The sequence below is a fragment of the Fructobacillus evanidus genome, assembly GCF_963580165.1.
GTDB classification, from domain to species: Bacteria; Bacillota; Bacilli; order Lactobacillales; family Lactobacillaceae; genus Fructobacillus; species Fructobacillus evanidus.
In genome coordinates, this window is the sequence record NZ_CAUZLM010000009.1 from 1 (window position 1) to 57671 (window position 57671).

The window sequence follows — 57671 nt, forward strand, 5'->3', positions numbered from 1 at the left end:
TGAATAGCTCAAAGAATTTCTCCTCATGGTTTGTCTAGCAACTACCATTGTAAAGAATTCTTTGGGTTTTTTGTTTTTCAATTATCGTTCGAATTAATTATAGAATCTGCCTAAATCAAAAAATATTTCGAATATTTTGATTACCAGTTGTTAAATCATAGATTTGATTAGTTGATTGTTCAGGATGAGCTAATACTTCTGTGACAAAGGAAGCAACATCTGCTCGCGAAATTTGCAAATCTTCCTTTGGGCCAGCAAAGTCGACATTCAATGAAACTTTTCCAGTCCCGGCAGTATCCAAAAGTAGCGTTGGGCGAACAATCGTATAATCCAAACCGGAGTTTTGCAAATACAAATCAGCATAGTGCTTCATCATAAAGTAATGATAAATACCGGATGCAGACCAACGACTGCGATCATCCGCCCCAGCAGCTGAAACCATGACATAGTGAGCAACACTTGCTTTTTTAGCAGCAACCATTGTTTTAATGGCGCCGTCCAAATCAACTTCTACCGTTCGCTCAATACCACCCTTGCCTCCGGCACCGGCCGTGAAAACAATTTGGCCAACTTGGTGGTCCATGAAAAACTGGGCCATCGCTTGTTCGTCGCTATCGAGGTCAAAATAAACTCCCTCAACACCGGCTAAATCAGCCACCGTTTGCAATTGGTCTTTATTCCGAAAGGCCGCTAAAACTTCCCGCTGATTTTTAGCTAAATCTTGAACCAAAATTTGGCCAACCTTACCATGTGCACCAATCACAAGCGTCTTTGTCATCAAAATTTCCCTTCACTTAATCCAAAATTGTCAAAATACTTTCCGTGTCCATGCGACCAGAACGAATTTGATTCAACAAACTATCTTCATCGCGATAACCGAGCCCAATACCCATTACAACCTGTTGGTCATCTGTTAACTTGAGCGGTGCCATTAAATCATCAGCAAATTTAACGAATTCATAGGCTGGCAAAGAATCAACACCTGCATCTTGGGCCGCCAGCATCAATGCTTCTGAAAAGGCACCCAAATCAACTAATGACCAATCGGGATAATCCTTCGGCAAGGTTAAGTAAACAATTGCCTGGGCATTGTAGAGGTTGGCACCTGCCTTCCCCATCATTGTACCCCAATCATCACCAATTTGTTCCTTGGTACTGGCAAACCAACCCATGATATTTGCCTTGGCGCCATCATCCCACTCTGGGATTGGCTGATATGGCAAAACTGATTGACTAGGTGCTTGGTTCACAACAGACTGTAAGTGTTGTTCTCGAATCGTTGCCAAGGTATTGCCAGTGGCAATCACCACTCGGACTGGTTGCGAGTTCACAAAAGATGGGACTTTCTGTGCCGTTTCGACAATTGTCTGCAACGTCTCTGTAGCAATTTCTTGATTTTGGAACCAGCGAATGGAACGCCGACTATTCACAACAGTTTGAAAATTCATTTGGTAGGGACTCCGATTTCTTTAAATATTTATTAGAAACATTATCCCTATTTGTTGAAAATAATTCAACTTTCTTTTTGATTGGTATAGTTGGTAATTATTTGTGCTATTTTTAAAAATACAGTAAATGGCATAAAAAAATCAGAACTGATTTTTAAAATTATTTGACAGAAGAGCGCACAATTTCCTTTTTATAAACAGATAAACTTTTATCAAATTCATAAATAATTGGTTCGCCGTTTGGAATCTCAACTTTGGTTACCTGTTCCGGTGTTAAACCCTCAATCAGCTTTGTCAACGCTCTGACGGACGTTCCGTGGGCCACAATCAAGACATCTTCTCCCGCACGCAACCGTGGCACAATTTCCTTCTCAAAAAGTGGCCGAACTCGAACTTCTGTACTTTGAATATTTTCACTAAGTGGCAAAAGACCGTAAGGCACCCGTGCATAACGGTGATCAAAGGCCGGGTAAGTTCGGCCATCAATGGTAACAGTCGGATCATATGCCGGCTGTTTAGGTGGCAGGACAGAATAAGACCGCCGCCAGATTTGGACCTGCTCTTTGCCATACTTGGCGCGCATATCGTCCTTATCTTCACCCTGCAAGATGCCGTAATGACGTTCATTTAACCGCCAAGACTTCGTTAGCGGAATATATGATTGACCTAATTCATCCAAGATACGATTAATGGTCATGATTGTCCGACTAAGGACTGAACTATAGGCCCGGGAAAAATGAATCTCCTGTTTTAAGAGCGCCTGCCCGGCATCCTGTGCTTGTTTTTTGCCAGTTGCAGACAAATAAGTATCGATCCAACCATTAAAGCGGTTAGACTGGTTCCATTCACTTTGACCGTGACGTAGTAAAACAAGTTTTGGCATAATCAAGCTCCTTTGCGCTCTATTTTACACCGATTCTCTTTAAGCAGGCAACGCTTTCTATAAACAAAATAAAAAGCCTTCAAAAGAAGACTTTTATGATAAGTCAGCTTATAAGTTTACCATTCAACACCATATTCTTCAAAGAATTCTGGGAGTGTTTTCAAGTTTTGACCATCGTATGAATCTAAGAATTCACGAACCGAACTTGGTCGTTGCAAATCAAGGTTACTGTTATAAGTTGGGTTAAGCGTTTCTTCCATGCCTTGGTCTGTCTGCTTTAATTGTAATTCTTCGACAGGCAACGAACGGGCATCTGAAATTTTAGCTTCAATCAAGAATGGTCGACCAGCCTTCGTAACCTCAATCGCCTTATCAAAGGCTGCTGGTAATTCACTGGCCTTAGTAACCGTCACTGATTCAACACCCATTCCCTGGGCAATCATGGCGAAGTCTTGATCAGCAAGATCAATTCCTGAATGATGCATAGCCACATCATCTTGTTCACTCTTAATAAAGTTCAACGTCTTGTTGGCTGTAATAACATTAATAATTGGCAAACCATACTTCTTCTCGGTCAGCAAATCTTGCATAATCATTGAGAAGGCACCATCACCAGCGATGTTCCAAACTTGACGACCAGGATATGACAATTGGCCAGCCAAAGCAGCTGGTAGTCCAGAACCCATAGAAGCAAAGATGGCAGAAATCACGAACTTATTCTTGGGCGTCACATGCAAATGACGGAAAGAGTTAATGATATTGTCACCAATATCAATGGCAAAAACGGCATCCGGGTCAGCTACCCGGTTAATTTCTTTGTAAATTGGTTCGGCCCGAAGCGGCTCGCGAGTATCGTCTTGCAATTGCTTTTGGTAGGCAAACCAGTTTTCCTTGTCAGCACAAGCGGCCTTGAAGAATGCAGATTCTGGTGCTTGTTCACTACGGTCCAAGGCAGCCTGGACAAAGGCGGTTGCATCCGACCAGATTCCTAAATCAAGGTTATGATGACGGCCAAGCTCTGTTCGGTCGTTATCGACCTGAACGAACTTAAACGGATGAGTCGTGTACACTAATTTGGCAAATGGGAAATCTGCCCCAATGGCAATCAACAAATCAGCACTCGCCATGATTTCATCGGCAGCCTTTGAGGCAGCACGGTTGGCCATGCCCAAGTTTCCTGCATAGCTTTCATCGACATGGCCTTTTGCCAAACCGGTCATAACCAAAGGAATTTGCAATTTCTTTGATAATTCAATCAGGACGTCACCACCCTCTTGAATTCCACGACCAACGTGAATAACTGGTCGCTTGGCTTCCTTAACCAATGCTAAGAATTGATCAACTTCAGCAGCAGTTGGTTCTGGTTGTGGCGTCTTTTTATCATCTGTGGCTCCATGGGAACCATAAGCGATATCTGGAATTTGTTCGTAGCCCAAGTCGTTTGGAATAATCACCGTTGCGACACCCTGATGCTTGTAGGCTTCACGAATGGCCTGATCGACCACGTGTGGCAAACTTTCTGCCGTCATGACAGTTCGGCAATAAACGGATACATCTTCAAAGATTGGATCTTCGTTGAATTCTTGGAAAAAGTGTGAGTTCATAACCGCGCGTGGCGTTTGACCGACAAGGGCTAAAACAGGTGCATGATCTTCCTTGGCATCATAAAGACCTGTTAACAAGTTTGTAGCGCCAGGTCCGGCTGACCCAAAGGCGACACCAATCTTACCAGTGAGCTTGGCATCCGCTGCGGCTGCCAAAGCACCAACTTGTTCATGGCGAACTTGGATATAGTGAATTTGTTCTTTTCGCTCTGCGAGGGCTGCCATGGTGGAGTTAAACGAACCCCCAGGATAGCCAAAGAGGTGATCAACACCCCAATCTTCAAGCACCTTCAACATTGCGATGCTTGCTGGAACTGTGTTTCCTGTTACTGACATAAGACATCTCCTGTTCTACTTTGCTATAGCCATATTATAACCTTGTTTTACAAAGATGTAAAAGAATTTGCATAGTTGTAACATTCAACAGACAATTATTAATAAAAAGATGCCTAGTGCTGATTTGCTAGCGATTATACCAACGTCACCTTCACCATCGTTTTTAACTGCAAAGTCGTAATCAGTCCTTCCAAATCTTTCACCCGCCGTCTGGGAACGGTCAAGATTTGACGAGAAATAGTTGAACGCCCAACCTGATTCCACTCAAAGAAAAAATTAACTTGTCCAGCATACCGTTGATCCACCACTCTTAACTCGTAAACGGTATTTTTTGCCCGTTTAAATAAGGGTGTCATTTCCTTTAATATTTCAGTTATTAATTCATTTTCGACCATGATCAACCTCCACAAACTGCAAGTCTTCCCAATTTTTTGGTTCTTTATCTAAGTAAAAACCATCCATAAAAAAGCCCGTTACGCGACCAATTTCCAGGGGACTAGCCCGCCCCTCGATATCAAAGCTATTCGCTTGGACAACAACCCGCTGTGAATTCCGATAAGCCAAAGAAACCACCTGCTGCATTTGCTCATACGACATGGCCTCATGCAACTCCGTCTTATCTGCCTGGCCTTGATCCGTCTTCTGATTTTTTAATCCGGCAGTGTGATCCGAAAGAAAAAAGCCATTCCACTTGACCTTCCCTCGCTCGCGATAATCATGGTCAAAGTAACCCGCAACAATTGCTAACCAGTCTGGATCAGCGGAAAAATCCTTACTCATAAGCATTTCCTCCATTATGACCCCCAACCAAATTAGCTCGGCTAATCGCCGTGGCCCCCTTTTCCAACGAAATTGAACGAACCAGGCTCGCCGCGCCAAAGCGCCGACGAATTTGGTCAACGACCGTATCAACCGGATCTTCTTCCTGGTCAGTTGGACTAGGAGCCTTGTCAAAGAGTGAAATTTCTTGCACGCTTTCACTCGATAAGCCAGAAAAGGAAACTCCAATATAGCGAACTGGGTCACCCGACCAATGCTCTTGAAAAATACGTTTCAAAACGGCCATCAAGGTTTGACTACGGTTGGTTGGCTCGATGCGAACGGTCTGGTGCAGGCCCGTTTTGGGATTGTGGCGCGTGTTAAAAGCGATTCCTTGGTCCGCATAACCCAAATATAGTGACGCCAGGGTTGCTTGTTGTTGGTGCGCCCGGAGGCGACTTGCCACCTGGTCTGCCATTTCTTGCACCACCACTTGGATGGCCGCTCCATCATGGTAATTTTCTGGTAAGACTTGTGAGTTCCCGTAAGACTTATCTTTTGGCGTAATCTTTTCCGTTAAATCAGACCGGTCAATGCCCCAGGCCAAGGCATAAAGTTGCTCCCCCATTAAGCCCAGCCGTTCTTTGAGGGCATATGGGTTTTGTTTGGCTAAATCGCCTATGCTTGCAATGCCCCACCGCTTCAGCTTTTGTGCCGTTTTTGACCCAATACTCCAAACATGACCAAAGTTTGTCACGGGCCACAACTTTTTCGGTACGTCCTCATAGTGCCACTCGGCCAGTAGGTGTGGGGCCTTTTTCGCTTCTAAATCCAAGGCTAATTTGGCTAAAACCGGACTATCCCCGATGCCAACTGAAAGGTAAATTCCCATTTCAGCCAGGACTTGCCGTTGAATTTTTTGTGCAACTTCTCTTGGGCTTTTACCAAAGAGGTGCCAAAAATCAGTGATATCCAAAATTGATTCATCAATGGAATATGGTAGCAAGTGGTCATCGTCAACGTATTGTTGGTAGATGGCATTAATGGCTAAGTTTTTTTTGATATAAAGGTTCATCCGCGGCTCCGCCTTGATTAGGCCAGGAACATCAGGGACATCCTTTTGTCTGGTAACGTTGGAAATCCCCAGCCGCTTCTTAGCCATTGGCGACGAGGCCAAGACCAGACCCCCAGTATCGTTTTCCTGATGTGACATCACCACCAGCATGGCCTTCAGCGGATTTAAACCTCGTTCAACCGCTTCACAACTGGCATAAAAGCTTTTTGAATCGATTAGAAAGACAACCCGCCGGTCTTCATTTTGATAAATTTGTGAAAAATCATTAGTCGTCATCCGACGGATTCCTCCTGTTAAGTCTGTTTTTATTATACGAACAGATGTTCGCTTTCGCAAGAAAAAATCAATAAAAATTTGCTAAGAAAAAGACCCAACGTCACCGTTAGGTCTCTCATCAAAATTTTATATCATCATTACTCATCTGCTAAGGTCAAAACCTGGCCGACAACTTCATCAAAGTTGTCAGGTACCCAATCAGCCCGCCTTTGTTCTGCTAGAGCGAGACTGATACTTTCCCCCTCGTAATCGGCAAGAAAACGGTCATAATAACCGCCACCGAAACCGACTCGAAGGCCGGCATCGCTAAAGGCAAGCCCCGGTACCCAGACCAAATCGATTGCTGATTTCTTCAGTTCCTGGCCATTTTCGGGCTCTAAAATACCAAAGCTTTCACCAGCTGTCAGGGCACTATCGGCACTGATTTTAACAAAGGTTAATTCTCGATCAACCACCTTCGCCAAACCAACCGTCTTCCCAGCCTGCCAGGCGGCCTCCATAATCGGTGTTGTCTCCACTTCAAAAGGAAGCGATGCCGTCACCGCGATAGTTTGCGCCTGAAGCCAGGCTGGTTGTTGAAACAGTTTTTGATATAACTGTTCTTCTTGTTCAGCCTTTGCTAGCGGGCTCAAGGCCTTCAACTTGGCTTTTTGTTCCTGGCGAATCGTCTTTTTGTCAGGCATTTGTTCACCTCCAGCGGATTCAAAGAAAAAAAGCTGCATTAACAGCTTTTCATCATTCTATACCATTATTGGTCATTAAGGCAACTTGTGTGCCATTGCCAAGCGTTCTGCTTGCTTCTTAATGTCCTTTAATGCCTTTTCATCGTCATGGTTGTGAATTGCTTCCACAATCAAACGGGCAACTTCAGCACTGTCGTTTTCATCGAAACCCCGAGTCGTGATGGCTGGTGTTCCGATACGAATTCCAGAAGTAACAAATGGACTGAGTTGTTCGTTTGGCAAGGCCTCCTTGTTCGTCGTGATTGAGACACGGTCCAACAATTCTTGTGTTTCCTTACCAGTCAAATCAGTCTTCGTCAAGTCCAAGTTGAAGAGGTGGTTATCAGTACCACCAGCAACAACACGGATGTCATCAGTCTTTCCAAAGACTGCTACCATTGCTTGTGCGTTCTTGATGATTTGCTTTGCATAGTCCTTGAATTCTGGACGCAATGCTTCACCGAAGGCAACTGCCTTAGCAGCAATCACATGTTCCAAAGGTCCACCCTGTGAACCAGGGAAGATAGCTGAATTAATTTGCTTAGCGTACTTTTCTTGTGACAAGATAACCCCACCACGTGGGCCACGCAAAGTCTTGTGGGTTGTTGATGTTACAACATCAGCAATGCCAACTGGATTTTGGTGCAAACCAGCTGCAACCAAACCAGCAATGTGGGCCATATCAACCATCAAGTAAGCCCCAACTTCATCAGCGATTTCACGGAACTTCTTAAAGTCGATTGTTCGTGAATAGGCAGATGCACCAGCCACAATCATCTGTGGTTTAACTTCCTTGGCTTGTGCCATGATGGCATCATAGTCCAAAGTTTCAGTCTCTGGATCCAAACCGTAAGTTTCTGAATGGTAAACCTTACCAGAAAAACTTACCTTGGCTCCGTGAGTCAAGTGACCACCAGCATCCAAATCCATACCCAAAATTGTATCGCCTGGCTTCAAAAAGGCCATGTAGGCTGCTGCGTTTGCCTGTGAACCAGAATGTGGCTGCACGTTGGCATATTCTGCACCAAACAATTCCTTCAAACGATCAATCGCAGCTTGTTCAACGATATCAACGTATTCCGTTCCACCATAGTAACGCTTGTAGGGATATCCTTCTGCGTACTTGTTCGTCAATACCGAACCTTGGGCGGCACGAACGGCTTTTGAAGCAAAGTTTTCAGAAGCAATCAATTCGATTGTCCGGTTTTGCCGGGCACCTTCTTGTTGAATGGCTGAAAAAATCAATGGGTCTTGGTCAGTAAAATTCATGATTTAAGCTCTCCTGGGCATCTTCTTTCACTAAATCAAACAACATCAGCTAGCCAGTCAGCTGATTGACTAGTGTAAAGTCATTATAGCAAAGATTTATTGCGATAGTCTAGCATAAGTACGACTTTTATTAAAATTCGTGCAAGTAATTATTTAAATCGTTCGTGTTTAGATGATTTTCCAAACCAATCAAGAGCTTTAGTCGTGCCTTTTGGCCATTAACGGCCGAGGCGAAGATGGCTCCCGCCTTCTCAAGCTGCACGCCACCACCAAGGTAATCGTAAACCGGTTCGGCAATACCCTTAAAGGACCGCGAAACAATCACAACAGGGATACCAACATCCAAGAGCTTCAAAACCCCCAAGGCAGCATCCTCACCCAAGTTTCCTGCTCCAAGCGCTTCAATCACGATGCCATCAATGCCTGAGTCGGCTAAAAGACTCAGAATGTGGCCATCCATCCCGGCATAAGCTTTCATAACCGGAATTCTTTTATTAACGGCTTTAATTGGATAAGTTTGCTTATCTGGCAGGTCATAAAAGAAGAGAATCTTGCGCTTATTGACCATACCCATCGCCCCTGAAATCGGTGAGGCAAAAGTAGCAACGTTCGTTGCATGTGTTTTCGTCACGAACCGGGCAGCATGAATTTCATCATTTAAAACAACCATGACACCCCGATTTTTTGACTGCTCGTCAATGGCCACGCGCAAGGCCGATTGGAAATTATATAAACCATCGGAACCCAATTCGTTGGAGGAACGCATAGCACCGGTCATGACAATCGGAATTTCAAAGGAAAGTGTTCCATCCAAGAAGAATGAGGTCTCTTCCAATGTATCCGTCCCGTGCGTGATGACTACCCCGTCAAAATCTTGTTCCGCATCCTTGAGACGGTTATAGAGGGCCAACATATGGGTCGGGGTAATATGTTCAGATGGCAAATTAAAAATGTTTTCAGTCGTCAATTCCACTTCGGGTAAATCGAGGTGGGCATCATTTAATGGGTTTTGTGCACCCTGTTCAACATCACCATCAACATCCTCGTGCATGGCAATCGTTCCACCAGTATGTAAAACTAAAATTCTTTTCATGGCTTTCCCTTTCGCGCCTTAATGGTCAGCTGCCCTTCAAAAGCAGCCATTTTTTGAATAAAGACCTTTTCCTTTGGCTTCAACCCGACTTCTCGGTCATAAAGATAATCAATCACCCGTTGAATGCCGCGCTTGGTCATTAAAGATAAGGTTACCTTAGCAATCTTATTCATGTCAATTGCTGAAAATTGCCGTAAATAATAGACAACTTTCTGGTCCAAGTTTAAACGTTGGTCATCAAGGTCAAAATGTGACCGTTCAATGATGCCGTTGTATTTTTCAGAATAGTCAAAGACTCCCGTTACTGCTCCGGAAATCGGATCAGCCTGCCAGTTTGGCGCCACACCAAAAGCGGGCAACAGCTGTAATTCAAAAATATTGGTAATAACTTGGGGGTCTACCTGTTCATTGAGTTTTTCAAAACCAATCAGCGTTTTTTCATACCACTCCGGTTCTGATTTCCCTTCTTCGAAGGCTAAATCCAGGAGCTTTACAATTAACGCTGCATAGGCACTCACATTGATGTCCCCAACCACATTTTTATAAGGATGACTATCCTGAACGTCATTAATGAAACCCAATCCCGTATTATTTTTTGGATAAGCGCCATCGAAAATTGCCCAGGAATAAGCCTGGCAGGCAAAACCAACTTTTGACTTTGCCTTCTTGGCCCCACGAGCCATCAAAGTCATTATTCCCTGTTCCTTCGTAAAAACTCGAACCAGCAGATCATTATCTCGGTAAGGCCGTGTATACAAGACGAGACCTTCAATCAATGCCATCACGGCCCTCCTTTCCATAAAAAAACAACCATCAAGCTGATGGTTGTCTGCTCAGCTATTGTGGCTGGTAAAGCGGTTTAAAAATCATCCTTACGGTAGCCAAAGCTTTGCAAAGCCTGTGGTCGATCACGCCAACGTTCCTCGACCTTAACCCAGGTTTCCAAAAAGACCTTAGAACCAAGCAGGCGCTCAATATCTTTCCGTGCTCGTGTACCAATTTCTTTAATCATTCGGCCTTGCTTACCAATCACAATGTTCTTTTGACTGGCACGCTCGACGATAATTGAAGCCTGGATGCTAACCAAACCGTCATCATCAGAGGAGATTTTATCAATCACGACCGCCACGGAATGTGGGACTTCTTGCTTAGTTAATTGCAAAACCTTTTCACGAATTAATTCGGAAATAACGAAACGTTCCGGGTGATCCGTCAACTGATCTGAATCGAAGTACTGTGGTCCTTCATCCAAATCACCGATAACCGTTTCCAACAACTCGGGGACGTTGTCACCCTCTGTTGCCGAAATTGGGAAGATTTCCTTCCAGGCTGGTGCATCCTCTTGGTAAGACTGGATGACCTCGAACAGTTCTTCCTTAGGCAACAAATCCACTTTATTGACCAGCAAATAAATTGGTGTCTTCGTTACTTCCTTCAAACGGTCGATGATATAGTTATCACCCCCGCCACGCTTTTGACTTGCGTCAACGACGAACCAGATAGCATCAGCCTCATGCAAAGCTGAAAAAGCTGATTTGACCATATAGTCGCCCAAAGAATTTTGAGGCTTATGAACACCCGGTGTATCGATAAAGACCACCTGGGCCTCATTAGTTGTATAAATACCTTGGATCTTATTTCGGGTAGTCTGCGCCTTATTCGACATGATGGCAATTTTTTCACCAACAATGCGATTCAATAAAGTCGACTTTCCAACGTTTGGTCGACCAATAATGGCAACGAAACCTGATTTAAATCCTGGATTTGTCATAAAATAAGTTATCCTTTCAAACGGTGGACGAAACGAGAGAAATTCGTTTCAATCCCAAAGTAATGCCAGATGTGTGGCTGGAAAATCAGAGCTAAGATAATCAACTCAGCACCAACAGCGACTAAAACCATTCCGGCCGAAACATCCTTCACCAGACCGGCTAATGGATGGTACTTGCGTTCAACCACCAGGTCTACGACGGCTTCCACCACTGTATTTAAGAACTCGCCATAAACAGCCAAAAAGACCGCAATCACGACCCACAGCCATTCAGACCGGTTAAGACCTAAGTAAAGGCCAAGCACCAGAATAAAGAATGCGAAGCTTAAATGGAAACGCATATTCCGCTCGCGAATCACCACCAAGAAAATCCCTTTCAATGCATGGTACATTGAAATCAAAAAATTCTTGTTCCGCCCTGATGGCGCCTTGGGATTGGTTTGTTCCGCCAACTCTTCCACAGCAGACTTAGGGTGAAAATCAGCCTCTTCAATCTGACCGTGGTTGTTATCGCGTAAGTCCGTAGTCATCTAAAATCTTCCTCTGCAAGTCAAACATCTCTTTTTCTTCGGCATCACCAAGCATGTGGTCATAACCGTTTAAGTGCAAGAAACCATGAACAACTAGAAAGCCAAGCTCACGTTCAAAGGAGTGACCAAGGTATTCCGCCTGGCTCTCGATAATATCAACGGAGACCAAAATATCCCCAATATTTTTAGCAATATCTTCGGACATTTCTTCATCAAGAAGAACAGGGCTATCATCGCCATCCTCTTCAATGGCAAAAGAAATGACATCCGTTGGCTTGTCTTTACCGCGATAATCGCGATTATAAGCCTGAATGGCATCATTATTCATAAAGGTCACTGACATCTCAGTGTTGTCTGGTAATTCTAGATAGGCACCAGCATAATTTAAAACAGATTTGACGAGGTCTTGGTGAAACTGTGTCACACCGTCTTTCGTCTGATCAATTAATGCTAAATCCATTAGTTATTGGCTTCTTTCTGTGCGTTTTTTAATTCAGCTAGTCGAGCATCCGCATCTTCATAGGCGGAAACAATCAGACCAACGACGGGGTGGCGAACGACATCACCACTCTCAAAGTTAATAAAGGCAATGCGGTTGACATCGCGGAGAATCCGGCGAGCAGCCACCAGCCCAGACCGAACACCATGTGGTAAATCAATCTGGGATGGGTCCCCATTGACGACCATCTTAGAGCCGAATCCCAAACGCGTCAAAATCATCTTCATTTGAGCGTTTGTCGTATTCTGAGCCTCATCGACAATGATAAAGGCATCATCAAGGGTTCGACCACGCATATAGGCGAGTGGTGCAATTTCTAGGACACCCCGTTCAATAAGACGAGCAACATGGTCTGCTCCGACTAAAGAATTCATGGCATCGTAAATGGGCCGCATATAGGGGTCAACCTTTTCCTTTAAATCACCCGGTAAGAACCCAAGTGATTCACCAGCCTCGACTGCAGGGCGAGTAATCACAATCCGCTCGACGTCACCCTTCTTTAAGGCTGAGATGGCCATGGCGACGGCTAGGAAAGTTTTTCCAGTTCCAGCGGGGCCGATTCCAAAGGTTAAATCATTCTTACGAATCGCCTGGACATATTGACGCTGACCATAATTTTTAACACGGACTGCCCGGCCCTTATTATCGCGGATAATACTTTCACTATACAAATCTGAAAAGTAATCCAATGTTCCGCGTTTTGCCATTGTCATCGCAGAGATAACGTCAGCAGGACCGACGGAAATTTGTTTCTTAATCAATTGTGTCAGTGCTTCCAAAACGGCGAGCGCCAAAGAAGCTTGGTTCGAATCGCCTTGGACAGCTACCTGATTGCCACGAACGAGCATTTTAACGGCCAAGCCCTCTTCCATTAAAACCAGAAGTTGATCCTTTGGCCCCGTTAATTTGGTCTGCTGTTCAATGTTCTCAAAAGTGAATAGTTTCTCTGTTTGCGTTGTCAAAAATCCCGCACCTCATTTAGTTGAACTTACCTTATTTTAACACAACTTAGAACAAAAAAAGCCCGACAAAATCGGACTTTTCAAGTAAATCATTAGATTGTTTCAACAGAAACGTTGTTAGCTGACTTTGCCATGTCGATTGGGGCAACAGTCACAACAACAATCTTGTCACCAGCAGCTGCCAAACCTTGAGCTTGAGCAACTTCCTTGGCCTTGGCAACCAAGTCATCAACAGACTTTGGTGTGTCAGCCAAGATAGGCAAGATTCCGTTGTTCAAAGTCAATCCACGTTGCACGCGTTCTGACTTTGTCAAAGCAATTGTCATTGCAGTAGGACGGTGCTTTGAAACCATACGTGCGGCGTAACCAGTTTCAGTCAAGACAACAACGGCCTTAGCTTCAACTGAATCTGACAAGCGAGCTGCTGCTGAGGCAACTGATTCAACATCATCATCACCGTAGAAAGTATCAGCATGACGGCTGTACAATGACAAAGCTGATTCAGCCTTTTCATCAAGAGCGGCCATCATAGCAACAGCTTCAACTGGGTAGTCACCGTTAGCTGATTCACCAGAAAGCATTGTTGCATCAGTACCATCAAAGACAGCGTTGGCAACATCAGAAGCTTCGGCACGTGTAGGACGTGGGTTTTCTTCCATTGAGTCAAGCATTTGAGTAGCAGTGATAACTGGCAATCCCAAAACGTTCATCTTGTCGATCATTTCCTTTTGGATCAAAGGCACGTTTTCGGCAGGGATTTCAACACCCATGTCGCCACGTGGAACCATCAAACCATCAGAAACTTCCAAGATAGCATCCAAGTTGTCGATACCTTCTTGTGATTCGATCTTAGGGATGATTTGAACGTGTTCCATGTTCTTTTCCTTCAACAAGGCACGGATATCCAAAACATCTTCAGGCTTACGAACGAATGAAGCAGCAATATAGTTGATTTCGTGGTCCAAACCGAAACGAATGTCATCAGCATCCTTTTCAGTGATACCAGGCAAGTTGATTGAAACACCAGGGGCGTTAACTCCCTTACGTGATCCCAACAAACCGTTGTTTTCAGCCTTAACAACCAATTCCTTGTTTGCTTCATCCTTTTCAGTGATAGTAGTAGCTAACAAACCATCATCAAAGAGCACTTGTCCGCCAACCTTAACGTCGTCAAACAATCCAGGATAAGTAACTGCAATCTTTTCCTTTGTTCCTTCGATGCTGTCGTCCATTGAGATACGGAATACATCGCCAGTTGAGAATTGAATCTTACCGTCAGCTTGCTTAGTAGTACGGATTTCCGCACCCTTTGTATCAAGCAAACGACCAACAGTCTTACCAGTAATCTTTTCGGCTTCTGCAACTGCTTGCATACGGCCCAAATGTTCTTCGTGATCACCGTGTGAGAAGTTGAAACGGAATACGTTAGCACCTGCTTCAATTAACTTCACAATTGTGTCTACATCAGTTGATGATGGACCAAGTGTTGAGACGATCTTCGTCTTTTTCATGGGTAAATAGCTCCTTTGATATCTTGGTGAGTTGCCTACAAACAACTTCCTTTTCATATTGTAATACACTCTATAACCAATTCACAAGACACAATTTAGTCTTTTTGTCGGAAAACGACATTTTTACTAGATAAAACCTGTTCTAATGCCCGTTTTAACTGGTCTGGTCCGGCTAAATTGTAAGATTGTGGTAACATTCGCCTGATTTTTGTCTTCGGCCAATACAAAATCACCGGGTATTCACCTGGATTTTGCTGCATCACTCGCCAAAGCTGATTTTTAATCGGCTCTTGATCATGGTCTTCATCTAGTCGCAAAAACCAAGTGCCTGATTTAGCAGCCGTTAATGTTGGTGTCGGTTCTTGGTGAACCGGATGTTTTTTATCTAAATCAGCTTGGAAGCTTGGACTTTGACTCGCATCAACAGCATTAACGAAGTTTCCAATGACAGAAAGTTCCTGTCGGACTTCCGTTTTGCCGCCTACTCGAACTAAACGTCCAACCTTTAAGGTCGATTTTACTTTGTCATAGACTTTGGGGAAGATGGTGACGTCCACACTGCCAGTCATGTCCGTTAAATTAACAAAAGCCATATCGTCACCCCGTTTCGTCTGGATGACTTTGACATTTTTAACGAGGCCTAACACTTTAACGCTCTGACCAGCAACTAAATTGACCATGGCCGTCACGATCCCTCGATCATACTCGGCCTGAAAAGCCTCAGTTGGATGACCCGATAAGTTAAAGCCAAGGGCCTCTTTTTCCGTTTGTAACCGTTCCACTAATGGTAAATCAGCTAATTTCTTGATTTTCGTCTCTGACAAGACCAAGTCACCGAAACTAGCCGCATTAATCAAATCCGGCAAGTTCGCTAAAAGTTCTGCCCGGTTATAGCCAAAATGATCAAGTGCCCCAGCATAGGTAAGCTGATTGAAAAACTTTTCGTCTTGGAATTTTTCGGGTAAGGCCTTGACTAGATCCTGGAGACTAGCAAAGCGCCCCATCTGATGGCGGCTCTCCAGCAGTGCCGTCACACAGGCCGTCTGTAAGCCATTAATATTGCCCAAGCCCATGACCAAGGCACCATCTTGAATAGACCAATCTCTAGTAGAGATATTGACATCTGGTGGTAAGACCTTCAAACCAAGTTTCTTGACCTCTGCCAAATAGGCTTGTGCCTTTTCAACACCGCCTTGGTGAGCGCTCAAAATCGCTGTGTAAAAGGCCAATGGGTAATGGGCCTTCATGTAAGCTAACTGGAATGATAACTGGCTATAGGCAACCGCATGCGACTTATTAAAACCATAATTGGCAAACTGATCGATATAGGCGAACAGTCTTTCCGCTTCGTCAAGCCGGTGGCCCTTTTTCTTTGCTCCCGTTATAAAAGCAGTTTTGGCCGATGCCATCTGATCAAGCTTTTTCTTGGACATTGCCGACCGCAGAAAATCGGCCTGCGCCAACGAAAAGCCGGCATAAGCCGCCGCCACCTGCATCACTTGCTCCTGGTAAACCAGGATGCCATAGGTCGGTGCCAGGATTTGGTCAACGACAGGGTCAATAGTCGGCACAGGTTCTTGCTTCAAACGCCGCTTAATAAAGGGGTCGATGTGTTGACTAGGACCTGGTCGATAAAGGGCTGTGGCCGCTACGATCAAATGAAAGTCATCAACCTTAAGTCGCTTTAAAACATTTTTCATTCCGGCTGATTCAAACTGGAAAATACCCGTCGTGTTCCCATCGGCAAAGAGCTGCAGCGTTTCTTTGTCCTGAAAGTCAATTTTTTTAATATCAAAATCAGATGGCAACTCGTCTTTGGCTAAGGCAATTGTTTGCGCCAAAATTTTCAAATTCGTCAGGCCCAAAATATCAATTTTTAATAGGCCAAGTTCTTCAACCGGGCCCTTTTCAACCTGGGTCAGCAAGTAACCGTCGTTACCAACTTGAACTGGTAACGTATCGACTAACGGTTGGTCCGAAAGAACTACCCCGGCAGCATGGGTTGAATAATTGCGGGGCAAGTTTTCAATGGCCAAAGCCGTTTTCATCAACAATTGGCCAAAGTCCAAGTCATAAATCGCTTGCTTAAGCTTTTGGTCAGGCGCCTCCCAGGCTTCTTTCAGCGGTACCTTACGGCCGTTCTTACCGGCTGGCACCCCTTCTGAAAGTCGTTTTTGCGCCTTGGCATTGAGGCCGAAGACACGGGCGGTATCACGCAAGGCCTGTTTAGCAGCCAGAGTACCAAAGGTAATAATCTGCGCAAAGGATTCCTGACCGTACTTATCATGGAGGTAGGCCAGAATTTCATCACGACGATCATCCGGCCAATCGATATCAATATCGGGCATCGATGCTCGCTCGGGATTTAAGAACCGCTCGAATAGCAATCCTTCGGCTAGAGGATCAACGTTTGTAATCCCCAATGTATAGGCCACTAACGAACCCGCAGCCGAGCCACGGCCAGACCCCGTTTGGACATGGTGGTCTCTGGCATACTTAACAATGTCCCAAACAATCAAGAAATAGTCGGCAAAACCCAGTCCCGCGATAACGGTCAATTCATGGTTTAACCGGTCCTGATAATCTTGAAAATGGTCCTCATGACCTGTTAACCGGCGCTTTAAGCCTGCGTTGGCCAACTGGGTCAGATATGTTTTGGAATCCAAACCAGAATCTTGCTGAAAAACAGGCAAGGCCGGCGACTTAAACGCCAAATCAACGCTAGCCTCTTCAATCAGGGCCTCGTTATTCTGGTAAGCGCCACGCAAAGAAGCGTTTTTTTGATACGATTCAGTAATTTCCGCCTGTGATCGTAGGTAGTAAGCCCCTTTTTCGCGCGCTAACAGCTCTAAGTCTTCTAGCTGGGTCCCCTGATCGATTGCCCGCAAAACCTGGGCAAAGAAAGCATCATCCTCGTTTAAGTAGTCGACCTGGTCCCAAGCCATTAAGCGGATTTGATGGGCTGTGGCATAGGCAACTAAGAGGTCTTGGTGGTGGCTCGACATTAAGGGATTAATGCCCAAGTAAAAATCAGCACCATCAACCTTGTCGGCTAATTGGCCCAGATAATTTTTAGCCCCTGAATCTTCGGCAACAATCAACTGGCCCAATTCTGATTTTGGTGACAAGGTCAAAGAAAGCCCCTCGAGGTGACCAGCCAAGTCAGTAAATTGAAGCGCCTGGTCTGGGTCCGCCATCTTTTTGGAAGACAAATAAACCAAGTTTTGATAGCCAACCTGATTTTTAGCGGTCAATAAAACCGGAAAAGCCGTCGCCACGTTCACCAAGCCATTTACCTGCAAAACAAGCGAAAAAACCGGTTTGATGCCAGCCTTTTTTGCTGCCTTGTAAAAGGCAACCACACTGTAAAGCACGTTTTCTTCCGCCAAAGAGACAGCTTGATAACCCCGCTCCTTGGCGACTTGAATGATTTCTTCCACCGAATTGGGACTTTGCAAAAGCGAATAAGCGCTTTTTTGTTGTAATGGTGCGTACATAAAGTCCTCCTCAACGGTGTCAATAGTCTAAAAACATTATACCGAAAATTTGTTTGCCTAGCTGAAAAATTCCAAGAATAGCCCTCTTGCCCTTTGGACCGCTTAGCCTTTTTAACCAACACTTATCCGAAATTGTCGCCCTTAAATTAGACAAATTCTCTTGCGAATTTATAAGAGGGGCGTATCATAGTGGGTAAATAATAAAGGAAGTGGAAACATGCGCTATATTACTGCCGCCTTCTGGTGTGCACTGTTTGGTGAAGTTCTTGGTTACTTGGTCGGACAAATGACCGGCGTAACTTTCAACCCAGGTGTGACAGCTCTCGTAACGATTATCGTTGGTGAAGCTGCCCTCATCTTGGTCCCTGCCTTGTCAGATTCTGCAGAAGCAGAAAAGGCAGACAGCCAAGCCTAAAACACCAACAGCTTGCTTTAAAAAAAGACTAGGAAAATTCCTAGTCTTTTTTGTTGCCATTAATTTTGATATTGGCGGGCTAAGTTAAGTGTCTTACTTTGACTCTGCTGCCTTTGTCAAGATACCCAACAAAACGTCAGTCGCCTGTTCCATCACCTGCTTGGAGACGAATTCGTAACGACCGTGCATGTTTTCACCACCGGCAAAAAGATTTGGCGTTGGCAAACCTAAGAAGGTAATCTTTGAACCATCCGTTCCACCTCGAGCTGGTTGTGTATCCGGCTCGATTCCCAAATCCGTCATGGCTTCATTGGCATATTGAACCACTTCTTGATGGTCCTTCAAGACATCACCCATGTTGTAGTATTGGTCCTTCAGGGTCAAGGCCACGCGGTCTTTTTGCAAATCTTGATTGAGTTGGTCGGCGATTTGGACCATCGTCTGCTTGCGACTCTCAAACTTTTCCCGATCGTGATCACGGATAATGTAAGTCAACGTAGCTTCTTCTGGCGTTCCTGCCATATCAATCAAGTGATAGAAACCTTCGCGACCCTCTGTCTTTTCGGGACGGTCATGTTCAGGCAATGCATTATGAAAATCAATCCCGACTTGAATAGCATTAACCATCGCACCCTTGGCGGTACCAGGGTGAACGTTTTGACCGGTGATCACAATCTCGGCTTGGGCAGCATTGAAGGTCTCCCACTCCAATTCACCCAATGGGCCACCATCGACCGTGTAGGCAAAATCAGCATCAAAAGCAGCGACATCAAAATGATTAGCGCCGATACCGATTTCCTCATCCGGACCAAAGGCAAAGCGAACGGGACCGTGCTTTACTTCTGGGTGGGCCAACAAATATTCGGCCAACGCGATGATTTCAGCCACGCCTGATTTGTCATCAGAACCAAGCAAGGTAGTCCCATCCGTTGTAATCAAATCATGTCCCTGATAGTTCTTGAGATGCGGGAAGACTGCTGGATCCAACTTATAGCCAGACGTTCCCAATTCCAAAACAGAGTGACCGTCGTAGTTATCAACCTCTTGTGGGTTCACGTGCTCACTTTCAAAATCAGCCGTGTCCACGTGGGAAATAAAGCCAATCTTAGTTCCTTGACCATCTGGCAAATTTGAAGGCAATTCAGCAAAGAGATAACCATCCTTCATCGTACGGACGTTTTCAAAGCCGATTTCCTTTAACTCAACGGCCAGATCCTTTAAAAACTGAACTTCTTTTGGTGATGATGGAATCGTCTGACTCTCTTCATCAGACCGAGTATCAACTTTGACATAACGTAAGAAACGAGACACTAACTGTGGGTACTTCTCAGACATGCAAAACCTCCTGCTTGCAAACAGACCTAAAAATAGGTATAGGGATCGGTGTTCTTCTGGCTAGCCGTCACCGGCAGTTGCCCATCAAACCATTCTTGAACTTTTTTGGCCATTGGTTCTTTAGCCAAGGCTTCCATATGATGGTCAGGGTCTAACACGGCAAAATCAGCGGCCAGTATATCATGACCAACATGGTAGTACAAATCAGCGGTCAAGTAAAGGTCAGCGCCAGCTTCTTGCGCCTTTTTCCAAAACTTACCACCATCGCCACCTAGAACTGCCACCCGTTTGACGACTTTATTCGCATCATTGGCAATCAAACGCACAGCATCTACCTGGCAAACAGCTTTGACCTGTTTAGCAAAATCAGCCATGGTGACGGCGATCGTTAAATCACCAATCCGCCCCATCCCGTGCTGGTCACCTTCGCTCGGCAGCAATGGCACCTGATTTTCAATACCAAATGCCTGACACAACCAATCATTCAAGCCACCAGCTGCGGCATCCAAGTTAGTATGAGAGGCATAAATCACAATATTATTTTTAATCGCGAGTGCATACATCGCATTTTGTGGGTCTGATAAATCAAGGTTCTTGGCAGGCCGAAACATGGCTTCATGGTGAGCCCAGATAAAATCAGCCCCTAAATCGATGGCCTCCTGGACAACTTCTGGCCGCACATCCAACGTGGTCAGAACGCGATGGATTTCTTGTTCAGGTTGGCCAATTTGTAACCCGGTTGGGTCGTCCGGTTCGGCCCATGATTTCGGTGCAAAGGCCTCAATTTGTTCAATCAATTCACTTGCTTTGACCATCAAAAACCTCCTGGTTAATAAAGTTCAGCTTTTCTTGTAAGTTCACGTACTTTTCGCTGCCCTTTTGTTGGGCACTTTCCAATCGTGACAAGACTTCAGCTGCTCGATTACGTTCCTGTTCCCACTTGGCCAAGAAAACTGGGTCTTTTGCCTGAAGGAGCTTTGGACCAAAGGTCCACTCAGCCCGGGTCAGCTCCTGTTGACCAGGAACAGCCACAATGATTTCATACCGATGGTGCCCTTCTTGCACAATTTTTTCTTGATCAATTTGGTACCCATTTTGACTTAGCCAAAGTCGCACCGCCGCTTGATCAGTGTTTGGTTGCAAAATCAACTGGTCAAACGGCCCCTGATTTTGACCAGCGGTTAAAATCTTTTCAATCAACAAACCGCCCATTCCGGCAATCACGACCGTTTCGATTTGGTCGTCCGGTTCAATCGCTGCTAACCCGTCCGCTAACCGACACGTTACCTGATTAGACAAACCATAAGTCGCCACCGTATGGATGGCGTTCTCGAGTGGCCCCTGGGCAACCTCGCCCACCAAGGCAAACTCACTCTTTTTTTCCAATAGCAGGGCTGCCGCTAAGTAGGCATGGTCCGACCCAATATCAGCCACGCGCGCCTGGTCGTTCACCAAATTTTTCACTGCGGCTAACCGCGGGCTCAGTTTAATTGCTGTCATAAGCAATTCCTTTCTCAATTAAACAATTACTTCTTGTGTCAGCGAAAGCTAACTAGCAAAAAGGAGCCAAAAATTTTTTGCGCTCCATAAAAAATCATGATAAAAGCTTTTTCACCGGTTCAAAAGTCCGCCGGTGGATTGGCGTTGGACCTAGTTCAGCTAGACCAGAAAGGTGCTTAGCCGTCCCATAACCAGCATTATGAGCAAAGTCATAGCCAGGATATTCTCGGTCATAGTCAGCCATCATTTGATCACGGGTAACCTTAGCCAAAATACTGGCAGCACCAATCGAGTTTGAACGAGCATCCCCCTTAATCAGCGACTGCTGCGGCAAAGCCGTGTCAATCGTCATCGCATCCACCAGTAAATAGTCGGCCTCTGGCTGTAATTGTTCCACCGCCTGCTTCATCGCTAAGCGACTAGCTTGGTAGATGTTAACTTCATCAATCACTTGTGCACTAACCACGCCTATGCCATAAGCAATGGCCTCGTCCTTAATCGCCTGAACATATTCCAATCGGTGTTTTTCACTCACCTGTTTTGAATCAATCACACCGTACTGGTCAAAGTCCTTCGGTAAGATGACTGCCGCAGCAACAACCGGACCCGCTAATGGGCCCCGGCCGACCTCATCAACACCGGCAATGTTTTGGTAACCTGCTGCCCAAAGTGGTTCTTCTAAGGCAAAGCGCGACAAAAAAGCCGCCTTTTGCTCGGCTAATTTTTCCTGCCGTCGATCAAAAGCCAAAATGGCTGCCTGAACACCTTTTCGGTCATCCAACCGCCAAGTTGCCAAGCGTGAATCATCTGATGCAGCTTCTTTTAAAGCCGCTTTAATGCTCGCAATTGTTTCACTCATGAATTAAATCTAGGGTATACGTACCCAACTTTCCTTGACGTAGATCATTTAAAACACGGACCGCCGCCTTATCGTAATCGTCCTTGAAGCCCAACTTGGCCGTAATAGCTAAGAGAATATCGACATCAGACATTGTTGTAAAGGCATCATCAGCCAAGTGATAGCGGTCAATGATGGCTTGTGGCCGGTAGTCCCGGAAGAAAGCAATCAAAGACAGCACAGCGTCATCTTTGGCGAAAAGCGTATCCTTCACCGCACCACTCAAAGCCAAGCGGAGACCGATTTGTTGATCTTCAAACTTAGGCCACAAGACCCCTGGGGAATCCAAGATTTCCAGCCCCGCTGGCGTCTTGAGCCAAGCAATTTTCTTCGTGACGCCCGGCTTATTCGCTGTTGGTGCCACATTCTTTTGAACCAGGTGGTTGAGCAAAGTTGACTTACCAACGTTTGGAATCCCTGCGAGCATTGCTCGAATGGGACGGTTCTCAATTCCACGCTTTTCCTGAGCCTTGATTTTATCAGCCAAAACAGCCTTCGCCGCCTTCGTCATCGTCTGGGGGGTCTTCGGACTCCGTGTATCCAAGACGACCACACTCAGGCCTTCTTTTTCAAAGTGTTCCTTCCAAGCCTTGGTCTGTTTTGGATCCGCTAAATCAGCCTTGGTTAAAACTAACAGTCTTGGCTTATCACCAATCAATTTATCCACTTCTGGATTACGTGATGACGCCGGTAAGCGGGCATCGACCAGTTCAAAAACGATGTCTACCAAGTTTAAGTTTTCGCGCATCAAGCGAAAGGCCTTGGCCATGTGGCCAGGGTACCATTGTATTAAATGTCCCATGGACTTTCCTTCCTATCTTTCTCTTAGCGCGAAGCTTGGTATTCGGACCAAGCCTCATCAAAAATCGTCATCGACATTAAATAGCTCGCTGAACCTTCCAAGTAATTTGAAAGCTCGTCAAAATCCGTCGACTGTTTTGGAAAACTTTGGTCTAAAAAGGCGTTGTTAGCAAATTGTTGAATCTCGGTTGCTGCAACCGGATTGCGGTTGGTCATTAACCAACCGTAAAAAGTTCGTGACTTACTGGGCACTAGTATCTACCTCTGCAAATTTAAAAATTCCATTCTGGACATCAATCTGCTTAGCTTGATAAGCTGTTTGACCGTCCTGAGTTAATTGTGACAAATCCAAAGTAATTTGACCCTGACTTGGCTGAATGGCCACACCAGCCGGTGCTACATTTTGCTTGAGTAAGTAACCGAGGGCTGCCTTAGCAGGAACATCCAGCGAGTTAACCTTCGCCTTGTTAACAGTCAAGACTACGTCTCCATCACTGGTAACCTTTGGTGTCATCGTCAGTTGCCCCTTTAAACTCGAACTCGTACTGGTTGCAACAATGTTTTGACCATCCAGGTTCACCTGATATTGACTATTTTGCAGTTTGGACTGAATCATATCGTTGACTTCGTCTTTAGTGAATGACTTAGTTGCTAATACTTTCTTTGAACCAGTCGACTGGTCACTATCTGATTTTTTAGTGCTAACCGTTGGACCCGTTTGGTTGGCCAGGCTCGTGTAAGCAACGCCTACCCCTGCTCCCAAAACAACCACAATCCCGGCAATTGTTAAAATAACTATCTTACCCTTTTTCACTTAGTATCAACTCTTTCTTTATTCTGCTTCATAGAGGATGGCCAAAGCGCCCATCCCCGTGTGAGTCGAGATAATTGGTGTTGCCACTGACAAAAGAATGTCAATGTCTGGCCAAATGGCATTTAAGCGTTGGACCATTTCTTCGGCCTCATCCTTGATGCCGGTATAAGTTACCCCAATCGCCTTCATCTGCTTATAGCCCTTCATTTGCTCGATTACGCTCTCGTTGAAGGCCTTAATGGTCTTTAATCCGCGACCCTTAACCACGACATCCACTTTACCTTCCTCATCTACCTTAGCACCGACCTTAATATTCAAGAGATTACCAATCAAGCCCTGTGTCTTTGATAAGCGACCACCAGCAACCATATTGTCAAGTGAGCGGAATGACAAGAAGATGTACGTTTGATCTCGCGCAGTTTCCGCCACCTTCAAAACCTCTTCCAGGCTCTGACCAGCTTGTGCTGCTTTGGCTGCTGCCAAGACAACAAACGCTTCAGAGCGGTCAGCACTCAACGTATCGAACGCATGGACATCAGCTTTTGTTAAGGCGTTTGCCTGAGCGGCTGCATTTACTGTACCGGATAAGCCAGATGACAGGTGCAAAGATAAGACGGCTGCATCGGGATCTTCTTGATAGCATTGATCGTAAACTTCTTTAAAGGCCCCAATTGAAGGCTGTGAAGTCTGTGGCAATTGGTCGCTTTCTTGCATCTTTTCCAAGAATTCTTCTGCTGAAATGGTCACCCCATCCTGGTAAATTGTGCCATCAATCTGCACGGTCAATGGGACAACTTTAATTTGGTACTGGTCAATTTCTGCTTTGGTTAACTTAGCGGCTGAATCCGTTACAATCTGTACTTTAGCCATGGAATCGTCTCCTACTTACTTCCGTTTATATGTTAAAAAGGTTAATTGATAGTCGCCATCAACGGCCTCTTGTTGCGCTGTTAACGTGAACTGAGTTAAATCAACTGGGTCGACAAAGGTATCGCCATCAAAGTCACCGGCAACCTTTGTGACAATTAAGTCTGTCGCCATTGGCATTAATGCTGTAAAGACTTGAGCACCACCGGCAACCGTCACGACGTGTCCCTGGCTGATTTCATCATCAATCAAGGCTTGTAAACCTGCTAGAGTATGAACCACGGCAACCTCTTCAAAGCCGGGATCAAAATCAACTTGCCGAGTTAAAACAACCGTTTTCCGTTTTGGTAATGGACGACCAATGGCTGCCCATGTCGCACGGCCCATGACCATGGTCGAACCGACTGTTTCTTTTTTAAAGTGTTTTAAGTCTGATGGAATCGACCATGGTAAATCGCCATCTTTACCAATTGCATGGTGGTCATCTTCCGCCCAAACCATTTTAACTGTTGCCATGTGTCTGCTCCTCTACAAGGGTTGTCAAGGCCTCTTTGGTATTGTCCATCTGGCCTAAGACGACAGCTTGTTCCATCTTTTTTAATGCTGCGCCCAAATTAGGGCCGGGCTGCGCCAAGCCGGCCGCAATCAGGTCCCCACCACTTAGGGCAAGGTCCTTCATTGAATAAATTGGCAGGCTATCATATGTCTTTTGAATACGGTCCGTCACGCTTTTGTCCATCCCCATGACCGTCAGCGTTTCCAGCAACGTTCTCACGTGGGCATTGTGCTCATAAATGGCCCACCGGTCAATTTGGTTGACATTGGCTAATAGCGGTCCAACCGCCATCACGGCCTGCATCACCTCTTTTGATAACTTCCATTGCCGCAGTTGTGCTTGCAGAGTTGGACCATCAAATCCTTGCTGACCTAAGTACAAAGCCCAGACAACCTGTTCACTTTGCGGTTGTTTTCTTTCCAGCTGATTCGCAACCCCTAAAACATCGGCTTCCGTCATCAAGCCGGTTTCCCCTGGTAAATAAGGTAAGAGTCCAGCTTCAACTAAGATTTTCAAAGCTGATCCAGCGGCCAACCCTTGCAACATTTTCTCAAATTCAACTCGAATGCGCTCAACGGCGATTTTAGCTAAATTCGGTCCTAATTCCACCAAGGCAGCTAAAGTTTGATCTTCAATTTGAAAATCCAATTGCGCAGCAAAACGCAGGGCACGCATCATTCGCAAAGCGTCCTCTGTAAAACGTTCTTTTGCTAAACCGACCGCCCTGATTTGTCGGTTGGCCAAATCAGTCAGACCGTCAAAATAATCAATCACTTGACCGTCTTCATCAAGGGCAAACGCATTAATGGTAAAGTCTCGGCGCTTCAAGTCCTCACTCAATGACCGCACAAACGTAACCTGATCAGGTCGACGAAAATCTGTATAAGTGGATTCCGTTCGGAAGGTCGTAATTTCATAACCTTCACCGTGATCTAAGACCATGACGGTACCGTGTTGAATCCCGGTATCGACCGTCTTTTTAAAAATCTTTTTAATTTCTTCTGGGTAGGCAGAAGAAGCAATATCCACGTCGTGAATGGGTTTTTCTAAAATAATGTCGCGAACACAACCGCCAACAAAATAAGCCTGAAAGCCGGCTTCGTTGATCTGCTTTAGAATCGGCTTGGCAGCCGTCAATTCACTTGGTAACAGTTCAAGCTTCATCGCCACCTCCTTCTAATCATTTACTATTCATCTAATCTTAGCAAGATTTTACCCTGAATGCACGAAACAAAGGGATTTCCATCCATTTTTTAATCAAGCGCTAAGTCAGCCAAACGATCGGCTAATTCAAAGTTATCGGGATCTAAATCAACGGCCTTTTCTAAGGCAGTCAATTCCTCTTTTCGCCGACCCACTTCATGATACCAGTCAGCGAGATCATGCCAAAAATCAGGATTCGCCGGGTAATCAACTTGGGCGGCCTGCCATTGTTCCTCTGCCTTGTCTTCTTCTTCCTTGGCGTGGTAAGCCCGTGCCAAGTCCCAGCTAAAGCGTGGGTCAACTAAGTCTAATTCTTGGGCTGCACCAATGGTTTCGATGACGGCATCGTAGTCGTGACGAGCCAAATAGAGATCAGCTAAAGCACTATAAGTTGCTAAATCTTGGTCATCGAGGGCAAGCGCTTGATTGAAGTCGTCTTTGGCCTGGTCGTACTGACCCATTTTAAAGGCTAAGAGCCCAGCTTGACGGTACAAAACCGGGTTCGTTTGGTCGTAAGAAAGACCTACCCGATAAGTCTTTTCCGCCTGATCAAAATCATTAATCCGCTCATAGAGTTGTCCGAGTAATGGGTAAACAGAAGTGTACTGGGGGTCTGCCGCCAAAATATCCTCAAAGAGTGGTAAGGCATCCTCATCCGCTTTTTTCTCGACATACAAGAAAGCCAGCTGGAACTTGGTATCAATTGTCAGATCAATGGGCTTAATCTGTTCAAGGTAAGCAATGGCGTTATCAACGTTCCCAATTGCTGCATAGGCCGTTCCAATTCGAGCAGCCATATCAACCTTAGCAATCCGTCGTTGACCGGCTAACAAGAGTTGGCGATAACCACGAATAGCCTGGTGGTACTGACCGGTCGTAAAGTAAAATTCAGCCAGGGCAAAGGTTACCACTGGTTCATCGGGTGCCAGCTGTGACGCCTTTTCTAAGGCATGTTCTGCTGACTCACTTAAGCCTTCTGATTGGTACAAGTCCGCTTTAACCAGCAAGGCCTGCAAATAGGCTGGTGAATCTTCTGGAATTTGGGCTAAGTAGTCCTGAGCCAAATCCAAGTCGTTTTCTTCAATCGCTAATTCCGCCAAAGCTGTCTTCAAGTCACCCTCATCAGGGTATTTGGCCAGAAGGTGTAAATAAGCTTTCTTGGACTCTTCGACAAAACCAATGGCATAGAGGTCTTCAGCTAGTGAATAAACCAAATCATCTTCATCTTCGGCTAGTGATTTTTGAAAGGCTTTCTGTGCTTGGCCCATTTGTCCCAAGCGAATAGCAGCCATCATTTCTTCTGCATAATTAGTCAATTTTTTAATCGCCTTTCCAAACGCTTTTTGCGTGAATGTTCTCTTCTATTTTACTAAATCAGCCTTTGAAACACAAAAAGCCTTCTTTGTAAAATAATAGTAATACTCAAATAGACCAATTTGTGTTATTATTGTCTGGAGCTTTTTCATAAGCAATTTCCGGGAACTAGATAAATTCTAAAAGGAGGTCTTCAGGATGTACTCATTAACAAAAAAGCGTTGGCAAGCAATTCACAATCGAGATGCAGACTATAACGGTAGCTTTATCTACGGTGTCACAACCGATAAGCGGGTTTGTTGTCCCTCATGCGTCCATGGTAGTGGCACCCACCCTGAAGATATTCAAATTTTCAAAACAAATGACGAGGCATTGTTCGAAGGTTTTCGTCCTTGCTCTGATTGTCAACCATTTGGCGAACTATCCGATAAGGCTGATTTAGTCTTCCGGGTGAAAGAATACCTTGCAGCTAACTATAAGAATCGAATTACACTCGAATCCTTGAGCGAAGACTTTTCCGTCTCATCAGGAATCCTGCACCGCGCCTTTATGACCGTGGCTGAAGAAAGCCCACAAAGCTATCTTCTACGAGTGCGGATGTTCCATGCCAAGAAGCTACTCAAAGATGGCAAAGACTCTGTTGCCCTCGTTGGCCTCAAGGTTGGCATCCCCAACCTCTCATACTTCAACACCGTCTTCAAGCAAGAAGCCGGCGTGACGGCCGTTCAATACCGCAAGCAAAACAAATAAACTTGCCAATCCAAGTTCATTAAGATAGAGTAGACAGCGAAACCAACTTTCGCTGTTTTTTTGTACAAGGAGGAACTAAATGTTTAATGATTTGAACAAAAAAGTTGCCGTCATTACTGGCGGATCAAAGGGCATTGGTAACGCAATCGCGTTGCGCTTTGCTCAAGAAAAGATGAACGTTGTCATTAACTACCATTCCGACGAAGCCGGGGCCCAAGCGGCCGTCGATGAGATTCGAGAAAATGGTGGCGATGCTGTTGCCGTCAAGGCTGACGTTTCAACTGAAACCGGCGTCAAGGCCCTTTTACAGGCTGCGATTGATAACTTTGGCGGTTTGGATGTTTGGGTCAACAATGCCGGTATGGAAATTCAAACACCAACCCACAAGATTACACTGGAGGAATGGAATAAAGTCATTGGCATTAACATGACCGGTGTGTTCCTTGGGGCAAAAGAAGCCCTCAACTACTGGTTGGAAAATGACCGGACTGGTAACATCATCAATATGTCTTCCGTCCACCAACAAATTCCTTGGCCAACCTTTGCTTCCTATGCAACCGCTAAGGGCGGCGTTAAGCTCTTTACCGAAACGATTGCCATGGAATATGCGCCAAAGGGTATTCGCGTCAACAATATCGCGCCCGGTGCCATTAACACGCCGATTAATGCGGAAAAGTTTGCTGACAAGGCCCAATATGAAGAAACGCAATCGATGATTCCAATGCAAAAGATTGGTGATCCTGAAGACGTGGCCGATGCTGCCGTTTGGCTAGCATCCGATCAAGCCAAGTACGTGACTGGTACGACCCTCTTTGTTGATGGGGGGATGACCCTTTATGCTGCCTTCCAAGATGGCAAGGGCTAATTTTTAAAAAGCATGCTAACATGCTAAAAAGGAGTTCTTCTAGTAGAAGAACTCCTTTTTTATTTATCAAAAAATAGGTAGTCGTTTTACTCGCTCACTTTATTTTGACCACTTGGCACCAATCTGAAAGACGTTGCCATCCGTTCGACTGTCATTCAGACGATACCCCTGCTGAATGCTTTGATGAACAAAAAACTGACTTTCCTCAACCGCTTGTTGCAAGTTCTCGCCCAAGGCTAATTTGGCCGTAATTGCTGCCGCTAAGGTACAACCGGCGCCATTAACAAAGGCATCCTCGCCTAAGGCTGCTTGTGCCAAATAACTAATTTGGCCTGACACTGCCAGCACATCCAAGGCTTTTTCATCCACAAAGCCCTGGCCACCCTTTAGGAATACGGCAGTTTGACCACGCTGACTGATTTCTTGTGCTAATTTTGCCAAATCAGTCGACGTCTTCGCCAAAGTACTAGTCCGTTCTGCCAAAGCTAACCCCTCATTTAAATTCGGTGTCGTGACCGTTGCCAGTGGCAATAGGCGGTCCAAATACCCTTGGACTAGTGCTTTGTTCTCGGCCAGGTGTCCTTCCTTCAAGGCCAACACAGGGTCAACCACTATTGGGCCGGCATAATCTTGTAAAAAGGCAACCACCCGGTCCAATTGCTTGACCGACGTTAACATCCCCACTTTAATAGCGGCAAAGTCTTTAACCTGCGCTAAAGACTTTAATTGCTGGTCAAAGACCTCATCTGGCACAGGAAAAACCGCCACATTGCTGGGCTGAATACTGACGATACTCGTAATCGCCGAAAAACCAGCTAGGCCGGCTTCTGCAAAGGTTGCCAAATCAGCCTGGAGTCCTCCACCGGCTAGCGAGTCCGATCCCGCAATGGTTAAAACTTTCTTACTTGCAGCCATACAGCCACCTTTCTTACTCATTTCTCAAAAAAAGCCGTCCTTCGTGATATGAACTCCAACATTCGGACATATCATTAGCGACGGCTTTTCAAAAATGCTTTTACTTCGCTTCACTCTTTTTTTTCTTCGCGGGTGCTTTTTTCTTAGTCTTAGTAGCAACAGAACCGCTAGTATCCTGGTCCTCACCGGTTGCGCTGGCATCCTTGTCGTCTACTTGATTTGGATCCTTTGGCTTATCCCATGAGACAAAGTCACAGTCAGGATAGCGAGAGCATCCATAAAACTTCCGGCCACGCTTGGTTTTGCGTTCCACAACTTGTCCCTTACCACACTTTGGACAAGTGATACCAATCTCTTGCACAATTGCCTTTGTATTCCGACAGTCTGGGAAACGGGAGCAAGCATAAAACTTACCATAGCGGCCCATCTTAATCACCATTGGTGCACCACAGACTTCACAGTCCATACCGGCCAATTCATCGTGCATCGTAATCTTTTCCAGGGTCTCCTCAGCGGACTGAACCTCCTTGGAGAATGGCTTGTAAAATTCGTCAACAACCGGGACCCACTTCTTATCACCGACTTCAATTTCATCCAGTGAATGTTCGACCTGAGCCGTAAACTTGGTATCGGTAATATCTGGGAACTTATCCTCAACAATTGTCTGGACAATTTCACCTAATTCAGTGGGCACAAATTTCCGTGCATCCACCCGCACATAGTTCCGTCGCTGGATCGTATCCAATGTTGGTGCATAAGTTGAAGGACGACCAACACCGTTTTCTTCCAAAGCCTTAATCAAAGCCGCTTCAGTATAGCGGGCTGGCGGCATCGTAAAGTGCTGTTCGGGGTTTGTCTTCGCCAAGTCGACTTCATCCCCCTCTGCCAAATCAGGCAAAAGGTTATCTTTTTCCTTGGCAGCAGGATATGCCTTCGTAAATCCAGCAAACTTGGTCTTTGATCCATTGGCATGGAATAGGACGCCATTTTGCTCAACCGTTACGGCTAAGGTATCCAAAATTTCTGGCGTCATCAAAGAGGCGACAAAACGCGACCAAATCAAGGAATATAACTTGAATTGGTCAGGGGTCAACTTATCTTTAATTGATGATGGCGTCTTCGTGACATCCGTTGGACGGATTGCTTCGTGGGCATCTTGAGCCCCTTCTTGCGGTGTCCCGGCAACGGGCTTATGGCTTGAATATTCCTCGCCCCACTCGTCATGAATATACTGAGCAGCAGCATTCTTCGCCACGGCTGAAAGTCGGGTCGAATCCGTACGCATATAGGTAATTAACCCAACTTGACCGAGGCCACGCCCTAAGTTAATTCCTTCGTAAAGCTGCTGAGCCGTCATCATCGTCTTCCGTGTTCGGAACTTCAACTGGGTGTTGGCTGCTTGTTGCATGGTTGACGTTGTAAATGGTGGCTGTGGTTGCCGCTTTCTTTCCTTGGCCTTGACTTCTGATACCTGGAAGGGCTTTTTCAAGTCCAAATCAGCCATGACCGCTTGAACGGCGGCGTTATCAGGTAACGGTTGCTTTTTACCAGCAAAGCCATAGAAGTTCGCCTTAAACTTCGACTTACCCTTCTTGAATTCAGAATCTAGGGTCCAGTATTCTTCTGGTTGGAAAGCCTGAATTTGGCGCTCTCTGGCAATGATTAAACCGAGAGCAACGGATTGGACTCGGCCGGCTGACAAACCACGCTTAACCGTCTTCCACAACACCGGTGAAATCGAATAACCCACCAACCGGTCGATAATCCGCCGAGCCTGCTGAGCATCAACTAAGTCTTGGTTAATGGTCCGTGGTTCCTTGAAGGCATTTTTAATCGTATCCTTCGTGATTTCGTTAAAGACCACTCGGTTCTTTTGTTCTGGATCAAGGTCCAAAATATGCTGTAAATGCCAGGCAATCGCCTCTCCTTCGCGATCCGGATCGGATGCGAGATAGACTTGCTTGGCAGCCTTAGCAGCTTTTTTCAGGTCCTTAATCACCGGACCCTTACCGCGAATATTAATGTACTTTGGTTCGTAATCCTGGTCAACATCAACACCCAATGTTGACTTAGGGAGGTCGCGGACATGGCCAATCGAGGCAACAACTTGATAAGTCGAGCCAAGATATTTTTCAATTGTCTTGGCCTTTGACGGACTCTCGACAATCACTAATTTTTTACTTGTTTTCTTCTTACTCTTTTTCTTTGGAGCAGTTGTTTTCTTGGTCTTTGCTTCTACCAACGTGTGATTCCCCATTTTTCTAAAGCCACTTGATTGGCGACAAAAGTGATTGTTTTGAACCAATAATCACGTTTATCAACCAAAAGCAAGCTTTCCTTTTGGTTTAACTCTCCCATCATACCAGTCAAAGCTACGCTTTGGCAAGACGGGTGGAATCATTTTCCTACTATATAAGGCAAATTTTTAAGTCAAACATGAAACCGCTTTAATGATATCACTGCTCGTTAAGACTGGCAACGCACCGGCCTGAATCAATTCGTTTGGGCCAACCGACAAGTGTGCATCAATCGGGCCAGGAACCGCTAAAACCTGTCGATTTTCTTGTAACGCTAAATTAGCAGTAATCAGCGACCCGGAATGGTGCTTGGCCTCAATCACTAACGTGGCACTCGAAAGGCCCGCAATAATTCGATTGCGGTCTGGAAAGTGGCTTCTCAATGGCAAGGACCCTACTGGGTATTCCGACAACAATAACCCCTGCTGACCAACCTGTTCTTGCAATAAACGATGATTGGCAGGATAAGCTCGGTCTAACCCAGTGCCAATGACGGCCAGCGGAACACCTCCATGATGAAAAGTCATCTGATGGGCCATCACATCAATCCCCTTCGCCAACCCCGAGACAACGCTAATCCCTGTCTTGACCACATCCGGCAGCAATTGCCGTAGGGCCGCTAGCCCATAAGGACTGGCAGCCCTAGCTCCGACCACCGCCAATGATGGCAAATCCAACGCCCGTAAGTCGCCCTGGTAAAAGAGAACTAATGGCGGCTGATAAATCTCACTGAGCCGTTTTGGATAATATTCGTCAAAATAGGTTAACCAGTCTCCCTGGTATGCCAAGGCTTTGTCCAATGACCACTCATAACTCACCTGAATCTGCCGATATAGTTGTGACCCAGGTTCCAAGCCTAGAACAAGGGCCAATGTTAAAAAGGGCCAGGGATAGGGACCCTGCTCTGGATTGCCTTGTTGATTTAAGGCGGCAATCACTTTAGCCTCTTTGGCCTTACCCACTCCAGGCGTTAGGTGCAGTGCTAACAAAAATTGCTTTAAATTCATCAAACTCCTCCTTCCTTTTAGCATCATTAGACGAAAGCAAGGAGGATCAATGATTATTCCAAACCAAAAAATAGTCTTAGCCACCTCAATAAAAAAACAGGGTCTTAACCCTGTCCTTCAACAATTTCACTTAATTCAGCCCAGCGTTCCATTTTCGCATCAAGGGCATCAGAGACCTCTTGCAATTGACTTTGAATTTCAACGACCTTTTGATAATCGGCACCATTGGCGGCCATTTGGTCATTAAAATCCTCTACTTGCGCTTCCAAATCAGCAATCTCATCCTCAATCGTTTCCCATTCGCGCTTTTCCATATAGGTTAACTTACGCTCTTTAGGCTTTTGTGCAGGTGCTGCTGACTTTTCCGTTGCTGATTTTTCTTTTTTATCCAGACGACTCGTCCCGGCACTTTTTTCACCTGGTAAGACAATCTCATCCAAATAAAGTGAGAACTCGCCATTATAACGATCAACTTGACCATTACCAGACAAATAATAACCGTAATCGGCCACCTTGTCCAAGAAATAACGGTCGTGGGAAACCGTCACGACAGTTCCTGCAAAGCGGGCCAGGAAATTTTCCAAAACGGTTAAAGTACCGATATCCAAATCGTTAGTTGGCTCATCCAGCAACAAAACATTTGGCTCCTGCAAAAGAATCTTTAGTAGGTACAACCGTCGCTTTTCACCACCAGATAACTTACGCACCAAAGTCCCATGCATAAAACTTGGGAAGAGGAACTGTTCTAGTAGGTCCTTGGCAGAAATAACGTTGCCATCGCGGTCCTTCACACTCGAAGCAACATCCGTTAGGTATTCGATCATCCGCTTATCGGCCGGAATCTCCTCCGTTACCTGTGTGTAATAGCCGATTCGCACCGTTTCCCCGATTTCTAATACCCCATCAGTCAATGGCAACCGCCCGGCCAAAACATTCAAAAGAGAAGATTTTCCAACCCCATTGGGTCCAGTAATACCAATTCGGTCGCGTTGACCAAAACGCAATGACAAGTCTTTAAAAATCAACTGGTCGCCAAAAGCCAAAGAGGCATGGTCTAAGGCAATTACTTTCTTACCTAAGCGCTGCTGGCCCAATGACACCTCAACGTCTTGGTCCGTACGCACATTCCCTAGCGAGTCCTCTAACTCCGCGAAGGCCCTTTCTCGGCCCTTTTGCTTCGTTGTCCGGGCCCGGGCTGATTTCTTCATCCAAACCAGTTCTTTTTCATAAAGCTTTTCGCGCTTATGTTCAGCAGCAGCCTCGTTTTCCTGGCGAATAGCCTTGCCCTCGACGTAATCTTGGTAGTTTCCTTGGTATTCATAGAGTTTCCCAAAGGAAAGCTCAAAAATTCGATTCGTCACCCGATCCAAGAAATAGCGATCGTGCGTAACCGTCAATAAGGCACCCTTGTACTTGGCCAAGTACTGTTCCAACCAGGCAATGGAATCAAAATCCAAGTGGTTGGTCGGCTCATCTAAAATCAGGAGATCTGGCTCCTGAATCAAAACCTGCGCTAAACCAACACGCTTTTTTTGGCCACCAGACAGGCTGGCCACTTCCTGATTTAAATTCGTTAAATGTAACTGCGTTAAAATAGTCTTAATCTGGGCCTCGATGGTCCAGGCATCATCACGATCCATAGCAGCCTGGGCCTTTTCAAAGCGGCTGGCTGCTTTTGGATTTTCGGGATCTTGTGCCAGGAAATCTAAGGACTCCTGGTAAGCCCGAATTGTTTGAAAAACAGGCTGGTCCCCAGCATAAATCGCATCTAGGACCTGCATGTGTCCAGCCAAATCAGGATCTTGTTCCAAGTATCCAACGCGATAATCATTTTGGGTCGAAATTGTCCCATGATCAGCGGGCTGCTTACCGGAAAGGGCATTTAAAAGGGTCGTTTTCCCGGACCCATTAACCCCAACCAGGCCAACACGGTCACCCTGGGTAATCAAAAAGGAAAGGCCATCAAAGAAGACCTTTTCACCGTATACAGACGTTAAATTTTCTACTCTAAATTGTTTCATGTCTTCTATTATACTCGAATCAAGGACCCTTTTTCTGGAATATTCGTGATAAAATAAACAGAAGTATATGAAGAATAGGCCGGATTGATGTTTCATTTAATAAATTGGATTAAACAAAATAAAATCGGAGCCATCATCGTTGGCGTCTTCACCTTTGCGACCATGATTCTCATCATCTCGCTGGCGCAACAAAACCAACTGACGACTCGTCCAGACCAAGTTCCCTTACGAACGGGTCCGGGACTGAACTACAAACAAATCACCAAGTTGAAGGCCGGCACCAAACTGACTGTTGTTGCCAAAAACAATGGTTGGTGGCAGGTTAAGCGCGATAACAATCAAAAAGTTGGTTGGGTCGCTTCTTGGGTTGCCAATAACACCAAATTAAAGACGGCCACACAGCTATCCGAAGCGACTATCGTCTTGGATCCCGGACATGGCGGTTCGGATACCGGTGCGATTTCAACGGATGGTAAGCACTATGAGAAGACCTACACCTTGAGAACGGCGTTGGCGACTGAAAAAGTTTTGACTGATTCCGGTGCGCGGGTCATCATGGTCCGCACCAAGGATGTCGTTGTTCCCCTACTTTACATCCCCCGCAAGGCCGAAAAGTATAACGCCGATGCCCAGATTTCCTTCCACTTCGACTCCTCAGAGTCGAACAACAGTGCTTCTGGCGTTTCCCAGTATTATTATAATGACAATTCACAATCACTCGCCCAAGCTTTAAATGGCTCACTGAATAACCTACCACTTGAAAATCGCGGTTACGAAACGATGCCTTACCTCGTGATTAAAGACGTCACCAGACCCGCCGTCTTACTCGAGAATGGTTTCATTAATTCAGACCATGACTTCTCTTACATTCGTCAAAGTTCCTATCAGCAAAAGATTGCTCGCGATGTCAAATCAGGTTTGGTTGCCTATCTAAACAGCCTATACCCAAACAATAATGGACAATAAAGCAAAGACTCCGCTCTCCCTATCAACCGATAAGGAAAACGGAGTCTTTTTTCTGCCGATAATACTGTCGAACGGCTAGCCAGTAAAACTAAGTTTTGAGCATAAAAAAACAGCACTCCGAAGAGTGCTGGGTAGGTAGATAGATAAACTACCTCAGTTGGTTAACAACAGTATAACATCACTAGCCTTGTTAGGCAAGCTCCTATCTCTTAAACGAGTTTTTCTAATCCATGCAGATTTATTTTATATCATAGGAAATCGATCACTTCTGCATTCAACGTTTGCTGTTCAATGCATTCTGATTCCCGAAATTATCAACAAGTAGCATCGCACAATTTCGCACAAATTGTTGAAAAAATCTAAACAAACATCAGTTCATAGATACAGTAACAATTACGCCCAACCTAATTCACTAATCGTACTTTTAATCAACGGTGTCTGCCAATTTTCCCCTAAGGCTAGGGTGACGAGGGCAGATTGAAAAACAAGCCAAGATTCAATTTGATCCTTCGAAAGGATACCGGTAACCGTTAACACAAGAGCAGTTTCGCCGGCTCGATCAGCCAAACCGGCTAAAATTAATTCAAAATCAGCTAAGTCAATTTCAGCTAGCCGATCAGCTGCAACCTGCAAATTCACCACATCCGGATTCTTGGTCAACAAAGCAGAGAAAGCCGCTCGAATTGTTTCTGGCGTCAAATCATCAATTATTCCCGTTCGAATAACCGGAACAGCCACTTTCTCGGCGACGGCTATGACCTTTTCCTGCAAATTTTCATCCAGTTCCTCTGGCAAGTAGACTCCGGCAAAACGGTCTGTTCCGGCTTGCAATGCCGTGGCTAAGAAATAAGCCTGGTCAGCCGGCGCTAGTTCTCCCTGACCACCGGCCTCTTTCGTCGTATAAGCCAGCAAAACCAAGTGATCTCCTGCTGTTTGAAGAGCGTTGTCCACTAATTCCTTTACAATTTGCTGGTGCATAGCCGGCCAATTAGATAGAAATTCTTGGTGAGCCTGGTCCAATTCTGCCTTCATTGCGGCTTTTTTCATCGCAGAAGCATCACGCTCTTCAACCGCCTGCGCACCACCGGCCTTAACCTGGTCCCAAATGACTTCTTTGGAAAACTCATCCACAATGGCATCAGCTTGCCAGATAACAGCATCTGGATTCTTCTGGTCTAACGCCTGCTTGAAGGGCGTAAATTTATCGGCCGGCCCCAATGCCATCGGAACGGCTAAGGCTGACTGGGCAATTGGCTTTTTCTGTTCAAATAATTCTGTAATTTTCATAGTCTAATAATCCGAAAGCCAGCTGGATGAGCAGCCGGCTTTTTTCTTTCATTGATTGATTTAAAATATTTTGCTTAAAAGAAATTCATCGAGTAGGAACCGTTAAAGGTATCACCCGCTGCAAGAACGTTCACACCAAACTTTTCCTTAAAGTTACCGGTGGCATCAACGGTATCGGCAATCCCCCACCAAGGTTCAACGGCAATAAACGGCGCATCCTTCCCGGCTGGAGTCCAAACACCAACAAACTGGGCATTATCAATCGTCATTTCCATGCCATGCTGGTTCGCTAGCCGAGCCAACAAGAAAGTTGTCTTCTGCCGATCGAGCTTCAAAATAATGGCATCATCATGATAGTCTTCTTGACGCAGACGCAATGGAATATTGGAAGAGAATGGCGTTGGCACATTTGGATTCGAATAAGGTCCAACCAAGCGAATTCGATCGTAAACCTTTTCGGGGGTCACAGACAAATAGTAATCCGAGAATTTACCACCATCAAGTGGGAGGTTAAAGGCTGGATGCCCTCCAACGGAGAAGAACAGTGAATCGTGACTCGCTGGATTCTTAACTTCGTACTCAACTTTCAATGATGAACCATTCAGGGTAAAGATAACATCAAAAATAAAAGCGAACGGATAAATTCGCCGTGTCGATTCGGAATCCTCCAACCGCAAACGAACAGCGTCATCCTGCTCACTGACAATCAAAAAATCCATATTTCGAGCAAAACCATGCTGGTTCATATAATAAGTTTGACCAGCCAGTTCATACTGATCCCCTTGAAGGCGACCAACAATAGGGAAAAGGTTAGGCGCATGCCGACCCCAATACATGGGATCCCCATACCAGATATACTCTAGTTCCGCTTCCTTATTCCACGCTGAAATCAGCTCCGCACCATGCTCGCTGATTTGTACCTTTAATTTGTCATTCTCCAGAATTATCATAACTTTATTTTACTATCTATTCTTAAGAATGACAATTTAATTGGCCCGCACTTTAAAAAAACTGTTGGATAAAAATCATCCCCCTCTTTTTGTGTGTCCTTCACCCGCTTTTTTGGCCCGTGGAAAGAAATTTTGATACGAATCCTGGAGCATCGCTTTCGAAACATGAGTATAGATTTGAGTCGTTGAAAGATTGGCGTGTCCCAATAGTTCCTGAACAGTCCGCATATCTGCTCCTCGGTTTAACAAAGCAGTCGCAAAGCTATGCCGTAGCATGTGCGGATGAATCTTACCCGTTAGGGTCGTTTTTTGCATCAACTGGTTGAGAATATAAGTCACACCGGCAGTAGTGATTGGGCCACCATTGGCATTTAAGAAGACGACATCTTTTTGATCTAAACGGTGACTTTTAGCCATTAACATCGGCCGGCAGTTGTCTAAATAGTCTTCCAAGGCTTTCTTGGCATATGAACCAAAAGGCACAAAACGGTCCTTATTCCCTTTTCCGTGAATCAGCACCAGACGCTGATTTAAATCAATTTGGTCCAATGTCAGTCCCGCAAATTCAGAAACTCGGGTTCCTGTGGCGAATAAGAATTCCAACAAAGCGGCATCTCGGCGCCAGAGGGGATGGTCATTCTGGTCATAGGCAACCTGAAAGAGTTCCAGCATCTCATTATCATAAAAAAATTCCGGTAAATGTGCCTGGTGCTTCCGCAGCGCCACCCCATCAAAGGGATTATCAACGGCTAAATTTTCACTCACCAAATAAGCATAGAAATTTTTCAGACTCGAAACCTTACGGGCAATCGTCGTTCGCGCGAGCATTTGATCATAAAGACTGGCTAAGTAAACTCGAACATCGAGGGTTTTCACACTGGTAAAGCCAGTGAAGCCCCCATTATCGGTCAAATAGTTCACAAATTCGTCAATATCGGTTCGATACGCTTTCACAGTTTGAAGCGAATAACCACGTTCTGCCCGCAAGTATTGTTGGTATTGTTGTACAGCATTGATTTCCATATTTCCATTATACAAAGACAAATGTTAAGAAGAACTTAAGATAGTTAGGATTCCACTAACCTTGACCTATGTGACAGTAATTAGACGAATGGCATTGTATAGTAATACTAATTACAGAAACGATACGGAGGATTTCGTCATGAATCTACCAGTTAATTCGACCAGAAGTTATTTACGCCACATTTTTGGGTTGAAGCGGGTCAAGGTCGATGCCTTCTTCTTGAGCATCCGTGATAACATTTTAAATCACCGTGACCAACGAGAAGCATGGAAAAACGGGACGACCTTCACACCAACCCATCATGAGGCCAAAGATTTACTCAATAAGCGGGTTGTTGCTGAAAACGACCGCTACTCTTATGGTCGACGCGCTCACCGTCAACACAATGATTTTAACTAATACGCATGAAAGGCCCACTGCAAAGTGGGCCTTTTTCTTATCATCATTTACCATGCCAAATATCAGCGCCAGCAAAAAATGAGCCCAAACCATACCTGGTCAAAGGCTCATTTTTTCTTTTTTTAATTCTTAAAGGAATGAATTGGTGCAGGCACGTGGCCACCGCGATTAATAAAGTCAGCAGAAGACTTACCCACCACTGGCATCACCGGAGCAGTTCCCAACAAACCACCATAGTCGACCATGTCGCCAACCTTTGTACCATTCGTTGGCAAAATTCGCACAGCTGTGGTCTTATTGTTTTGCACTCCAATCGCTGCTTCATCAGCAATCATTGCTGAAATGGTTGTCGCTGGTGTATCACCTGGGATGGCAATCATATCCAATCCAACAGAACATACGGACGTCATCGCTTCTAATTTGGCCAATGACAACGTTCCAGCCTGGACGGCATCAATCATGCCTGCATCTTCTGAAACAGGGATAAAGGCACCTGACAAACCACCAACACCTTGTGAGGCCATCACGCCACCCTTTTTAACGGCATCGTTCAAGAGCATCAAAGCAGCAGTCGTTCCATGCGTCCCAACTTGTTCCAAACCGATTTCTTCCAAGACTTCGGCCACAGAATCACCACGAGCTGGTGTTGGTGCTAAGGACAAATCAACAATTCCAAACGGTACGCCAAGGCGTTCCGATGCAATCGTTCCAACTAACTGACCAACACGGGTAATCTTAAAGGCCGTCTTCTTGATGGTTTCGGCAACCACCGTAATGGACTCCCCCTTGACCTGTTCCAAGGCACGCTTAACAACACCAGGGCCTGAAACACCGACGTTAATCACAACGTCCGGTTCTGAAACACCGTGGAAGGCGCCAGCCATAAAGGGATTATCTTCAACGGCATTGGCAAAGACAACCATCTTTGAATTCGCTGTGTCAGACTTATCCGTAATAGCCTTAATGGTCTCACCCATCAACTTGACGGCATCAAGGTTGATACCAGCCTTTGATGAACCAACGTTAATGGAAGACATCACAACGTCCGTTTCCGTCAAAGCATTTGGCAATGACTTAATCAGCGCCAAATCACCATGTGAAAAGCCCTTTTGGACCAAAGCGGAATAACCACCAATAAAATCAACGCCAACCTCTTTAGCGGCATCATCTAAGGCATGCGCCAAAACAAGGATTTCCTTTTCATCGGCATTACCGGCAATCAAAGAAACCGGCGTGACCGAAATCCGCTTATTCGTAATGGGTACACCATATTCACGTTCAATTTGTTGACCAACCGCCACTAAGTTCTTGGCATAGGTTGTCACCTTTTGATAAACGTTCTTCGCCGTTTCTTCAACTGAACCACCAACAGTGTCCAGCAAAGAAATGCCCATCGTAATCGTCCGGATGTCAAAATTATCTTCTTTGACCATCTGAATTGTTTCTCGAATTTGTGTTGTATCCATTATTTGCTTCTTTTCTTCGTCTTTGTTCGCACTAATTTTTTTAAATTAGATGTGGGACATCGTATCAAAAATTTCTTCTCGTTGAACGTGTACAGTCACGCCTAAACGAGCGCCTTCCTCTTTAACAGAGGCATAGACTTCATCAAAATCAGCAGCAGCATCGATTGCTACTAACATTGACATGGTAAAAGTCTTCGACATAATGGTCTGAGACATATCCAAAATGTTGACCCCATGTTCTGACAAGGTAGTGGCAATCCCTGCAACGATTCCTGTTTGGTCTTGGCCAACAACGGTGACAACTGCTTTAATCATGATTTTCTCCTCTAATTACTGGTTCAAGGCCTACAATTTTTGTCAGGCCCGACTTTGCTGATTTTTAGATAACTTCGCCATCATATGGCTTTGCTGGCAAAGCTTCTAAATCATACGACGCGACATCTTCAATCTTGTCGAAGTATGCCGTTAATGACATAGCAATCATTAAGTTCAACGTAATATCCGCTTCCTCTTTGATGACGACAACGGGAATTCCCTTGGCCTTCGCATAACCGATTTCCCAAGCAGTGCCTGAATCGGTATCAGCCCGGTCAAAATCAGCCAACGCTACCATCACATCACAATTGTCGATGGCTTCAACGTCGGACCCATAGGCGGCGTGACGCCATGGCTCTGAAAAAAGTTCATATTCAGCATGCTGATGCTTTCGGGGTGAAAAAACGTGACCAACTTGGTCGTGTTCTTCTAAGACCTTTTCGAGGCGCTCAGCCTTCTTAATCTGTGTTTCTGAAAAAAATGGTCCAGCTAAATAAATCCGCTTTGCCATGGGTAATTCTCCTTTACTTACCTGTTTACCTATTCTCTTAGTTTACCAAAAGCAAGTTGCAACGGGATAACATTCTAAATGAAAAATAGGACAAAAATAGAACGTTTCGCACGCTTTGCCACAAATGTTTGCCTTTAGCTGATCTTGTATTGGCGGTGACCATTTTGCCAACCAACAAACTGGCACAAGCCCGTGTTCTCGGGACCTGCCGTTGTTGCATCAACTCGATAGTCAAACAGCTGTGAATTGAAGACTTCCTCATACTCGCTGACTGAAAGCTGACGGCGATCGGCTAACATACCATCGACGTCCTGGCTAGCAATAGCAGACTGGAAGTTTTCTTGGATCTTTAATGAAAAGAGCTCGGCCTCTGCACCCGATCCATAAGAAAAGACGGCCAATCGTTGACCAGCAGCGATTTTTCCCTTTTGCAATAGGGAAAGTAGCGCAAGGTAGACAGAACCCGTGTAGAGGTTTCCAACCTGACGGTTATAAACCTGTGAAGCCGCCAGTTGTTCCTGCAGGAATTGCTGCTGCTCAGGTGTTGCTTGGTCCAAAATTTGGTCCAACGCCTTCTTGCCCATCTTCGTGTATGGCAGATGGAAGGCAAAGCCGGCAAAGTCGGCCAACGACAACTTTGTCTGTTCCGTATACCGAGTCCAAAGTGTCAAGAACATTTCCTTGTAAATATCCGTTGACAGATGGCCGTCAACCAAGGCCGTTGTTGCGGCCACTGGTCGCCAAAAATCAGGAACGTCCTGGCTCATACAAACGGAATCATCTTCGATTTCAGCGATCGCTGGATCAGCGCTCACCACCATGGCAATCGCACCGGCCCCCTGCGTGACCTCTCCAGCTGTCTTCAGCCCATAGCGAGCGATATCAGCCGCAATCACCAAAACTTTCTTGTCGGGGTGCAAGTTCACGTAGTCCTTGGCTTGCATCAGACCAAAGGTTCCGGCATAACAAGCCTGCTTCATTTCAATTGTCCGAATATAAGGCGATAGGCCCAACAACTTCTGCGCAAAAACGGCCGCTGATTTGGAATTATCAACCCCGGACTCGGTAGCAAAAATCAGCATATCAATGGCCGCAATATCATCAGCGGCCAAGATTTTTTTGGCGGCATTGACCCCCATTGTCACCACGTCTTCGTAGTTCGGCACGACAGATTGAACAGACTGACCAATTCCAATCGTATACTTGTCAGGTTCATCGCCTCTAGCCTTTGCTAATTCGACCATATCAAGTGCTAGTCCTGGCGTGTAGAAAGCTAATTTATCAATACCTGCAGCCATTAAAAATCTCCTTTTTACTTAAGCAAAAAAGCGCTCGAAAGCGCTCCTTGATGGTTCTCACCATCAGCTTATGAATTAATCGTACAAAGCCTTCACCTTGGCTTGAATACTGTCCGTGTTAATAAAGTCATCATAAGTAGTATCCAAACGATCAACCACGCCCTTGGCAGAAACTTCAACGATATGATTTGCCGTTGTTTCCAAGAATTCGTGGTCATGAGAAGTCATGATAACAGAGCCCTTAAAGTCCGCAACCGCATCGTTCAGTGACTGAATTGATTCCAAATCCAAGTGGTTTGTTGGATCGTCAAGCAACAAAACGTTGGCCTTCAACAGCATCAACTTAGCCAAAACGATTCGAACCTTTTCGCCACCGGACAAAACCTTAATCTGCTTCAAGGCGTCATCACCCTTGAAGAGCATTTGACCGAGCATACCACGCAATGACGTATTGTCCTTTTGCTCTTCTTCGGCAAAATCACGCAACCAATCCAAGATGACCTTTTCTTGGTCGTCGAAGTTATCGTTCAAATCCTTAGCCAAGTATGACTGAGTTGTTGTAACCCCCCAAGTAACAGAACCAGTATCGGGTTCCATCGTACCAGCCAAGATTTGCATCAACGTGGTCGTTGCCAAATCAGACCGGGACAAAATGGCAATCTTATCGCCAGGACGGCCAGTAAAGGTAATGTTATCCAAAACCTTTTCACCATCAATCGTCTTGGAAACCCCTTCAACGCGAACTAAGTCATTCCCCAATTCACGGTTCAATGGGAAGGAAATGTAAGGATACTTACGGGATGAAGGCTTGATATCATCCAACGTAATCTTGTCCAACTGCTTCTTACGAGCCGTTGCCTGCTTTGACTTTGAGGCGTTGGCAGAGAACCGTGCAACGAATTCTTGCAGCTGCTTGATTTGCTCTTCCTTCTTAGCGTTTTGCTGTGAGGCCAAGCGTTGGGCCAATTCAGCTGATTCACGCCAGAAATCGTAGTTTCCAACGAACGGCGTAATCTTACCGTAGTCGACATCTAAGATATTCGTTGAAACGACGTTCAAGAAGTGACGATCGTGCGAGACAACAATCACGAGGTTTTCAAAGTCAGCCAAAAAGTCTTCCAACCAGGCAATCGTCTGAACATCCAATCCGTTAGTCGGCTCATCCAAAACTAAGATATCTGGGTTACCAAACAAAGCCTGAGCCAACAAGACCTTCACCTTATCGTTTTCAGTCAAGTCGCCCATCATGCTTTGTTGCATTGATTCATCAATGCCCAACTTAGTCAACAATTGTGCTGCTTCAGTTTCAGCGTTCCAGCCGTCCAGCTCTTCAAATTCAGCGGATAAGTCACCAACACGCACCCCGTCTTCATCTGAAAAATCAGGCTTGGCATAGATAGCGTCCATTTCAGTCTTAACCTGGTAGAGGCGTTCGTGTCCCTGGATAACCGTGTCCATCACCGTAAAGTCATCAAAGGCGAAGTGATCCTGCTGTAAGGATGACATTCGGTCGTTATCGCTAATGCTGATGACACCCTCAGTCGGTTCCAATTCCCCCTGAAGCAATTTCAAAAAGGTTGACTTACCGGCACCATTGGCTCCGATAATGCCGTACGTATGGCCGGGGACCAACTTTAAGTTAACGTCCTGGTAAAGTTTCTTACCAGAAAATGAAAATGACATGTCTGCAACAGTAATCACGAATGCTTCCTCCAAAGGGGTAAAAAGTAAAAAATTATTCTCTTAGTATTTTAACAGAAAAACGCCCCCTTTTGGGGGGCGCTTTCTTTGATTATTAAAGATCTTCATAACCGCCATCGATTGGCAATAGGTCTTCATCGGGGTCAGATCGCGTATCGGACCAAAAAGTAAAAATCGTCAAAACCAAGTACAAACCGGCCAAATAATAACCATATTCAGTATCAACCCAGTCAAAGTACCAGGTAGTCACCACGCCAAAAAGCAGTGGCTGCACAAAAATCCAGTAAAAACGCAGACCGTGCTTGCGAATTTGAGCGCCAAAGTACAAGGCAAAGCCCCCATTTAAGACAAAGCAGAGCCAAAAGACCAGATTAATATCTGACCAGTCAAATTTGTCGGCCACAAATGGCAACAAGACTGCCACGAAAATCATGATCAATAAGTTATAAAACCAAGCTGAGTGGTGTAATTTATTTAAAAAATTACGCATGTAAAAACCTCATTCACAGTGAAATTGTTATAACAAATTATAGGCTGTTTAGCCGATGAGGGCAAGATTTTTGACAACCCCGACTCATTTTTCTGTTATTTTTCTAATTCTAATAATGTTGATAAAGCGGCTAATGTATATAGCGGCGCCGTTTCCGCCCGCAAGATTCGTGGGCCCAAACCACCTGGACGATAGCCGGCCTTTTGCAAGGTATTAATCTCTTCTTCAGTCAAACCACCCTCTGGGCCAAAGACGGCCACAAAGTGTTGGCCAGGCTTACTGGCTTGCGCTAAATCAACCAAAGCCGCCTTTTCGCCCTGCTTAGCAGATTCTTCCCAAGCGACCAATCCCTGATCCTTTTCCAGTGCTAAAACCTCAGCAAAATCCGCAAAGCGAATTTCCGGCACTTTCAGTCGGTGCGATTGTTCGGCAGCACCAACCGCTTTGGCCCGCAGTCGTTCTAATTGCTTAGCTTCTTGTTTTTCATTCCAGGAAACGACCGACCGTTCCATCGGCACGAAAAGTAAACGACTTGCTCCCAATTCAGTTGCCTTCTCAGCCAGCCATTCGTTGCGATCTTTTTTAATCGGTGAAACAACCAGCGTAACCTCGACAGGTAATTCCACCTGCTGGTCAATGTCAGACAGAACCGTAATGATGGCCTGGTCTTGGCTGATTTCTTCGACTTGGCCAAGCACCAAACGCGATTGACCATCGAAAAATTCCGCTTTCGTCCCGACCTTGGCGCGTAAAACCTTCACCAAATGCTTAAAAGCTGGCATATCAGCCGTCAGGATGATGTGATTTTGAATGGGTTCTTCTAAAAAGTAACGTTGCATCGATTTCTCTTCCTAAAAAATCAGTCGTTGATTAAGTCATCTGCCTTTTTGGTAATAAAGGCATGCCAGGTTCCTTGGTTTAAGTGCTGGACGATGGTTAGTCCGTGGCTTCCCAACGCCTGTTCAATCGCGGGTTCCACATCATCATAAATTCCTGAAACCAAGAAGTAACCCTCAGCCGTCAGCATCGGTACTACTTGAGGAATCAGCGGCGTAATCACATCAGCCAAAATGTTCGCCATAATTAAATCAGACTGATTCCACTCTTGTGGCACATCCTGCATCAAATCCGACGCAATCACGGTGACATCACTAGCAACAGGGTTCAATGCCAAATTAGCTTGAGCCGTCGCCACTGCCTCTTCGTCAATATCGGTCGCCAATACCGAGCCAACTCCTAGATGTTTGGCAGCGACTGCTAAAACACCCGATCCAGTCCCAACGTCAATCGTTTTTTCCCCGCCACGAACAACGGCTTCCAAAGCTTGAATCATCAACGAAGTGGTTGGATGAGTACCAGTACCAAAGGCCTGGTCGGGATCCATCACAATTAATTTTTCCTGGTCCTGAACTTTTTGATAGTCTTCCCAAGCAGGCACCACCGTAAACTGATTGGTCACGCGACTGGCATGGTAGTAGTTCTTCCATTCGTTTTCAAAGGTAGTTGAATCCAATCGTTCCTGTGAAATCGGCTGACTATTAACCGCCAGTCCCCGCTCAGCGAGGGCCATTAAACCGGCAATGTAGGTCGCAATCTGATTTTCAAAACCTTCTTGATTAACATCCTGGTAAATAGTGACCGTGTCTGTCCCCTGCTCGGCACCTTCTGCCCCGAGCGCTACCAAGGTCGCAATCACTACATCCTGATTTTCAGCCGGTACCTGCCAGACAACCTTTTGATACGTAATCATCTTTTTCCTCGTTTATTATTCCTGCAACGACTCAAATAAAAACGAGGACCGCTTGGTCCCCGTCCCAAATCGTGTTAATTATTAGCATCTGCCATTGTTACTTCAACTGGCGCTACATTATTAGCAACCGTCTGTTCAACCTTATTATTAGCCTCTTCTTCGGCCATATAATCGATAACAACTTTCCCCATCGTATGGTGGCTAGTAACATCCTGGTTAGCATGACGCACGTTTTCAACTGATAATCCCTGGTAGACCTTGGTAACGGTTGGGCGAATGACCCCCTGGTCCAAAAGGCTAGCAACATCACGCAAAATTTGGCCTTGCTCAGCAAGGTTAAAGTTTTCATTGCCACGTGCCAACATAAAGGTCCAAGAAAACGAAGCAGCTTTACTCTTTAAATCACCTAGGTCAACTGGTAAGGTCGTTTCAACAATCGCTGCAATTTCACCATAGGGCTTAATGACCGCCGCCATCAAATCCCAATAAGCCGTCGTATCCTGCAAATTAGCAATATAGTCAACTTGAGGGAAATGAATCGCTGCCAACTGTTTTTGCAAGTCTTCATGATAATCAAGGACAAAATCAGCCCCTAACTCCCGGACCCAATTTTTGGATTCGGGAGTTCCCGCCGTGGCAATCACTGTCAATCCAAGGTACTTGGCCATCTGAACCAAAACCGAACCAACACCACCAGCACCATTGATAATGAGTACTGATTTTCCCTGGGCACTATTCTGCGCCACCGGCAAATGAAAACCATGGTGCAAAACATCGTGAGCCGTGATTGATGTCAAGGGCATGGCTGCCGCATCGACATTATCCAAATTCTTTGGTGCCAACGCAATCATGTCGACCTCAACCACTTGAAACTCGGCATCGGCACCAAAGGCGTGTTGCTTACCAGCATAAAAGACGCGGTCGCCAACAGAAAAGTCAGTCACGTCCTTACCGACCTCTTCAATCACACCAACAACATCAAGACCAAAAACGCGAAAAACACCGTCCTGGCGATAACCAGCCCGCATCTTGGTGTCGACAGGGTTAACCGCTGTCGCCAAAATCCGAACCAAAACCTCACTGTCGTCTGGCGTTGGTTTGCGCACTTGCCGTTCAACAAAAGCATCTGCTGCTTCTAAAGACCCATTATGAATAATACCAATTGCAGTCATTTTGGGTTGAAAGTAGTTGGTTACTTTTTGAAATACAGTTTTTAAAGACATTCAGCTACGCTCTCCTTCGAATCGCTTGTACCGTCATTTTAAACTGGATTCCTGATTTTTTCAAACAAGACCACTCAGAAGGTACCAGAAATTAATTACCGCGGGCATACTTTTCATCATCGTCCGTCTGCAAAACAGCCATAAAGGCTTCTTGCGGAACAGTAACCGTTCCCACAGCTTTCATCCGGGCCTTACCACGCTTTTGCTTATCCAAAAGCTTGGCTCGACGATCAGGATCACCCGTGTGAATCTTTGAAGTAACATCCTTGCGGTAAGCCTTGATGTTTGTTCGGGCCAAAATCTTGTTTCCAATTGCGGCTTGGACTGGAATTTCAAAGTTTTGTCTTGGAATGATTTCCTTCAATTTCGAAGTTATCACACGACCGCGTTCTGCCGCAAAATCGCGATGAACGATAAAGGACAAGGCATCAACCTTTTCAGAATTCAAAAGAATATCAATCTTGACCAAATCAGCTGGACGATAGCCATCGATTTCATAATCCAAGGAAGCATAGCCGCGCGTTGATGATTTCAACTTGTCAAAGAAATTAAAGATAATTTCAGAAAGCGGCAAATAATACTTAACGTTGACCCGATTTTCATCCAGGTATTCCATCGTATCGAATTCGCCACGCTTGCGTTGGGCTAATTCCATCACCGCCCCAACATATTCGTTTGGAACCATGATATTGCCATGAATAAATGGTTCTTCAATCATTTTGATTTGTTGGCTTTCCGGCAATTCAGATGGATTTTCAATCATCAAGACTTCACCGTCAACCGTTGTGACCCGGTAAGTAACAGATGGTGCCGTTGTTACCAAGTCCAAATCGAACTCACGTTCCAACCGCTCTTGAATAACATCCATGTGCAAGAGGCCAAGGAACCCAACTCGGTAACCAAAGCCCAAGGCTTGCGACGTTTCAGGTTCAAAAGTCAGCGCAGCATCGTTTAACTGCAACTTTTCCAATGCTTCTCGTAAGTCACCGTACTTGGCATTATCCGAAGGATATAATCCCGAATAAACCATGGGTGTCATTGGCTGATAACCAGGGAGTGGCTCATCAGCCGGATTGTCGACCAACGTCACCGTATCTCCTGAATGCGTGGTCTGAATGTCCTTAATCGATGCCGTCAAGTAGCCAACATCACCGGCCATCAAGTAATCACGCTTTTGGGCATCCGGTGACATCACACCGACTTCTGTCACTTCGTATTCCGCCCCGGTGTTCATCATCTTCACCCGGTCACCAGGCTTAACAACCCCCTCACGAACTCGCAAGTTGACCACAACACCACGATAAGCATCGTACTGCGAGTCAAAAATCAAAGCCCGTAATGGTGCTTCAAGGTCGCCATCCGGCGCTGGAAAATCAGAAACAATCCGTTCCAAGAGTTCAGGAATGCCGATTCCCTGCTTAGCCGACACTAAGACGGCATCAGAGGCATCAAGACCAATCACATCCTCAATTTCGCCCTTGACCTTTTCTGGATCAGCAGCAGGCAAATCGATTTTATTGATAACCGGTAAGATTTCAAGATTGTTATCAATCGCCAAATAAACATTCGCTAATGTTTGAGCTTCCACTCCCTGGGCCGCATCGACCACTAAGATGGCCCCTTCCGCCGCCGCCAAAGACCGTGAAACTTCATAAGAGAAGTCCACGTGCCCCGGTGTATCAATCAAATGAAAGATATAGGTTTCGCCATCATTAACCTTGTAATGAACCTCGACCGCATTTAACTTAATGGTAATCCCGCGCTCCCGTTCCAAATCCATGGTATCCAGCAGCTGGTTTTGCATATCACGTTCGGCCACCGTTTGGGTCTGTTCCAAAATCCGGTCGGCAATTGTCGACTTTCCGTGGTCGATATGGGCCACAATGGAAAAGTTTCGAATGCGCTTTTGCCGTTCTTTTAATTCTTCTAAAGTAAAATCTGCCATGAATATCCTGCTTTTTTAGAGTCTGTACTTACTGTCCATTTTACAGGAAAACCCTGATGAAACAAAGAGTTATTCTTGCTTTGCCTTGAAGCCTGCAACATTAAAAAGATATCCACCCAGTCGACCCACCCATCAAGCAACAATACTTCGGCTAATTTTTTGCGGTATTTCTAACCTTTTTATCCACATAAAAAACAGGGAGAAGTTATTCTCACCTGTTTTTCTTGTCAAGTTAACTTATAAGTCTACTTATTTAATCACAATTTGTTCAATATCACCCAGACCAGCAATCAACTTATCCAAGGCATTCAACTGTGCATAACGGTTATTCTTAATTGCCTTTTTCTTGTCATTAACCAATGTGTTTTCAAAGTAAGCAGCGATTGGTTCCTGCAATGTAGCCAACGCTTGATACAATGCTTCCGCACCCTGATTTTCCAATTCGGCCAAGTTCAAATTCTTACTTGCTTCGTACAAAGCCTTTTCTTGGTCGTTCTCAAGCAAGTCTGGCTTAACAGCAGCCTCAATTCGTTCCTTACTTGCCAAGCGGCTTACCCGAGACAAGGCTTCCATCACATCGCGGAAGTTTGCATCCTTTGAATGCTTTGCCAAGACTTCTGTTCGATCAGCCACGTAAACCAAATCACCGGTGACCACGTTAGCCGTTCCAGCTGAAACAATATCCGAACGAACACCGGCATCTGCGGCCTGCTTCTTGACACGGTCCGTCAAGAAGGTAATGACCTGTGCCAAATCAGCATCGGCTACGTCCTTGTTTTGGTCCTTGAAGTTCGCCAAGACGGACAACAAATCTAAGTGCCAGTCATGCGCTTCCAGTGTCCGAACAACTCCAGTTGCTGCTCGACGCAAACCATAAGGGTCGTTGGCACCAGAAGGAATCAAATCGGCCGCAAAGAAGGTCACGATGGAATCGAGCTTATCGGCAACAGCCAATACCGCTCCAATTTTTGAATCAGCGACTTCACCAGTGGCTGAAGTTGGCAAATAGTGTTCCAAAATCGCATGGGCAACAACATCATTTTCACCAAAGAGCTTGGCGTAATGTTCACCCATCACACCCTGCAATTCGTCAAATTCGCCGACCATACCGGTCATCAAATCGAACTTATAAATTTCAGTAGCCCGGTTCAAATCAGACAGCTCTTCATATGACAGACCCAGCGCCTGGCCTAATTGGCCAGCCAAAGCCCGTACACGAACCATGTGTTCGTAGACAGTACCAATCTTCTCATGGAAGACTAGTTTCTTCACGCGGTCCATGTAGTCATCAATCGACTTTTGTTGGTCTTCCTGGTAGAAGAAGACAGCGTCTTCCAAACGAGCAACCAAAACTTTTTCGTTTCCAGCGACAACGTTGGCCAAGTTTTCTTCGTTCCCATTGCGGACAGAAAGAAAGTGTGGCAATAAGTCACCCTGATCATCCGTCACAAAGAAGAAACGCTGGTGGTCACGCATCGAAGTCACCAAGACTTCCTTTGGTAACTCCAAGTACTTTTGGTCAAAGTTCCCGGCAAAGGCTGTTGGCCATTCAACGATATTGTTAACTTCTTCCAAAAGGTCTTGCGCTTGATCAGTCGTCAAGTCCAAGTGCCAATTTTGGTCCTGGGCAATCTTTTCCAACTGTGCTTGAATTGTCGCCTTGCGCTTGGCTGCATCAGCCATAACAAAGGCATCCTGCATTGTCTGTTCGTAATCAGTAGCACTCGCAATTGTCACGTTTTCCGTTGATAGGAAGCGATGGCCACGAGTTGTTTGACCTGTTGGAACGTCCAAAACAGAAAAATCAACTACATCCTGGTCCAAAAGTGCCACTAACCAGCGGATTGGACGGATGTAAGAGAAGCTATGATTACCCCACTTCATGTAAGTTGAGAAGGTCATTTTTTCAACAACCTCAGCACCCAACTTTGCTAAAATTTCAGCAGCTGGCACACCAGCAATTTCAGTTTTGGCCCACAAGTAGCCGTCTTTTTCAATCAAGGCTTCCGGTGTGGTCTTCTGTCCACGAGCAAATCCCTGAGCAGCCTTTGACCAGTCACCGTTTTCGTCCTTGGCACGATCAACGGCTGGGCCACGTTTTTCTTCTTCAACGGCCTTTGAACCAGCTGCCAAACCAGTCAATTCAACAGCCAAACGCCGTGGTGTTGAGAATGGCTTCATTTCTTCATAATCAAGCCGGTGTTCGTCTAAGAAATCAGAAACTCGGTCGACTAACTGCTTTTCAGAACTCGTTACCAAGTGGGCTGGCATTTCTTCCAAACCAATTTCTAAAATAAAATCTGCCATTAGTCCTGATCCTCCTTCTTGGCGTACTTTCCCTTAGTACCCAAGTACTTTTCACGTAATGCTTCATCCTTCAACAATGGGAAGCCAAGCTTAGCTCGTTCTTCGATAAAGACCTTTGAAACCTTCCGAGCCATTGTCCGAATTCGGTGCAAATAACCAGCTCGTTCCGTAACGGAAACCGTTCCTCGGGCATCCAACAAGTTAAAGGTATGAGAAGACTTCAAAATATAGTCATAAGCTGGGTGAACCAAGCCCAATTCCAAATTGTGCTGAGCTTCCTTTTCAAAATCATCAAAATGTTGGAGCAACATTTCCTGATTTGACTCCTCAAAGGCATACTTTGAGTGTTCGTATTCTGGTTCTTTGAAAATATCACCATACAAAACGCCATGGCCCCATTCCAAATCGTAAACCGTTGGCACGTCTTGGATGTAAGAAGCAAGTCGTTCCAAACCATAGGTAATTTCAGCCGTAACGGAATCAACTTCGATTCCACCGACTTGTTGGAAATAAGTGAACTGAGTAACCTCCATCCCGTCCAGCCAAACTTCCCAACCGATTCCGGCAGCACCCATTGAAGGGTTTTCCCAATTATCTTCAACGAAACGAATATCGTGTTCCAATGGCTTAATACCCAAAGCTTCCAAAGAAGCCAGGTACAATTCCTGAATGTTGTCAGGTGAAGGCTTCATTACCACCTGGAATTGGTGGTGTTGGAACAAACGGTTGGGGTTGTCGCCATAACGGCCATCGGCTGGTCGCCGTGATGGCTGAACATAGGCTGCTCGCCAAGGTTCTGGACCATTAGCGCGTAAGAAGGTATAAGGGCTTTGAGTTCCCGCTCCGACTTCGTTATCGTAAGCCTGCATCAAGTTAGCGCCCTTTTCGGCCCAAAACTCTTGCAGTGTCAAAATAATGTCTTGTACTGATAGTTTTTCACTGGACATAAGTCTTTCCTTTATTCTTTCATCATTAAAGTTTTAAAACGCTGTGACGAATTTACGGCTTTCCTTCACCGCCTTGGTCTGCTTTTAAATCAGCGAACTTCGCCGTCATGGTTAGATTATCCTTCGTCAATTTTTTGACGGTCAAATCCTCCAACTTATTGTTAGCGAGACGAATCTGATTTTCAGAAGTCGTCAGGCTCTTTTTCACGTTTTCCATCTGGCTAATCGCCCGGTCAATCTGTTCGATTGCCTTCTGGAAGTTGCTCGAGTAGGAATTATAGTTTTTGGCAAAGCGGTCTTTGAAGGCCGTGATGTTATCTTCGAAATTGGTAATATCAATGTTTTGCTCTTGTTCTTCTTTCAAAGCCCGCCGGTACTGGAGCGAATCCAAGGCTGCGTTGCGCAAGAGGCCGATAAAATGGACAAAGAATTGAGGTCGAATCACGTACATTTTCTCGTAATCCGGCACCTGAACAATTCCGGTATTATAGTACTCGTTATCGGCCTCCAGCATCGAAACCAAAACGGCATATTCCGTCTTCTTTTCCCTGCGGTCCTTATCAAGTTCCTTAAAAAAATCAGCGTTCTTATGCTTCTTTTCAGTCGCGTCCGCCTCATTTTTCATATCAAACATAATCGAAATAAATTCAACATCATCTTGAGAATCACGGAAGATAAAATCACCCTTCGAGCCGGATTGTTTTGAAACCTCATTGTCCTTCTCAAAGTAGGCGTTAGGAAACGCGTAGGGACGAATCTTATTGAATTCCTGGTGAGCGTAAACTTCCAGGCTTTCACCAATCTCCTTGGTTGACTGCCGAGCCTTAAAGTCCTTATAGAACTCGACTTGCTCCTGAGCCGCCTGCAATTGCGCATCGTAGTCCGACTTCACCTTCGCCAAGGCTAGTTCTTGGTCGCGACCCTGATTTTCAACCTGATTTTTCAAATCGGCCAGTTGCTTTTCTAGTTCCTGTCGATTCTGACCGGCCTGGTCCTTTTCAGCCTGGTAGGTGCTCTGCAGGCTTTCCTTTTGTTCAGCCAGCGCCAGTGCCTTGTTAGCAGCTTCCTGGTCCTTAAACGCATCCAGCTGTGACCGTAACTGCGTCAGTTGCTCTTGCAGCTCCGTCTTTTCTTTTTGGGCCGCATCCTTCTCAGCTTGCTTAGCCTTCTCCAGCGCTAAATCAGATTTTTGCTTTTCCTGGTCCAACTGTGCTTGAAGTTGCAGCAATTGGTCATGCAACTGATTTTGCTCTTTTTGGGGCGCATCCTTTTCAGCCTGCTTGGCCTTTTCCAGTGTAAAATCAGCCTTCTGCTTTTCCTGGTCCAACTGCGCTTGCAGCTGGGTCAATTGATCATGCAACTGATTTTGTTCCTTTTGCGCCGCATCTTTCTCAGCCTGCTTAGCCTTCTCCAGTGCTAAATCAGCCTTCTGCTTTTCCTGGTCAATTTGTGCCTTGACCAGGTCTTGCTGACTCTTTTCCCAATCGACCTTTTCCTGAGCTATTTTCTCATCAATGGCCGTTTGCACAGCCACCCCCAGTTGACTAGTATCAACTTGGAGCTCGTCTTTCAAATCCAGGGTATCACCAGCATGGCCATCCTCGTTTAAAACTAAAACCGTGTCCGACTCCAAATGATACTTCAGCTTTGCCATAAAGTCCTCCTTATCCGACAAAAAAACCGCGGTTAACAGCCCCAATGTCAAAATTTGACATCAGGACGCTAACGCGCGGTTCCACCTGATTTCCAACGGCCAATTGCTCAGTCGTTGACACTTTCACGGTTCTCAGCTCACCGGGTGCCAAACCGGGTCAAAACTTTAAACTAATCTATCCATATTATGCCGATTTTTCTGAAAAAGGTCAAGAAAAAAATCGTTAAAAATAGAAAAAGCTCGCCAGCCAAATGACTTGCAAGCCTTTACAACAATCATCTTTGACCTAACAGTCCTTAGATCTTCAACAATTCTTTTTCTTTTTCCGCAGCAATTCCATCAATTGCCTTGGTGTTTTCGTCCGTCAACTTTTGAGCTTGGTCTTCAGCATCATGGACTTGATCTTCGGTCATTTCTTTGTCCTTCTTGATGGCATCCATGGCATCACGACGAACATTACGAACGGCAACCTTCGCCTTTTCGGCTTCGGCCTTAACGTCCTTAGCCAATTCCTTACGACGTTCTTCCGTCATCTGTGGAATGGCCAAACGGACAATATTACCGTCAGAAGCAGGGTTCAAGCCCAAATCAGAAACGTTAATCGCCGTCACGATTGCTTCCAAGGCGTTCTTGTCAAATGGTGTAATCAAAAGCAAGCGTGCTTCAGGTACTGAAATCGAAGCAACTTGGTTCAACGGTACCATCGCACCGTAATATTCTACTTCTACTCGGTCCAAAATACGGGGATTTGCTCGTCCCGTCCGAATTTCTGCTAATTCACGACGCAAAGCTTCTTGAGCGCCCTGCATCCGTTCTTTGGTACTTGTAAAATCAAAAGCCATTATTTTTCTCCAGTCACTGTGGTTCCGATTGCCTCACCCTTGATGACCCGTTCGATGTTACCAGGTTGGTTCAAGTTAAAGACAACAAGTGGCATGTTATTTTCCATTGAGAGCGATGAAGCAGTTGAGTCCATAACCTTCAAGCCCTTTTGAATGATATCCAAGTGCGTCAAAGTTGTAAACTTCTGGGCATCTGGGTTTGTATTTGGATCTGAATCATAAACACCATCAACACCGTTCTTTGCCATCAAAATTGCATCGGCATTAATTTCGTTTGCCCGCAAAGCCGCAGTTGTGTCCGTTGAGAAGTATGGTGAACCAGTTCCTGCAGCAAAAATCACAATCCGACCCTTTTCAAGGTGACGAATAGCACGACCACGGATGTAAGGTTCCGCAATCTGTTGCATCGTAATCGCCGTTTGAACGCGAGTATCAACGCCGGCCCGTTCCAAAGCATCTTGGAGGACTAAAGCATTCATGGTCGTTCCAAGCATTCCGGTATAATCGGCGCGTGACCGCTCCATCCCAACACGGGCAGCGGGTTCACCACGCCATAGGTTACCGCCACCAACAACGATGGCAATTTGAGTGCCCATATCATGGACTGCCTTGATTTCCTTGGCAATTTGGGCGACTGTCTCCAGGTCAATCCCCTGACCCTTAGCACCAGCCAAGGCTTCGCCTGACAGCTTCATTAAAACTCTTTTATACTTTGTATCCGTCATGGTTTTCCTCTTTCTTATCGCTATCTATTATAGCAAAAATGTAGTCATCAATTCCAAAAAAAAAAGCACCCAAATTTG

At 45.5% G+C, this 57671-nt stretch carries 55 protein-coding genes; 5 read left to right on the plus strand and 50 right to left on the minus strand.

Features of this window, described 5'->3' with window-relative positions; genetic code table 11:
* Positions 1-115: 115 nt before the first annotated feature.
* The 17 genes from AABI08_RS06980 to AABI08_RS07060 form a co-directional block, all read right to left on the minus strand.
* Entirely contained in the window at positions 116-778 is a 663-nt protein-coding gene (locus AABI08_RS06980; protein ID WP_338344236.1) for an SDR family oxidoreductase, read from the minus strand.
* A 16-nt stretch (positions 779-794) separates the two neighbouring features.
* Complete coding sequence (locus AABI08_RS06985) at positions 795-1448, minus strand: nitroreductase (RefSeq protein ID WP_338344235.1); 654 nt, start codon at positions 1446-1448, stop codon at positions 795-797.
* Positions 1449-1608: 160 nt separating this feature from the next.
* Complete coding sequence (locus AABI08_RS06990; protein ID WP_338344234.1) at positions 1609-2331, minus strand: 2,3-bisphosphoglycerate-dependent phosphoglycerate mutase; 723 nt, start codon at positions 2329-2331, stop codon at positions 1609-1611.
* 116 nt (positions 2332-2447) lie between these two features.
* Positions 2448-4271: a pyruvate oxidase gene (gene spxB, locus AABI08_RS06995; protein ID WP_338344233.1), complete on the minus strand. Its 1824-nt coding sequence runs from the start codon at positions 4269-4271 to the stop codon at positions 2448-2450.
* A gap of 134 nt (positions 4272-4405) precedes the next feature.
* A complete protein-coding gene (locus AABI08_RS07000) occupies positions 4406-4666 on the minus strand; it encodes a hypothetical protein (protein ID WP_338344232.1) in 261 nt (86 codons plus the stop codon).
* A complete protein-coding gene (locus AABI08_RS07005) occupies positions 4653-5051 on the minus strand; it encodes a hypothetical protein (RefSeq protein WP_338344231.1) in 399 nt (132 codons plus the stop codon). The genes AABI08_RS07000 and AABI08_RS07005 overlap by 14 nt, the downstream gene beginning before the upstream one ends.
* On the minus strand, positions 5044-6381 hold the full coding sequence (locus AABI08_RS07010; RefSeq protein ID WP_338344229.1) for a Y-family DNA polymerase: 1338 nt from the start codon (positions 6379-6381) through the stop codon (positions 5044-5046). Before AABI08_RS07010 ends, AABI08_RS07005 begins: the two co-directional genes overlap by 8 nt.
* Before the next feature lie 137 nt (positions 6382-6518).
* Positions 6519-7064 carry a 5-formyltetrahydrofolate cyclo-ligase gene (locus AABI08_RS07015; RefSeq protein ID WP_338344227.1) on the minus strand — a complete coding sequence of 182 codons (546 nt, stop codon included), beginning with the start codon at positions 7062-7064 and terminating at the stop codon, positions 6519-6521.
* 75 nt (positions 7065-7139) lie between these two features.
* On the minus strand, positions 7140-8372 hold the full coding sequence (gene glyA / locus AABI08_RS07020) for a serine hydroxymethyltransferase (RefSeq protein ID WP_338344225.1): 1233 nt from the start codon (positions 8370-8372) through the stop codon (positions 7140-7142).
* Positions 8373-8502: 130 nt separating this feature from the next.
* Positions 8503-9465 (minus strand): asparaginase, encoded by a 963-nt coding sequence (locus tag AABI08_RS07025; RefSeq protein WP_338344224.1) that lies wholly within the window; start codon positions 9463-9465, stop codon positions 8503-8505.
* Entirely contained in the window at positions 9462-10247 is a 786-nt protein-coding gene (gene recO / locus AABI08_RS07030) for a DNA repair protein RecO (RefSeq protein ID WP_338344223.1), read from the minus strand. Before recO ends, AABI08_RS07025 begins: the two co-directional genes overlap by 4 nt.
* A 77-nt stretch (positions 10248-10324) precedes the next feature.
* On the minus strand, positions 10325-11236 hold the full coding sequence (era, locus tag AABI08_RS07035; protein ID WP_203617002.1) for a GTPase Era: 912 nt from the start codon (positions 11234-11236) through the stop codon (positions 10325-10327).
* Positions 11237-11244: 8 nt separating this feature from the next.
* The gene (locus AABI08_RS07040) at positions 11245-11766 is read right to left on the minus strand and encodes a diacylglycerol kinase family protein (protein WP_168778277.1); all 522 of its coding nucleotides are present in this window, start codon (positions 11764-11766) and stop codon (positions 11245-11247) included.
* A complete protein-coding gene (gene ybeY, locus AABI08_RS07045; RefSeq protein WP_338344219.1) occupies positions 11744-12226 on the minus strand; it encodes an rRNA maturation RNase YbeY in 483 nt (160 codons plus the stop codon). The genes AABI08_RS07040 and ybeY overlap by 23 nt, the downstream gene beginning before the upstream one ends.
* The gene (locus tag AABI08_RS07050; protein WP_047974439.1) at positions 12226-13227 is read right to left on the minus strand and encodes a PhoH family protein; all 1002 of its coding nucleotides are present in this window, start codon (positions 13225-13227) and stop codon (positions 12226-12228) included. Before AABI08_RS07050 ends, ybeY begins: the two co-directional genes overlap by 1 nt.
* A gap of 92 nt (positions 13228-13319) precedes the next feature.
* Positions 13320-14738 (minus strand): pyruvate kinase, encoded by a 1419-nt coding sequence (gene pyk, locus AABI08_RS07055; RefSeq protein ID WP_338344217.1) that lies wholly within the window; start codon positions 14736-14738, stop codon positions 13320-13322.
* A 95-nt stretch (positions 14739-14833) separates the two neighbouring features.
* The gene (locus AABI08_RS07060; RefSeq protein WP_338344215.1) at positions 14834-18235 is read right to left on the minus strand and encodes a DNA polymerase III subunit alpha; all 3402 of its coding nucleotides are present in this window, start codon (positions 18233-18235) and stop codon (positions 14834-14836) included.
* A gap of 217 nt (positions 18236-18452) precedes the next feature.
* Here AABI08_RS07060 and AABI08_RS07065 point away from each other — a divergent pair, with 217 nt between their 5' ends.
* Positions 18453-18650: a YjzD family protein gene (locus AABI08_RS07065; protein WP_203617017.1), complete on the plus strand. Its 198-nt coding sequence runs from the start codon at positions 18453-18455 to the stop codon at positions 18648-18650.
* A gap of 93 nt (positions 18651-18743) precedes the next feature.
* Here AABI08_RS07065 and pepT read toward each other — a convergent pair whose 3' ends face one another.
* The 11 genes from pepT to AABI08_RS07120 form a co-directional block, all read right to left on the minus strand.
* A complete protein-coding gene (pepT, locus tag AABI08_RS07070) occupies positions 18744-19985 on the minus strand; it encodes a peptidase T (RefSeq protein ID WP_338344212.1) in 1242 nt (413 codons plus the stop codon).
* 26 nt (positions 19986-20011) lie between these two features.
* Positions 20012-20800, minus strand: a complete 789-nt coding sequence (locus tag AABI08_RS07075) for a Nif3-like dinuclear metal center hexameric protein (RefSeq protein WP_338344211.1) — start codon at positions 20798-20800, stop codon at positions 20012-20014.
* Positions 20784-21485 (minus strand): tRNA (adenine(22)-N(1))-methyltransferase, encoded by a 702-nt coding sequence (locus AABI08_RS07080; protein WP_338344209.1) that lies wholly within the window; start codon positions 21483-21485, stop codon positions 20784-20786. The genes AABI08_RS07075 and AABI08_RS07080 overlap by 17 nt, the downstream gene beginning before the upstream one ends.
* Before the next feature lie 94 nt (positions 21486-21579).
* Positions 21580-22344: a ribonuclease HII gene (locus AABI08_RS07085; RefSeq protein WP_338344208.1), complete on the minus strand. Its 765-nt coding sequence runs from the start codon at positions 22342-22344 to the stop codon at positions 21580-21582.
* Positions 22337-23185, minus strand: coding sequence for a ribosome biogenesis GTPase YlqF (ylqF, locus tag AABI08_RS07090; RefSeq protein WP_338344207.1), 849 nt, complete (start codon positions 23183-23185; stop codon positions 22337-22339). The genes AABI08_RS07085 and ylqF overlap by 8 nt, the downstream gene beginning before the upstream one ends.
* 23 nt (positions 23186-23208) lie before the next feature.
* Positions 23209-23436 carry a YozE family protein gene (locus AABI08_RS07095; protein WP_083994348.1) on the minus strand — a complete coding sequence of 76 codons (228 nt, stop codon included), beginning with the start codon at positions 23434-23436 and terminating at the stop codon, positions 23209-23211.
* Positions 23426-23998 (minus strand): DUF2140 family protein, encoded by a 573-nt coding sequence (locus AABI08_RS07100; RefSeq protein WP_338344205.1) that lies wholly within the window; start codon positions 23996-23998, stop codon positions 23426-23428. Before AABI08_RS07100 ends, AABI08_RS07095 begins: the two co-directional genes overlap by 11 nt.
* Positions 23999-24016: 18 nt before the next feature.
* Positions 24017-24868 (minus strand): DegV family protein, encoded by an 852-nt coding sequence (locus AABI08_RS07105; RefSeq protein ID WP_338344204.1) that lies wholly within the window; start codon positions 24866-24868, stop codon positions 24017-24019.
* Between the two features lie 15 nt (positions 24869-24883).
* Positions 24884-25381 carry a dihydrofolate reductase gene (locus tag AABI08_RS07110; protein ID WP_338344203.1) on the minus strand — a complete coding sequence of 166 codons (498 nt, stop codon included), beginning with the start codon at positions 25379-25381 and terminating at the stop codon, positions 24884-24886.
* Entirely contained in the window at positions 25368-26585 is a 1218-nt protein-coding gene (locus AABI08_RS07115; protein ID WP_338344201.1) for a CCA tRNA nucleotidyltransferase, read from the minus strand. Before AABI08_RS07115 ends, AABI08_RS07110 begins: the two co-directional genes overlap by 14 nt.
* Before the next feature lie 89 nt (positions 26586-26674).
* On the minus strand, positions 26675-27940 hold the full coding sequence (locus AABI08_RS07120) for a tetratricopeptide repeat protein (protein WP_338344200.1): 1266 nt from the start codon (positions 27938-27940) through the stop codon (positions 26675-26677).
* Positions 27941-28136: 196 nt separating this feature from the next.
* Here AABI08_RS07120 and AABI08_RS07125 point away from each other — a divergent pair, with 196 nt between their 5' ends.
* Positions 28137-28688, plus strand: a complete 552-nt coding sequence (locus AABI08_RS07125) for an Ada metal-binding domain-containing protein (RefSeq protein WP_338344199.1) — start codon at positions 28137-28139, stop codon at positions 28686-28688.
* Between the two features lie 79 nt (positions 28689-28767).
* Positions 28768-29553 carry a glucose-1-dehydrogenase gene (locus AABI08_RS07130; protein ID WP_338344198.1) on the plus strand — a complete coding sequence of 262 codons (786 nt, stop codon included), beginning with the start codon at positions 28768-28770 and terminating at the stop codon, positions 29551-29553.
* Between the two features lie 99 nt (positions 29554-29652).
* Here AABI08_RS07130 and AABI08_RS07135 read toward each other — a convergent pair whose 3' ends face one another.
* The 4 genes from AABI08_RS07135 to AABI08_RS07150 form a co-directional block, all read right to left on the minus strand.
* Positions 29653-30468, minus strand: coding sequence for a hydroxymethylpyrimidine/phosphomethylpyrimidine kinase (locus AABI08_RS07135; protein WP_338344197.1), 816 nt, complete (start codon positions 30466-30468; stop codon positions 29653-29655).
* A 100-nt stretch (positions 30469-30568) separates the two neighbouring features.
* Positions 30569-32725: a type I DNA topoisomerase gene (topA, locus tag AABI08_RS07140; protein WP_338348657.1), complete on the minus strand. Its 2157-nt coding sequence runs from the start codon at positions 32723-32725 to the stop codon at positions 30569-30571.
* A 168-nt stretch (positions 32726-32893) separates the two neighbouring features.
* Positions 32894-33772 carry a DNA-processing protein DprA gene (dprA, locus tag AABI08_RS07145; RefSeq protein ID WP_338344195.1) on the minus strand — a complete coding sequence of 293 codons (879 nt, stop codon included), beginning with the start codon at positions 33770-33772 and terminating at the stop codon, positions 32894-32896.
* Positions 33773-33876: 104 nt separating this feature from the next.
* Positions 33877-35793 (minus strand): ABC-F family ATP-binding cassette domain-containing protein, encoded by a 1917-nt coding sequence (locus AABI08_RS07150; protein WP_338344194.1) that lies wholly within the window; start codon positions 35791-35793, stop codon positions 33877-33879.
* A gap of 87 nt (positions 35794-35880) precedes the next feature.
* Here AABI08_RS07150 and AABI08_RS07155 point away from each other — a divergent pair, with 87 nt between their 5' ends.
* Positions 35881-36759, plus strand: a complete 879-nt coding sequence (locus tag AABI08_RS07155; RefSeq protein ID WP_338344193.1) for an N-acetylmuramoyl-L-alanine amidase family protein — start codon at positions 35881-35883, stop codon at positions 36757-36759.
* A gap of 393 nt (positions 36760-37152) precedes the next feature.
* Here AABI08_RS07155 and AABI08_RS07160 read toward each other — a convergent pair whose 3' ends face one another.
* The 3 genes from AABI08_RS07160 to xerC form a co-directional block, all read right to left on the minus strand.
* Positions 37153-38046: a type I 3-dehydroquinate dehydratase gene (locus AABI08_RS07160; RefSeq protein WP_338344192.1), complete on the minus strand. Its 894-nt coding sequence runs from the start codon at positions 38044-38046 to the stop codon at positions 37153-37155.
* A 74-nt stretch (positions 38047-38120) separates the two neighbouring features.
* Complete coding sequence (locus tag AABI08_RS07165; protein ID WP_047974458.1) at positions 38121-38996, minus strand: aldose 1-epimerase family protein; 876 nt, start codon at positions 38994-38996, stop codon at positions 38121-38123.
* A gap of 75 nt (positions 38997-39071) precedes the next feature.
* Entirely contained in the window at positions 39072-40019 is a 948-nt protein-coding gene (xerC, locus tag AABI08_RS07170) for a tyrosine recombinase XerC (protein WP_338344190.1), read from the minus strand.
* 139 nt (positions 40020-40158) lie between these two features.
* On the opposite strand from xerC, the gene AABI08_RS07175 reads away from it, so the two are divergent.
* Positions 40159-40419, plus strand: coding sequence for a hypothetical protein (locus AABI08_RS07175; protein ID WP_168778260.1), 261 nt, complete (start codon positions 40159-40161; stop codon positions 40417-40419).
* A gap of 122 nt (positions 40420-40541) precedes the next feature.
* Here the strand turns inward: AABI08_RS07175 and AABI08_RS07180 are convergent, their stop codons facing one another.
* The 15 genes from AABI08_RS07180 to pyrH all read right to left on the minus strand — a co-directional run bounded on the left by AABI08_RS07180 (position 40542) and on the right by pyrH (position 57593).
* Positions 40542-41885, minus strand: a complete 1344-nt coding sequence (locus tag AABI08_RS07180; protein WP_338344188.1) for a PFL family protein — start codon at positions 41883-41885, stop codon at positions 40542-40544.
* A 45-nt stretch (positions 41886-41930) separates the two neighbouring features.
* The gene (locus tag AABI08_RS07185; protein ID WP_047974462.1) at positions 41931-42200 is read right to left on the minus strand and encodes an ACT domain-containing protein; all 270 of its coding nucleotides are present in this window, start codon (positions 42198-42200) and stop codon (positions 41931-41933) included.
* A 64-nt stretch (positions 42201-42264) separates the two neighbouring features.
* The gene (locus AABI08_RS07190) at positions 42265-42711 is read right to left on the minus strand and encodes a nucleoside 2-deoxyribosyltransferase (RefSeq protein ID WP_047974463.1); all 447 of its coding nucleotides are present in this window, start codon (positions 42709-42711) and stop codon (positions 42265-42267) included.
* A gap of 134 nt (positions 42712-42845) precedes the next feature.
* On the minus strand, positions 42846-44009 hold the full coding sequence (locus AABI08_RS07195) for a hydroxymethylglutaryl-CoA synthase (protein WP_338344187.1): 1164 nt from the start codon (positions 44007-44009) through the stop codon (positions 42846-42848).
* Positions 44010-44084: 75 nt separating this feature from the next.
* Positions 44085-45710, minus strand: coding sequence for an ABC-F family ATP-binding cassette domain-containing protein (locus AABI08_RS07200; protein ID WP_047974465.1), 1626 nt, complete (start codon positions 45708-45710; stop codon positions 44085-44087).
* A gap of 94 nt (positions 45711-45804) precedes the next feature.
* Positions 45805-46200 (minus strand): hypothetical protein, encoded by a 396-nt coding sequence (locus AABI08_RS07205; protein ID WP_338344186.1) that lies wholly within the window; start codon positions 46198-46200, stop codon positions 45805-45807.
* 95 nt (positions 46201-46295) lie between these two features.
* Positions 46296-47039 carry an RsmE family RNA methyltransferase gene (locus AABI08_RS07210; RefSeq protein ID WP_338344185.1) on the minus strand — a complete coding sequence of 248 codons (744 nt, stop codon included), beginning with the start codon at positions 47037-47039 and terminating at the stop codon, positions 46296-46298.
* Positions 47040-47059: 20 nt separating this feature from the next.
* On the minus strand, positions 47060-47950 hold the full coding sequence (prmA, locus tag AABI08_RS07215) for a 50S ribosomal protein L11 methyltransferase (protein ID WP_338344184.1): 891 nt from the start codon (positions 47948-47950) through the stop codon (positions 47060-47062).
* Between the two features lie 74 nt (positions 47951-48024).
* A complete protein-coding gene (locus AABI08_RS07220; RefSeq protein WP_338344182.1) occupies positions 48025-49173 on the minus strand; it encodes a zinc-binding alcohol dehydrogenase family protein in 1149 nt (382 codons plus the stop codon).
* A gap of 91 nt (positions 49174-49264) precedes the next feature.
* Entirely contained in the window at positions 49265-51118 is a 1854-nt protein-coding gene (lepA, locus tag AABI08_RS07225; protein ID WP_338344181.1) for a translation elongation factor 4, read from the minus strand.
* A gap of 249 nt (positions 51119-51367) precedes the next feature.
* On the minus strand, positions 51368-53425 hold the full coding sequence (gene glyS, locus AABI08_RS07230) for a glycine--tRNA ligase subunit beta (protein ID WP_338344179.1): 2058 nt from the start codon (positions 53423-53425) through the stop codon (positions 51368-51370).
* Complete coding sequence (glyQ, locus tag AABI08_RS07235) at positions 53425-54372, minus strand: glycine--tRNA ligase subunit alpha (protein WP_338344178.1); 948 nt, start codon at positions 54370-54372, stop codon at positions 53425-53427. The genes glyS and glyQ overlap by 1 nt, the downstream gene beginning before the upstream one ends.
* Positions 54373-54424: 52 nt before the next feature.
* On the minus strand, positions 54425-56026 hold the full coding sequence (locus tag AABI08_RS07240; protein WP_338344177.1) for a DUF2130 domain-containing protein: 1602 nt from the start codon (positions 56024-56026) through the stop codon (positions 54425-54427).
* A 296-nt stretch (positions 56027-56322) separates the two neighbouring features.
* On the minus strand, positions 56323-56868 hold the full coding sequence (frr, locus tag AABI08_RS07245) for a ribosome recycling factor (protein WP_338344175.1): 546 nt from the start codon (positions 56866-56868) through the stop codon (positions 56323-56325).
* Positions 56868-57593: a UMP kinase gene (pyrH, locus tag AABI08_RS07250; RefSeq protein WP_047974473.1), complete on the minus strand. Its 726-nt coding sequence runs from the start codon at positions 57591-57593 to the stop codon at positions 56868-56870. Before pyrH ends, frr begins: the two co-directional genes overlap by 1 nt.
* Between the last annotated feature and the right edge of the window lie 78 nt (positions 57594-57671).

Excerpts from the sequence above, each read along its gene's own strand:
- AABI08_RS07130 (WP_338344198.1), top strand. The coding sequence starts at position 28,768 with ATGTTTAATGATTTGAACAAAAAAGTTGCCGTCATTACTGGCGGATCA.
- AABI08_RS07175 (WP_168778260.1), top strand. The coding sequence starts at position 40,159 with ATGAATCTACCAGTTAATTCGACCAGAAGTTATTTACGCCACATTTTT.
- AABI08_RS07150 (WP_338344194.1), bottom strand. The coding sequence starts at position 35,793 with ATGAAACAATTTAGAGTAGAAAATTTAACGTCTGTATACGGTGAAAAG.
- era (WP_203617002.1), bottom strand. The coding sequence starts at position 11,236 with ATGACAAATCCAGGATTTAAATCAGGTTTCGTTGCCATTATTGGTCGA.
- AABI08_RS07005 (WP_338344231.1), bottom strand. The coding sequence starts at position 5,051 with ATGAGTAAGGATTTTTCCGCTGATCCAGACTGGTTAGCAATTGTTGCG.
- AABI08_RS07180 (WP_338344188.1), bottom strand. The coding sequence starts at position 41,885 with ATGGATACAACACAAATTCGAGAAACAATTCAGATGGTCAAAGAAGAT.
- AABI08_RS07160 (WP_338344192.1), bottom strand. The coding sequence starts at position 38,046 with ATGAAAATTACAGAATTATTTGAACAGAAAAAGCCAATTGCCCAGTCA.
- AABI08_RS07105 (WP_338344204.1), bottom strand. The coding sequence starts at position 24,868 with ATGGCTAAAGTACAGATTGTAACGGATTCAGCCGCTAAGTTAACCAAA.
- AABI08_RS07085 (WP_338344208.1), bottom strand. The coding sequence starts at position 22,344 with ATGAGTGAAACAATTGCGAGCATTAAAGCGGCTTTAAAAGAAGCTGCA.
- AABI08_RS07205 (WP_338344186.1), bottom strand. The coding sequence starts at position 46,200 with ATGCGTAATTTTTTAAATAAATTACACCACTCAGCTTGGTTTTATAAC.
- AABI08_RS07165 (WP_047974458.1), bottom strand. The coding sequence starts at position 38,996 with ATGATAATTCTGGAGAATGACAAATTAAAGGTACAAATCAGCGAGCAT.
- AABI08_RS07040 (WP_168778277.1), bottom strand. The coding sequence starts at position 11,766 with ATGACTACGGACTTACGCGATAACAACCACGGTCAGATTGAAGAGGCT.
- AABI08_RS07155 (WP_338344193.1), top strand. The coding sequence starts at position 35,881 with ATGTTTCATTTAATAAATTGGATTAAACAAAATAAAATCGGAGCCATC.
- AABI08_RS07000 (WP_338344232.1), bottom strand. The coding sequence starts at position 4,666 with ATGGTCGAAAATGAATTAATAACTGAAATATTAAAGGAAATGACACCC.
- ybeY (WP_338344219.1), bottom strand. The coding sequence starts at position 12,226 with ATGGATTTAGCATTAATTGATCAGACGAAAGACGGTGTGACACAGTTT.
- AABI08_RS06980 (WP_338344236.1), bottom strand. The coding sequence starts at position 778 with ATGACAAAGACGCTTGTGATTGGTGCACATGGTAAGGTTGGCCAAATT.
- AABI08_RS07185 (WP_047974462.1), bottom strand. The coding sequence starts at position 42,200 with ATGATTAAAGCAGTTGTCACCGTTGTTGGCCAAGACCAAACAGGAATC.
- AABI08_RS07075 (WP_338344211.1), bottom strand. The coding sequence starts at position 20,800 with ATGGTCAAAGCAAGTGAATTGATTGAACAAATTGAGGCCTTTGCACCG.
- frr (WP_338344175.1), bottom strand. The coding sequence starts at position 56,868 with ATGGCTTTTGATTTTACAAGTACCAAAGAACGGATGCAGGGCGCTCAA.
- glyQ (WP_338344178.1), bottom strand. The coding sequence starts at position 54,372 with ATGTCCAGTGAAAAACTATCAGTACAAGACATTATTTTGACACTGCAA.
- AABI08_RS07190 (WP_047974463.1), bottom strand. The coding sequence starts at position 42,711 with ATGGCAAAGCGGATTTATTTAGCTGGACCATTTTTTTCAGAAACACAG.
- AABI08_RS07065 (WP_203617017.1), top strand. The coding sequence starts at position 18,453 with ATGCGCTATATTACTGCCGCCTTCTGGTGTGCACTGTTTGGTGAAGTT.
- AABI08_RS07010 (WP_338344229.1), bottom strand. The coding sequence starts at position 6,381 with ATGACGACTAATGATTTTTCACAAATTTATCAAAATGAAGACCGGCGG.
- ylqF (WP_338344207.1), bottom strand. The coding sequence starts at position 23,185 with ATGGGACATTTAATACAATGGTACCCTGGCCACATGGCCAAGGCCTTT.
- AABI08_RS06990 (WP_338344234.1), bottom strand. The coding sequence starts at position 2,331 with ATGCCAAAACTTGTTTTACTACGTCACGGTCAAAGTGAATGGAACCAG.
- recO (WP_338344223.1), bottom strand. The coding sequence starts at position 10,247 with ATGGCATTGATTGAAGGTCTCGTCTTGTATACACGGCCTTACCGAGAT.
- AABI08_RS07210 (WP_338344185.1), bottom strand. The coding sequence starts at position 47,039 with ATGCAACGTTACTTTTTAGAAGAACCCATTCAAAATCACATCATCCTG.
- AABI08_RS07125 (WP_338344199.1), top strand. The coding sequence starts at position 28,137 with ATGTACTCATTAACAAAAAAGCGTTGGCAAGCAATTCACAATCGAGAT.
- AABI08_RS07110 (WP_338344203.1), bottom strand. The coding sequence starts at position 25,381 with ATGGCAACAGTTAAAATGGTTTGGGCGGAAGATGACCACCATGCAATT.
- AABI08_RS06985 (WP_338344235.1), bottom strand. The coding sequence starts at position 1,448 with ATGAATTTTCAAACTGTTGTGAATAGTCGGCGTTCCATTCGCTGGTTC.
- AABI08_RS07115 (WP_338344201.1), bottom strand. The coding sequence starts at position 26,585 with ATGAAGCTTGAACTGTTACCAAGTGAATTGACGGCTGCCAAGCCGATT.
- glyS (WP_338344179.1), bottom strand. The coding sequence starts at position 53,425 with ATGGCAGATTTTATTTTAGAAATTGGTTTGGAAGAAATGCCAGCCCAC.
- topA (WP_338348657.1), bottom strand. The coding sequence starts at position 32,725 with ATGGGGAATCACACGTTGGTAGAAGCAAAGACCAAGAAAACAACTGCT.
- AABI08_RS07025 (WP_338344224.1), bottom strand. The coding sequence starts at position 9,465 with ATGAAAAGAATTTTAGTTTTACATACTGGTGGAACGATTGCCATGCAC.
- glyA (WP_338344225.1), bottom strand. The coding sequence starts at position 8,372 with ATGAATTTTACTGACCAAGACCCATTGATTTTTTCAGCCATTCAACAA.
- pyk (WP_338344217.1), bottom strand. The coding sequence starts at position 14,738 with ATGAAAAAGACGAAGATCGTCTCAACACTTGGTCCATCATCAACTGAT.
- AABI08_RS07135 (WP_338344197.1), bottom strand. The coding sequence starts at position 30,468 with ATGGCTGCAAGTAAGAAAGTTTTAACCATTGCGGGATCGGACTCGCTA.
- AABI08_RS07240 (WP_338344177.1), bottom strand. The coding sequence starts at position 56,026 with ATGGCAAAGCTGAAGTATCATTTGGAGTCGGACACGGTTTTAGTTTTA.
- AABI08_RS07080 (WP_338344209.1), bottom strand. The coding sequence starts at position 21,485 with ATGACAGCAATTAAACTGAGCCCGCGGTTAGCCGCAGTGAAAAATTTG.
- pepT (WP_338344212.1), bottom strand. The coding sequence starts at position 19,985 with ATGTCTGAGAAGTACCCACAGTTAGTGTCTCGTTTCTTACGTTATGTC.
- lepA (WP_338344181.1), bottom strand. The coding sequence starts at position 51,118 with ATGGCAGATTTTACTTTAGAAGAATTAAAAGAACGGCAAAAGCGCATT.
- AABI08_RS07220 (WP_338344182.1), bottom strand. The coding sequence starts at position 49,173 with ATGTCTTTAAAAACTGTATTTCAAAAAGTAACCAACTACTTTCAACCC.
- AABI08_RS07195 (WP_338344187.1), bottom strand. The coding sequence starts at position 44,009 with ATGGCTGCAGGTATTGATAAATTAGCTTTCTACACGCCAGGACTAGCA.
- dprA (WP_338344195.1), bottom strand. The coding sequence starts at position 33,772 with ATGAATTTAAAGCAATTTTTGTTAGCACTGCACCTAACGCCTGGAGTG.
- spxB (WP_338344233.1), bottom strand. The coding sequence starts at position 4,271 with ATGTCAGTAACAGGAAACACAGTTCCAGCAAGCATCGCAATGTTGAAG.
- AABI08_RS07060 (WP_338344215.1), bottom strand. The coding sequence starts at position 18,235 with ATGTACGCACCATTACAACAAAAAAGCGCTTATTCGCTTTTGCAAAGT.
- AABI08_RS07015 (WP_338344227.1), bottom strand. The coding sequence starts at position 7,064 with ATGCCTGACAAAAAGACGATTCGCCAGGAACAAAAAGCCAAGTTGAAG.
- prmA (WP_338344184.1), bottom strand. The coding sequence starts at position 47,950 with ATGATTACGTATCAAAAGGTTGTCTGGCAGGTACCGGCTGAAAATCAG.
- pyrH (WP_047974473.1), bottom strand. The coding sequence starts at position 57,593 with ATGACGGATACAAAGTATAAAAGAGTTTTAATGAAGCTGTCAGGCGAA.
- xerC (WP_338344190.1), bottom strand. The coding sequence starts at position 40,019 with ATGGAAATCAATGCTGTACAACAATACCAACAATACTTGCGGGCAGAA.